General features: G+C 60.4%; 47 protein-coding genes and 1 pseudogene. 23 read left to right on the forward strand and 25 right to left on the reverse strand.

All coding sequences use genetic code 11. The annotated features are described in order from the left end of the window. Nucleotides 1–248: 248 nt before the first annotated feature. The 6 genes and pseudogenes from pstB to AC07T0_RS29460 all read right to left on the reverse strand — a co-directional run. Nucleotides 249–1,028 (reverse strand): phosphate ABC transporter ATP-binding protein PstB, encoded by a 780-nt coding sequence (gene pstB, locus AC07T0_RS29435; protein ID WP_100944227.1) that lies wholly within the window; start codon nucleotides 1,026–1,028, stop codon nucleotides 249–251. Further along, on the reverse strand, nucleotides 1,028–1,900 hold the full coding sequence (gene pstA, locus AC07T0_RS29440) for a phosphate ABC transporter permease PstA (protein WP_495004474.1): 873 nt from the start codon (nucleotides 1,898–1,900) through the stop codon (nucleotides 1,028–1,030). Before pstA ends, pstB begins: the two co-directional genes overlap by 1 nt. Further along, nucleotides 1,897–2,865 carry a phosphate ABC transporter permease subunit PstC gene (gene pstC / locus AC07T0_RS29445; RefSeq protein WP_495004517.1) on the reverse strand — a complete coding sequence of 323 codons (969 nt, stop codon included), beginning with the start codon at nucleotides 2,863–2,865 and terminating at the stop codon, nucleotides 1,897–1,899. Before pstC ends, pstA begins: the two co-directional genes overlap by 4 nt. A gap of 103 nt (nucleotides 2,866–2,968) precedes the next feature. Further along, entirely contained in the window at nucleotides 2,969–3,985 is a 1,017-nt protein-coding gene (pstS, locus tag AC07T0_RS29450) for a phosphate ABC transporter substrate-binding protein PstS (RefSeq protein WP_495004475.1), read from the reverse strand. Nucleotides 3,986–4,174: 189 nt separating this feature from the next. Further along, complete coding sequence (locus AC07T0_RS29455; protein ID WP_495004518.1) at nucleotides 4,175–5,017, reverse strand: methyl-accepting chemotaxis protein; 843 nt, start codon at nucleotides 5,015–5,017, stop codon at nucleotides 4,175–4,177. A 15-nt stretch (nucleotides 5,018–5,032) separates the two neighbouring features. Beyond that, nucleotides 5,033–5,854 (reverse strand): annotated as a pseudogene (locus AC07T0_RS29460) (cache domain-containing protein); the annotation flags it as partial. A gap of 200 nt (nucleotides 5,855–6,054) precedes the next feature. Between AC07T0_RS29460 and AC07T0_RS29465 the strand changes: the two are divergent. Then, nucleotides 6,055–6,495 (forward strand): YeeE/YedE family protein, encoded by a 441-nt coding sequence (locus AC07T0_RS29465; protein ID WP_495004476.1) that lies wholly within the window; start codon nucleotides 6,055–6,057, stop codon nucleotides 6,493–6,495. Beyond that, a complete protein-coding gene (locus AC07T0_RS29470; RefSeq protein WP_495004477.1) occupies nucleotides 6,492–6,914 on the forward strand; it encodes a DUF6691 family protein in 423 nt (140 codons plus the stop codon). The genes AC07T0_RS29465 and AC07T0_RS29470 overlap by 4 nt, the downstream gene beginning before the upstream one ends. Before the next feature lie 9 nt (nucleotides 6,915–6,923). On the opposite strand, the gene AC07T0_RS29475 is transcribed toward AC07T0_RS29470, so the two are convergent. Then, on the reverse strand, nucleotides 6,924–7,478 hold the full coding sequence (locus AC07T0_RS29475; protein WP_495004478.1) for a hypothetical protein: 555 nt from the start codon (nucleotides 7,476–7,478) through the stop codon (nucleotides 6,924–6,926). Between the two features lie 390 nt (nucleotides 7,479–7,868). Here AC07T0_RS29475 and AC07T0_RS29480 point away from each other — a divergent pair, with 390 nt between their 5' ends. The 4 genes from AC07T0_RS29480 (at nucleotide 7,869) to AC07T0_RS29495 (ending at nucleotide 13,044) form a co-directional block, all read left to right on the forward strand. Continuing rightward, nucleotides 7,869–9,473 (forward strand): response regulator, encoded by a 1,605-nt coding sequence (locus AC07T0_RS29480; RefSeq protein ID WP_495004479.1) that lies wholly within the window; start codon nucleotides 7,869–7,871, stop codon nucleotides 9,471–9,473. Further along, nucleotides 9,470–10,162 carry a sensor histidine kinase gene (locus AC07T0_RS29485; RefSeq protein WP_495004480.1) on the forward strand — a complete coding sequence of 231 codons (693 nt, stop codon included), beginning with the start codon at nucleotides 9,470–9,472 and terminating at the stop codon, nucleotides 10,160–10,162. Before AC07T0_RS29480 ends, AC07T0_RS29485 begins: the two co-directional genes overlap by 4 nt. A 227-nt stretch (nucleotides 10,163–10,389) precedes the next feature. Then, nucleotides 10,390–11,631, forward strand: coding sequence for a glutamine synthetase family protein (locus AC07T0_RS29490; protein WP_495004519.1), 1,242 nt, complete (start codon nucleotides 10,390–10,392; stop codon nucleotides 11,629–11,631). Nucleotides 11,632–11,703: 72 nt separating this feature from the next. Continuing rightward, complete coding sequence (locus AC07T0_RS29495) at nucleotides 11,704–13,044, forward strand: MFS transporter (RefSeq protein WP_495004481.1); 1,341 nt, start codon at nucleotides 11,704–11,706, stop codon at nucleotides 13,042–13,044. A 66-nt stretch (nucleotides 13,045–13,110) separates the two neighbouring features. Here AC07T0_RS29495 and AC07T0_RS29500 read toward each other — a convergent pair whose 3' ends face one another. The 4 genes from AC07T0_RS29500 to flgA all read right to left on the reverse strand — a co-directional run bounded on the left by AC07T0_RS29500 (nucleotide 13,111) and on the right by flgA (nucleotide 15,700). Next, nucleotides 13,111–13,854 (reverse strand): flagellar brake protein, encoded by a 744-nt coding sequence (locus AC07T0_RS29500; RefSeq protein ID WP_495004482.1) that lies wholly within the window; start codon nucleotides 13,852–13,854, stop codon nucleotides 13,111–13,113. Nucleotides 13,855–13,949: 95 nt separating this feature from the next. Further along, nucleotides 13,950–14,417, reverse strand: a complete 468-nt coding sequence (locus AC07T0_RS29505; RefSeq protein ID WP_495004483.1) for a flagella synthesis protein FlgN — start codon at nucleotides 14,415–14,417, stop codon at nucleotides 13,950–13,952. A 48-nt stretch (nucleotides 14,418–14,465) separates the two neighbouring features. Further along, nucleotides 14,466–14,786, reverse strand: a complete 321-nt coding sequence (gene flgM, locus AC07T0_RS29510; RefSeq protein WP_495004484.1) for a flagellar biosynthesis anti-sigma factor FlgM — start codon at nucleotides 14,784–14,786, stop codon at nucleotides 14,466–14,468. Nucleotides 14,787–14,938: 152 nt separating this feature from the next. Further along, complete coding sequence (gene flgA / locus AC07T0_RS29515) at nucleotides 14,939–15,700, reverse strand: flagellar basal body P-ring formation chaperone FlgA (RefSeq protein WP_495004485.1); 762 nt, start codon at nucleotides 15,698–15,700, stop codon at nucleotides 14,939–14,941. An 80-nt stretch (nucleotides 15,701–15,780) separates the two neighbouring features. On the opposite strand from flgA, the gene AC07T0_RS29520 reads away from it, so the two are divergent. The 6 genes from AC07T0_RS29520 (at nucleotide 15,781) to flgE (ending at nucleotide 20,753) form a co-directional block, all read left to right on the forward strand. After that, nucleotides 15,781–16,707, forward strand: a complete 927-nt coding sequence (locus tag AC07T0_RS29520; RefSeq protein ID WP_495004486.1) for a chemotaxis protein CheV — start codon at nucleotides 15,781–15,783, stop codon at nucleotides 16,705–16,707. Between the two features lie 54 nt (nucleotides 16,708–16,761). Further along, nucleotides 16,762–17,589: a protein-glutamate O-methyltransferase CheR gene (gene cheR / locus AC07T0_RS29525; protein ID WP_495004487.1), complete on the forward strand. Its 828-nt coding sequence runs from the start codon at nucleotides 16,762–16,764 to the stop codon at nucleotides 17,587–17,589. Between the two features lie 238 nt (nucleotides 17,590–17,827). Beyond that, nucleotides 17,828–18,235, forward strand: coding sequence for a flagellar basal body rod protein FlgB (gene flgB / locus AC07T0_RS29530; protein WP_495004488.1), 408 nt, complete (start codon nucleotides 17,828–17,830; stop codon nucleotides 18,233–18,235). Between the two features lie 3 nt (nucleotides 18,236–18,238). Beyond that, nucleotides 18,239–18,682 (forward strand): flagellar basal body rod protein FlgC, encoded by a 444-nt coding sequence (gene flgC / locus AC07T0_RS29535; RefSeq protein ID WP_495004489.1) that lies wholly within the window; start codon nucleotides 18,239–18,241, stop codon nucleotides 18,680–18,682. A gap of 15 nt (nucleotides 18,683–18,697) precedes the next feature. Beyond that, entirely contained in the window at nucleotides 18,698–19,426 is a 729-nt protein-coding gene (gene flgD / locus AC07T0_RS29540; RefSeq protein WP_495004490.1) for a flagellar hook assembly protein FlgD, read from the forward strand. A 31-nt stretch (nucleotides 19,427–19,457) separates the two neighbouring features. Further along, nucleotides 19,458–20,753, forward strand: coding sequence for a flagellar hook protein FlgE (gene flgE / locus AC07T0_RS29545; RefSeq protein WP_495004491.1), 1,296 nt, complete (start codon nucleotides 19,458–19,460; stop codon nucleotides 20,751–20,753). Nucleotides 20,754–20,967: 214 nt separating this feature from the next. On the opposite strand, the gene AC07T0_RS29550 is transcribed toward flgE, so the two are convergent. Both AC07T0_RS29550 and AC07T0_RS29555 read right to left on the reverse strand, forming a co-directional pair. After that, complete coding sequence (locus AC07T0_RS29550) at nucleotides 20,968–23,868, reverse strand: ribonucleoside-diphosphate reductase subunit alpha (RefSeq protein ID WP_495004492.1); 2,901 nt, start codon at nucleotides 23,866–23,868, stop codon at nucleotides 20,968–20,970. Nucleotides 23,869–23,885: 17 nt separating this feature from the next. Continuing rightward, the gene (locus tag AC07T0_RS29555) at nucleotides 23,886–24,458 is read right to left on the reverse strand and encodes a hypothetical protein (protein WP_495004493.1); all 573 of its coding nucleotides are present in this window, start codon (nucleotides 24,456–24,458) and stop codon (nucleotides 23,886–23,888) included. 145 nt (nucleotides 24,459–24,603) lie between these two features. Here AC07T0_RS29555 and AC07T0_RS29560 point away from each other — a divergent pair, with 145 nt between their 5' ends. Next, the gene (locus AC07T0_RS29560; RefSeq protein ID WP_495004494.1) at nucleotides 24,604–25,326 is read left to right on the forward strand and encodes a response regulator; all 723 of its coding nucleotides are present in this window, start codon (nucleotides 24,604–24,606) and stop codon (nucleotides 25,324–25,326) included. Next, complete coding sequence (locus AC07T0_RS29565; protein WP_495004495.1) at nucleotides 25,323–26,933, forward strand: ATP-binding protein; 1,611 nt, start codon at nucleotides 25,323–25,325, stop codon at nucleotides 26,931–26,933. The genes AC07T0_RS29560 and AC07T0_RS29565 overlap by 4 nt, the downstream gene beginning before the upstream one ends. 143 nt (nucleotides 26,934–27,076) lie before the next feature. Here AC07T0_RS29565 and AC07T0_RS29570 read toward each other — a convergent pair whose 3' ends face one another. Both AC07T0_RS29570 and AC07T0_RS29575 read right to left on the reverse strand, forming a co-directional pair. Beyond that, nucleotides 27,077–27,802, reverse strand: coding sequence for a 4'-phosphopantetheinyl transferase family protein (locus AC07T0_RS29570; protein WP_495004496.1), 726 nt, complete (start codon nucleotides 27,800–27,802; stop codon nucleotides 27,077–27,079). Between the two features lie 28 nt (nucleotides 27,803–27,830). Then, the gene (locus AC07T0_RS29575) at nucleotides 27,831–28,622 is read right to left on the reverse strand and encodes a dienelactone hydrolase family protein (protein ID WP_495004497.1); all 792 of its coding nucleotides are present in this window, start codon (nucleotides 28,620–28,622) and stop codon (nucleotides 27,831–27,833) included. A 208-nt stretch (nucleotides 28,623–28,830) separates the two neighbouring features. Here AC07T0_RS29575 and AC07T0_RS29580 point away from each other — a divergent pair, with 208 nt between their 5' ends. Both AC07T0_RS29580 and AC07T0_RS29585 read left to right on the forward strand, forming a co-directional pair. Continuing rightward, nucleotides 28,831–29,508, forward strand: coding sequence for a response regulator (locus tag AC07T0_RS29580; RefSeq protein WP_495004498.1), 678 nt, complete (start codon nucleotides 28,831–28,833; stop codon nucleotides 29,506–29,508). Continuing rightward, entirely contained in the window at nucleotides 29,505–30,851 is a 1,347-nt protein-coding gene (locus tag AC07T0_RS29585) for an ATP-binding protein (RefSeq protein ID WP_495004499.1), read from the forward strand. The genes AC07T0_RS29580 and AC07T0_RS29585 overlap by 4 nt, the downstream gene beginning before the upstream one ends. 15 nt (nucleotides 30,852–30,866) lie before the next feature. Here the strand turns inward: AC07T0_RS29585 and AC07T0_RS29590 are convergent, their stop codons facing one another. Then, nucleotides 30,867–31,865, reverse strand: coding sequence for an AraC family transcriptional regulator (locus tag AC07T0_RS29590; RefSeq protein ID WP_495004500.1), 999 nt, complete (start codon nucleotides 31,863–31,865; stop codon nucleotides 30,867–30,869). A 333-nt stretch (nucleotides 31,866–32,198) separates the two neighbouring features. On the opposite strand from AC07T0_RS29590, the gene AC07T0_RS29595 reads away from it, so the two are divergent. Continuing rightward, nucleotides 32,199–33,530: a dicarboxylate/amino acid:cation symporter gene (locus AC07T0_RS29595; RefSeq protein ID WP_495004501.1), complete on the forward strand. Its 1,332-nt coding sequence runs from the start codon at nucleotides 32,199–32,201 to the stop codon at nucleotides 33,528–33,530. A gap of 193 nt (nucleotides 33,531–33,723) precedes the next feature. Beyond that, nucleotides 33,724–34,905, forward strand: a complete 1,182-nt coding sequence (locus tag AC07T0_RS29600; protein ID WP_495004502.1) for a CaiB/BaiF CoA transferase family protein — start codon at nucleotides 33,724–33,726, stop codon at nucleotides 34,903–34,905. Nucleotides 34,906–35,052: 147 nt separating this feature from the next. Here the strand turns inward: AC07T0_RS29600 and AC07T0_RS29605 are convergent, their stop codons facing one another. Continuing rightward, complete coding sequence (locus tag AC07T0_RS29605) at nucleotides 35,053–35,547, reverse strand: SprT family zinc-dependent metalloprotease (protein WP_495004503.1); 495 nt, start codon at nucleotides 35,545–35,547, stop codon at nucleotides 35,053–35,055. Nucleotides 35,548–35,681: 134 nt separating this feature from the next. Beyond that, on the reverse strand, nucleotides 35,682–36,284 hold the full coding sequence (locus AC07T0_RS29610) for a Yip1 family protein (RefSeq protein ID WP_495004504.1): 603 nt from the start codon (nucleotides 36,282–36,284) through the stop codon (nucleotides 35,682–35,684). Nucleotides 36,285–36,629: 345 nt separating this feature from the next. Between AC07T0_RS29610 and ttcA the strand changes: the two genes are divergently transcribed. Next, complete coding sequence (gene ttcA / locus AC07T0_RS29615) at nucleotides 36,630–37,454, forward strand: tRNA 2-thiocytidine(32) synthetase TtcA (RefSeq protein WP_495004505.1); 825 nt, start codon at nucleotides 36,630–36,632, stop codon at nucleotides 37,452–37,454. After that, the gene (locus AC07T0_RS29620; protein ID WP_495004506.1) at nucleotides 37,455–38,126 is read left to right on the forward strand and encodes a DNA-3-methyladenine glycosylase I; all 672 of its coding nucleotides are present in this window, start codon (nucleotides 37,455–37,457) and stop codon (nucleotides 38,124–38,126) included. It begins immediately after the preceding gene. A gap of 157 nt (nucleotides 38,127–38,283) precedes the next feature. Here the strand turns inward: AC07T0_RS29620 and AC07T0_RS29625 are convergent, their stop codons facing one another. From AC07T0_RS29625 to arsC, 3 genes are read right to left on the reverse strand one after another with little or no spacing between them, the layout of a single operon-like run. Further along, complete coding sequence (locus AC07T0_RS29625; protein ID WP_495004507.1) at nucleotides 38,284–38,709, reverse strand: DUF2069 domain-containing protein; 426 nt, start codon at nucleotides 38,707–38,709, stop codon at nucleotides 38,284–38,286. After that, the gene (gene wrbA / locus AC07T0_RS29630; protein WP_495004508.1) at nucleotides 38,702–39,307 is read right to left on the reverse strand and encodes an NAD(P)H:quinone oxidoreductase; all 606 of its coding nucleotides are present in this window, start codon (nucleotides 39,305–39,307) and stop codon (nucleotides 38,702–38,704) included. The genes AC07T0_RS29625 and wrbA overlap by 8 nt, the downstream gene beginning before the upstream one ends. Continuing rightward, the gene (gene arsC, locus AC07T0_RS29635; RefSeq protein WP_495004509.1) at nucleotides 39,304–39,657 is read right to left on the reverse strand and encodes an arsenate reductase (glutaredoxin); all 354 of its coding nucleotides are present in this window, start codon (nucleotides 39,655–39,657) and stop codon (nucleotides 39,304–39,306) included. Before arsC ends, wrbA begins: the two co-directional genes overlap by 4 nt. Before the next feature lie 115 nt (nucleotides 39,658–39,772). On the opposite strand from arsC, the gene AC07T0_RS29640 reads away from it, so the two are divergent. Beyond that, entirely contained in the window at nucleotides 39,773–40,234 is a 462-nt protein-coding gene (locus tag AC07T0_RS29640) for a TlpA family protein disulfide reductase (RefSeq protein WP_495004510.1), read from the forward strand. A 3-nt stretch (nucleotides 40,235–40,237) separates the two neighbouring features. Here AC07T0_RS29640 and AC07T0_RS29645 read toward each other — a convergent pair whose 3' ends face one another. The 3 genes from AC07T0_RS29645 to AC07T0_RS29655 all read right to left on the reverse strand — a co-directional run bounded on the left by AC07T0_RS29645 (nucleotide 40,238) and on the right by AC07T0_RS29655 (nucleotide 43,916). After that, nucleotides 40,238–40,642: an META domain-containing protein gene (locus tag AC07T0_RS29645; protein WP_495004511.1), complete on the reverse strand. Its 405-nt coding sequence runs from the start codon at nucleotides 40,640–40,642 to the stop codon at nucleotides 40,238–40,240. Next, on the reverse strand, nucleotides 40,642–41,076 hold the full coding sequence (locus AC07T0_RS29650; protein WP_495004512.1) for a hypothetical protein: 435 nt from the start codon (nucleotides 41,074–41,076) through the stop codon (nucleotides 40,642–40,644). The genes AC07T0_RS29645 and AC07T0_RS29650 overlap by 1 nt, the downstream gene beginning before the upstream one ends. Nucleotides 41,077–41,162: 86 nt before the next feature. After that, nucleotides 41,163–43,916 carry a response regulator gene (locus AC07T0_RS29655; protein WP_495004513.1) on the reverse strand — a complete coding sequence of 918 codons (2,754 nt, stop codon included), beginning with the start codon at nucleotides 43,914–43,916 and terminating at the stop codon, nucleotides 41,163–41,165. Between the two features lie 281 nt (nucleotides 43,917–44,197). Between AC07T0_RS29655 and AC07T0_RS29660 the strand changes: the two genes are divergently transcribed. Together AC07T0_RS29660 and AC07T0_RS29665 are read left to right on the forward strand one after the other, a co-directional pair. Then, nucleotides 44,198–44,635, forward strand: coding sequence for a hypothetical protein (locus AC07T0_RS29660; protein WP_495004514.1), 438 nt, complete (start codon nucleotides 44,198–44,200; stop codon nucleotides 44,633–44,635). A gap of 248 nt (nucleotides 44,636–44,883) precedes the next feature. Next, nucleotides 44,884–46,365, forward strand: a complete 1,482-nt coding sequence (locus AC07T0_RS29665; RefSeq protein WP_495004515.1) for a hypothetical protein — start codon at nucleotides 44,884–44,886, stop codon at nucleotides 46,363–46,365. A gap of 475 nt (nucleotides 46,366–46,840) precedes the next feature. Here AC07T0_RS29665 and AC07T0_RS29670 read toward each other — a convergent pair. Beyond that, the coding region (locus AC07T0_RS29670) for a YncE family protein (protein WP_495004516.1) at nucleotides 46,841–49,152 on the reverse strand (2,312 nt) is incomplete at its 5' end.

Below are 49,152 nucleotides of genomic sequence, written 5' to 3' on the forward strand. Positions count from 1 at the left end.
GGGCGGGTGTTCCAGCGCAGGGATAGCGCCGTGCCCGGTCTTTGTAGGAGCCGGCTTGCCGGCGATGGCGGCCGCATGGGCGCTGCAAGGCTCAAGGGCCCCATCGCCAGCAAGCTGGCTCCCACAGGGGGCGGGTGTTCCAGCGCACAGAGATAGCGCCGTGCCCGGCTTCTACAGGCCGGCGTAGCCAATAAATCCCAGGCATAAAAAAACCACCTCTGCAGGTGGTTTCTTTATTAGCGGGCGGATCAGCCAAAGCGACCAGTCACGTAGTCTTCGGTCTGCTTCTTCTTCGGATTGGTGAAGATAGTGTCGCTCATCGCATGCTCGATCAATTCACCCATGAACATGAACGCGGTGTAGTCCGACACCCGCGCCGCTTGCTGCATGTTGTGGGTCACGATGATGATGGTGTACTGCTCTTTCAGTTCAGTGATCAACTGCTCGATGCGCCCGGTGGAGATCGGGTCAAGCGCGGAAGTCGGTTCGTCCAGGAGCAAGACCTGTGGCCGCAAGGCGATGGTCCGTGCGATGCAAAGACGCTGCTGTTGACCGCCTGAAAGGCCCTGTGCGCTTTGCTTGAGCTTATCCTTGACCTCGTCCCACAGCGCGGCACCACTCAGGGCCTGCTCGACACGCTCATCCATCTCATGCCGGGACAGCTGCTCATGGTGACGCACGGCGTAGGCCACGTTGTCATAGATCGACATCGGAAAGGGTACGGGTTTCTGGAAGACCATGCCGACATGGCTGCGCAGGCGATTCATCGAGTAGCCCGGCGCAAGGATGTTCTCGCCGTTGAGCAAGACCTCGCCACGCGCCTCCTGCTTCGGATACATGGAGTAGATCCGGTTGAATACCCGCAGCAGTGTCGACTTACCGCAACCTGAAGGCCCGATGATCGCGGTGATGCGTTTCTCGGGAATATCCATGTCGATGGACTTCAGGGAGCGCTGGTTGTTGTAAAAAAACTCCAGGCCACGAACGCGAATTTTGGTTTTTTCGTTGCCAAGGTCACGGCTATTCATCAAGTCAACCTATTGCGCAAAAGGATCAAACGGGACAGAAGGCTGAGGATCAGTACGAACAAGGTCAGTACCAACGCACCCGCCCAGGCCAGGGAGTGCCAGTCCTCGAAAGGGCTCATGGCGTACTGGAAAATGACCACGGGCACGCTGGCAATCGGCTTGAGCAGATTGCTGCTCCAGAATTGGTTGCCGAACGCGGTAAACAGCAGCGGCGCTGTTTCGCCGGTGATCCTGGCCAGCGCCAGCAAAATGCCGGTCAGCACACCGGCTTTCGCCGCGCGCAGGACGATTTGCAGCGTCAATTTCCACTGCGGTACACCCAACGCCAGCGCCGCCTCGCGCAGGGTGGTGGGTTGCAGTTGCAGCATCTCGTCGGTGGTCCTGACCACCACTGGAATCACCAGGAGTGCCAAGGCCAGGGCCCCGGCGATCGCGGAGAAACCGGACTGGTGATTGGTCAGCAGGTTCAACGGCAGGATCACTGCGGTGTAGACGAACAGGCCCAGCACAATCGACGGTGCCGACAGCAGGATGTCGTTGATAAATCGGACGACGTTGCCCAGGCGCGAATGGCGTGCGAACTCCGCCAGCCAGATGCCCGCCATCAAGCCGATCGGCGTGCCGATCAGCAGGGCGATCGCCGACATCAGGGCACTGCCATAAAATGCGTTGGCCAAGCCGCCTTCGACACCAGGTGGCGGTGTCATCTGGGTAAAGAGACGCAGATTGAGCGCCTGAAAGCCGTTGATGACCGTGGTCAGCAGGATCCAGACCAACCAGACCAGGCCGAAGACCGTGGCGCCACAACTGAGCACCATCGCCAGCTGATTCTTGAAGGCGCGGATTCGGTAGAGACGTTCGTTACCGCTCATACACCCTCCTTGCGTGAAAGCCGCATCAGTAAGAGTCGCGCCAGCGCCAATACGATAAAGGTGACGATAAACAGCAAGAAGCCCAGTGCAATCAGCGCCGAGCGATGCAGGTCGGTATAGGCTTCGCTGAACTCATTGGCGATCACCGAAGCGATGGAGCTGCTGGGCATCAGCAACGAGGCCGAGAATTGCTGGGCGTTACCCAGTACGAAGGTCACCGCCATGGTCTCGCCCAGCGCGCGTCCCAGTCCGAGGAAAATACCGCCGACCACTGCGGAGCGGGTGTAAGGCAGGACGATGTCCCAGACCACCTCCCAGGTGGTGCCGCCCAGTGCGTAGGCAGACTCCTTGAGTGGCGTGGGAACGCTGCGAAACACTTCCTGCATGACCGAGGTGATAAAGGGCATGATCATGATTGCCAGGACGATGCCGGCGGTCAGCATGCCGATGCCCAGGGGTGGGCCCTGAAACAGCGAACCGACCAAAGGTAACGAGCCCAGGTAGTCATTGATCCAGGGCGACAGGTGTTCGGCCATGAACGGGCCGAACACGAACAGGCCCCACATGCCGTAGATAATCGATGGAATCCCCGCGAGCAATTCAACCGCCGAGGCGACGGGCATCCGTAGCCAGGGGGGGGCGACCTCAGTCAGGAAAATCGCAATGCCAAAGCTGACGGGAACTGCAATCAGCAAGGCCAGGAAAGACGTCACCAGGGTGCCGTAAATCGGCACCAGGGCACCAAAGTGGTTATTGACCGCGTCCCACTCGGTGCTGGTCAGAAAGCCGAAACCGAAGGTCTTGAGCGCAAGACTGCCGCCCCAGAGTGTCGAAGCCGCGATGCTTGCCAGGAGCAACAGCACCAGCATCGCCGCGCCCATCATCGAGCGCTTGAACCAGAGATCATGACGATGATCGCGAGTCGCACGCGCATCACTCGTCACTTCGCCTGCGTAAAGGGTCATGGCCGGGGGTTGGACTATATCGTTCATCAGAAGTCTGCTCACAAACAAACCCCTTCACTCGGCAAAGACTGCCCGAGGAAGGGGTGTTTTAGCTATTGCTGGATCAATGGGCGAAGTCAGACTTCCAATAACCTTCGATGCGCTTGACGAGGGAGTCAGGCAGCGCCACATAGTCCAGCGCCGAGGCCTGTTGCTGGCCATTTTCCAGCGACCATTTGAAGAAGTTGAAGGCCGCCTGGCTTTGCTCGGCATTCTTTGGCTGTTTGTACATGATGATCCAGGTGGTCGCCGTGATCGGCCATGCGCCGTCGCCAGGCGCGTTGGTCATGATCAGGTTGAAGTCTTTGGCGTTGGCCCAGTCGGCGGTGTCGGCAGCGGCCGCAAACGCTTTGGCGTTAGGTTGGATGAATTTCCCGGCGGCGTTTTTCAGCTGCGCGTGAGTCATCTTGTTTTGCAGGGCGTAGGCGTACTCAACATAGCCGATGGAGTTCTTGATCTGCTTGACGTAGGCGGAGACACCTTCATTGCCTTTACCACCGACACCGACCGGCCAAGGCACGGTGGTACCGAAACCGATTTTGGATTTCCAGCCATCACTCACTTTGGCCAGGTAGTTGGTGAAGTTGTACGAGGTACCCGAGCCGTCGGAGCGGTGCACCACGGTGATTTTACCGCCAGGCAGTTTCACGCCTGGGTTCAGGGCGACGATGGCCGGGTCGGTCCACTCAGTGATTTCACCCAGGAAGATTTTCGCCAGGGTCTCACCGTCGAGCTTCAGTTGGCCCGCCGCGACACCCTCAATGTTCATTACCGGCACGATGCCGCCAATCACGCTAGGAAATTGACCCAGGCCGCCGGCCTTGAGGTCATCCGCCGACAGCGGGGCATCGGAGGCACCAAAATCCACGGTGGCCGCCTTGATCTGGGCAATACCGCCACCCGAGCCGATCGACTGGTAGTTGATGCGATTGCTGGAGTCTTTGCTGTAGTCCTGCGACCACTTGGACAGAACCGGATAGACAAAGCTGGAGCCAGCGCCGGTAACATCGGTCGCGTGAGCGACACCGCTCAGGCAGAGAGAAGCCAGCAGGACAGACAGGCTTTTTTTAGTCAGCAACATCACGACAACACCTCAATGAAAGGGTTAAGTGGAGTGACCCACCTATAAAGAGACGTTACGATTTAATTCCTGAAATATTTCTGTCTGATGACTGTCGTGTGATTTTTAGTAATATTTTGAAATGAAGAATCATTCATTGGTCTTGGTTCCCTTGGGCGCCGCAGAATAGACAGCGCCCTGTTCGCCCCCTCAGACCCTGAAGCGTTTGACCAGCAGCCCCAACTCTCGCGACAGCTGATCCAGCTCGACACACATTTCGTTGTTGCGCGTGGTGATGGCCTGGGTGTCGTTGATGTGCTGGCTGATTTGCGCCAGGCTCTGGTTCACCTCCGCGCCAATGCTCGACTGCTCTTCCGCGGCGGTCGCGATCTGGTTGTTCATGCCATTGATCTCGGACACCGCATGGCTCACCTGAGCCAGGATCTGGCCGGTACCGTTGACCTTGGTCACCGCCAGCTCGCTGCCACCGAGGCTGCTTTGCATGGTGCTGACTGCCGCCCGGGCACCCTGTTGCAGCTGGCTGATCTTGCTCTGGATTTCCTGGGTGCTTTGCTGGGTACGCTGGGCCAGCGAACGGACTTCGTCGGCCACCACGGCAAATCCGCGACCCTGTTCACCTGCGCGAGCGGCCTCGATGGCGGCGTTGAGGGCCAGTAGATTGGTCTGCTCGGCAATGCCGCGGATCACATCGAGGATGGAACCGATGGATTCCACATCGTTGCCCAGGGTCTGGATATCCTGGGCGGCCTTTTCGATATCCTGCGCGAGGCCGCCGATGGCATCGACGGTGTCGTTTACGTTGGTGTGCATGGCCTGGGCCTGCTCATCGGTATGGCGGGTCGCCTGGGCGGCATTTTGCGCTGACTCCGCGACGTTATGGGTGGCCAGGGCCATCTGCTCCATGGCGTGGGAGACCTGCTCGGCGTCGCGGGTCTGGCGCATCAGCGCATCGGCAGCATGCTGGGCGCTCTGCTTGAGCTGTTCATTGCGCTCCTGCAACTGCTGGGCGCAGCGGGCCAGGTCCAGCACCATATGGCGGATTTTTCCGGCGAACTGATTGAAGGCACTGGCCAGCTCGGCGGTTTCTTCATTGCCATCGATGGGCAACTGGCGGGTGAGGTCGCCGTCTTCGCTGGCCAGCTCTTGCAGGCTGCGCGTCAGCAAACCGAGTGGCCTGACGATGCTGCGGGCGACATAAGCGGCGGCGATGCTGAGCACGATCAGCAGCACCCCCATGATGCCCCATTGCTTCCAGCGCAGGGCGTCCATGGCCTGCTGCTGGTGTTGCGTCTGCGCGGCGATCAGGGCGTCCAGGCCGTCGATATAAAAACCGGCGCCGACGACCCAGTTCCATTTGTCCAGAGAGATGCTGTAGGACAGCTTGGGATAGGCGGTGTCGTCATTACCGGGTTTGGGGAAGTAGTACGTGACGAAATCACCACCGCGTTTGGCGGCAGCGATCAGCTCTCTGATCAGATAAGTACCGTGGCTGTCTTTCAGGTCCCAGAAGTTTTTCCCATCGTCTTTGCCAGCGGCCAGAAAAATCCTGTCGCCCTTGTCGTTGTAGCCGAAGAAATAGCCGTCTTGCCCATAGTGAAGGTCGCGTAGTCGACGCTTGGCTTCCTCCTGGGTGGCCGGGCTCATGGCGTCGGCTCCTTCATAAAGCGGCTTGATGGCGCTGTAGGCGAGATCAAGGTAGTGCACCAACTCGTCCTTGCGGGTTTTTATCAGGGTCTGCCGGGTCTCCTCGATGCTTCGCTCGCCCATGGCCTGCTGCTCGGAAAAGGCCAGGAGTTGAATTATCAAGGCCAGCAAGAGGGCCGGAATCACGGACAGCAGCAGAACCTTGTTGCGTATTTTCCACTTCATAGGAAATCCCGGGTCGAGGAGCAAGCGTGTTATGTTTTTTGTATCGGCTCACAGGCATGATCGTTCAGTTCCGTGAGTCGGACTTTTCAAGGAGCGTCGCTACTGTGGTGACGATATCCGCCCATGCGGGCCGGAACATTGACGCAGATCGACTGTACTCACGGCCATGCATACTCTCTTTATTCAGTGGAAGAGGCGATATGACTATCGACTGGCTTGACTTTACGCCGTGGTCGGCGCTGGCCGGGGGCGCGTTGATCGGGCTCGCAGCGGCTCTGTTCATCCTTGCCAACGGCCGTATTGCCGGCATCAGCGGCTTGCTCGGCAGCCTGCTTCAACGCGGCAGCGAAGGGCGCGGTGAGAAGGCGTTGTTTTTGCTTGGCTTGCTGCTGGCACCGTTGTTGTGGGGCGTGTTCCATGCCCTGCCGCCGATCCGCTTCGAGACCGGCGTGCCCGGCCTGGTGCTGGCGGGCCTGCTGGTGGGATTGGGAACCCGTTATGGCTCGGGTTGCACCAGTGGGCACGGCGTGTGTGGTATTTCACGGCTGTCGCCACGCTCGATTGTCGCCACGCTGTGCTTCATGGCCGCGGGATTTGCCACGGTCCATGTCCTTCGCCATGTGTTGGGAGTCTCGCTATGACCAAGCTGACGGCTTTTTTGGGCGGCCTGATATTCGGCATCGGCCTGCTGCTGGCAGGTATGGCCAACCCGGCCAAGGTCTTGGGGTTTCTTGATTTGGCGGGGGCCTGGGATCCTTCCCTGGGGCTGGTCATGGCGGGAGCGGTGGCCGTCGCAGCCTGGCCATTTCGCTGGGCCGGCAAACACCGGCAGTCGCTGTTGGGCGCGCCGATGCAGATACCGCTCAAGCGCGAGCTGGATGCGCGGTTGATGGGTGGTAGTCTGCTGTTCGGCGTGGGCTGGGGGATCGCCGGCATCTGCCCGGGACCGGCGGTGGCGATTCTGCTGACCGGGCATTGGCAGGTCATTGTGTTCGTACTGGCCATGTTGGCCGGTATCCAGCTGTTTGCGTTGCTGGACAAACGCCAGGCGATGCGTTGAGCCGGCGGCCTACTTGTCGTCCTCGCAGCCCAACCCTTGGCGTTGTCCTGCTTCATCACTCAGGGTCTTGCCGGTCCTGCTCATGATCTGCGCCTGCAATTGCTTGAGCGCGACCACCAGCACTTGCTGGGCTTGTTCACGACTCAGGCCCTGCGGCTTGATCTGCTCGGGAGGCAGTGCCGAGGCGGCGCAGGCCGAGAACGTGGCGCTGGTCAGGCCGACGGTCAGCAACCATGAAGTGACGGTTTTGATCAGCACGCCAACCGTCCTTTGACCGTGGTGATGATCTCGGCCAGATACTGGGCGAAACCGTTTCGCCACCTTGATCCTGGCGTTGCTCATTGGCGCTTCTTCGCCGATCTGCAAGGGAGCCGGCGCGTGCAGGGAAAAATAGTTGTTCAGTTCCCGGGCGATACGGCCACTGCCGTATTGGCTCTCCTGGGCCGCGAGACCGAGGATGTTCTCCACTGGCACGTCCAGTTGATCGGCAATCGGCTGGCAAGCCGCTTTGTGTTTGCTGACGAAGGTGACAGCAATGACGTTGTTACACAGCCTGGCGCTCAAGATTATTCCCTTAATATGACGAGTCGATTCCATGGATACCGGATGAAGCCGTCGACAGCATAGGCCAGTGCCGCGTCGCGCTCGATGCTGGCAACTCTTTGTCCGGGTCTCAGGTTTTCGCGGTGTCTGACGATACCCTGATGGGGATAACCCGAAAGTCCGCTATCGCGGGCTGAGGTGTGTCTCGAGCTGTCAATCAAGCCTCTATAGCTTTTGCCGCTACGCTTGGCAAAAGGTCGGGTTTTGCCTGCAATTTTGTACGATGCTGTAAAGTTGCTTGATGGCAAAATGCCGTTAGTTATTATCTGCGCGCGAAGGTGGCAGGGAAGCTGAACCCGCTCTGGTGATTGCCCACGGGCTCATCTTCTATTTCCCACAACAGGAATCTCGATGCTGGCGTATCACCAAAAAAACTTTCTTATCGTCGATGATTTCTCCGATTTCCGCAGTTCAGTCAGGTCCATGCTGCGGGAGCTGGGAGTCAAGGAAGTGGACACTGCCGACACCGGGGAACAGGCGCTGCGTATGTGTGCGCAGAAACGTTACGATTTCGTGCTGCATGACTACCATCTGGGCGATGGCAAGAAGAACGGCCAGCAGGTGCTCGAAGACCTGATGACCGACAAGCTGATCAGCCACGAAAGTGTGTTTGTCATGGTCACCGCCGAAAGCAGCCAGGCCATGGTGCTTTCGGCCCTTGAGCACGAGCCCGATGCCTACCTGACCAAGCCGTTCAATCGCGCCGGCCTGGCTCAGCGCCTGGAAAAGCTGGTACAGCGCAAGAACCTGCTCAAGCCGATCATGCAGGCGCTGGACCGCGACAAGCCGGCCGAAGTACTGGCCGCCTGTACCCGTCTGACCCAGCAGGACAGTCGTTTCGCCCCGTTGTGCCTGCGCTACCGCGCCGACGCGATGTGGAACCTCAATCAGTTCGAGCCCCTGGAGCGTTTTCTCACCGGCATCCTCGCCGACCGCCCGTTGCCCTGGGCCTACGCGCGCATGGGGCAGTTGCTGCTCAAGCGCAACCAGACCGTCCAGGCCAAGGTGCTCTACGAGACTGCGCTCAAGGCCTTTCCGATGATGCCGGCGCTCTATGACGGTCTGGCCGAGGTGCTGGTGCAGGAGGGCGATACCCGGCGCGCGCAGAGCGTGCTGGAAGAGGCCGTGCGCTTGTCGCCGCTGGCGGTACGCCGGCAATCGTTGCTGGGCAAGCTGGCCCTGGCCAACGAAGACTTTGAAAGTGCTTCCCGGGCCTATCGCCAGGCCGTGTCCCAGGGCGAGCAATCGCGCTTCAAGGACCCGGAAAGCAACCTGGGCCTGGCCCATGCGCTGATCAGCAAGGGCAGCGAGCGTGGCCTGGACACCCGCACCCGGCTGGAGATCAACCAGACCCTGAGTGCGGTGGCCAAGGAAAACGCCAACGACCAGGGCTTGCAGGTGCGTGCGCGCTTGATGAAGGCCACCAGCCTGCTGCTCAACGATGCCGAAACCGCCGATAAGCTCACCGAGCAGGCGATGTCGCGTCTGGACGGCATGGAGAACTTCATGAGCGCCGAGGCCGCGCTGCTGGTGGCCAAGCAGCTGCAGCAGCTGGGCCAGGCGGAGGCCGGGGCGTCGATGCTCAAGAGCTGCGTGGAGATCTATGGCGACGATCCGACGGTGATGAAAGGTATTGCCAAGCTGACCGACGATCCGCAGATCCTCGGTGGCGGCAAGGCGGCCATCGATCTCAACGTGCAGGGCGTGCGCAGCTACAAGGGCGGCAACCTGGACGAAGCCGTGGAGCTGTTCCGCCGCGCCCTGGCGCTGCAACCGAAGAACATCAGTATTGCCTTGAACGCGGCCCAGGCCCTGCTCGTCATTGCCCAGAAGGGTGGCGATGCCGGCGTGCTCGAGGAGTGTCGAGGCTGTCTGAAAATGGTCGGCAAGATGCCGGACAGCGACCCGCGTTATGAGCGGTATCAGAAATTGCGCACCCGGGCGTTCGGCGAATGAGTGATGGTCACGAGGGGCTGGATTTTTCCACGGTGATCGCCTCCACCGTGCATGACATGAAGAACTCCCTGGCGATGCTGACACAGGCCCATGGCCAGTGGCTGGCGCGCTTGCCCAACGCCCAGCGTGAAACCCCCGAGCACAGCGTGATCGAGTATGAGTTCGCGCATCTCAACACCATGCTGGTGCAATTGCTCGGGCTGTACAAGCTGGGGGTCAACCAGCTGCCGCTGCGGCCGGATTACCATGAGATGGACGACTTTATCGGCGCACAGTTGGCCGGGCGCCAGGAGCTGTTGAGCAGCCGTGGGATCGTCGCCAGTTGCGAGGTGGACGATTTCAGCCCGCTGGGTTTCTTCGACCGGGAACTGATCAGTTCGGTGGTTGGCAACATCATTACCAATGCCATCGGCTACGCCTGTCATGCGCTGCTGGTCAGTGTCCGCGAAGAGGGCGAGCAGTTGGTGCTGACCATCAACGACGACGGTCCCGGCTATCCGGAGCAGATGGTCGAGCGCCAGGCCGATTATGTCCAGGGCATCAATCCGGCCACCGGCAGTACCGGCCTGGGGCTCTATTTCGCCGCGCGGATTGCCGGGCTGCATGAGCGCAGCGGCGTGCGTGGAAGGATCGAGATCGCCAATGGAGGGACCTTGGGCGGGGCGCTTTTCCGTCTTTACCTGCCCTGAGCGCGAGGGTGCAAGCTGATTGCACTGTCAGGTTTTTCTGTGTGTCCTGCTTGAAATTTTGAACGGGTGATGCGTATTTTGTACGGGACGCCGTTAGCGGCCCGCACAATAACAAGGATTGAGTCATGACGACCGATGGCCAGCGTTCACTCGCCCAGCGACTGACCGGCATTGATGAGATTGAGTGTGTCACCCCGGACCTCAATGGTGTCCCGCGCGGCAAAGTGATGACCGCCGAGGGCTTTCTCGAAGGGCGGCGCCTGCAGATGGCCCGTGGGGTGTTGCTGCAATGCATCATGGGCGGTTATCCGCCGGCGCGTTTCTACGGCAGTGACGACGGCGACCTGGCACTCAACGCCGATCCCCAACAGATTCACCGCCTGCCCTGGAGCCGGCAACCGCGTGCCCTGGCGATCTGCGATGCGGACGAGCTGAGCGGCGAAAGCTCCAACCTGTCGACCCGTGGTCAACTCAAGGCGGTGATCGCGCGTTATGCGGCCCGTGGCCTGGCGCCGGTGGTCGCGACCGAACTGGAGTTCTTCGTCTTCGCCCCCAACCCCGATCCGAGCCAGGCGTTCCTGCCGCCGGTGGGTCTGGACGGTCGTCGCGAGGAGGGCCATTCGGCGTTCAGCGTCAGTTCCAACAACGGCCTGCGTCCGTTCTTCAGCGAAGTCTACGAATGCATGGCCGCCCTGGGACTGCCGCGGGATACCTTCATGCATGAAATGGGTGTCAGCCAGTTCGAGATCAACCTGCTGCATGGCGATCCGCTGCTGCTGGCCGACCAGACTTTCCTGTTCAAGCACCTGCTCAAGGAAGTCGCCCTCAAGCACGGCCTGAGCGTGGTCTGCATGGCCAAGCCGCTGGCCCACACCCCAGGCAGTTCGATGCATATCCATCAGAGCGTGGTGCAGGCCGACGGCGGACGTAATGTGTTCAGCGATACCAAGGGTGAGCCGACGGCGACGTTCCGCCATTTCATCGGTGGGCAGCAGGCCTGCCTGGCGGACTTCACTGCGCTGTTTGCGCCGAACGTGAACTCCTACCAGCGCCTGTGTCATCCCTTTGCCTCGCCGAACAATGCCTGCTGGTCCTATGACAATCGCTCGGCCGGCTTGCGTATCCCGGCCAGTGCGCCGGTGGCACGACGTGTGGAAAACCGCCTGCCGGGGGCCGATGCCAACCCCTATCTGGCGATCGCCGCGAGCCTGGCGGCGGGCCTGTACGGGATCGAGCACGAGCTGGAACCGACGGCGGCCATCCAGGGCGAATTCGAAGTTCCGGATTCTTTGTCGTTGCCATGTACCTTGCATGCCGCGCTCGAACGTCTGAAACGTAGTCCGTTGGCCAGGGAGCTGTTCGGCAGCGTGTTCATCGAAGGTTACATCGCCTCGAAGAGCCTGGAGCTGACCAGTTTCCTGGATGAAATTACCCCCTGGGAGCGTCGTGTTCTGGCCTCCCAGGCATAGCTGTAGTCGTCCCGTTCGGGCTATCTTGTCGGATAGCCCGATACCCTATTCAAGGAGCCGCTCGGAACGCCGATGCGCCAAATCTGGAAACCCTTTCGAGCGCTGTATTTCGCCTCGCTGATGATGTTGATCGGCTCCGGCCTTTTGAGTACTTACCTCGCCCTGCGCCTGGCCGCCGGGCATGTCGACAGCCTGTGGGTGGGCGCCTTGATGGCCGCCAACTACTTCGGCCTGGTGCTGGGCGGCAAGATCGGCCACCGGCTGATTGCCCGGGTCGGCCATATCCGCGCCTATGCCACCTGCGCCGGTATTGTCGGTGCGGCGGTGCTCGGTCATGGCTTGATCGACTGGCTGCCGGCCTGGTTGTTTCTGCGGATGATCGTGGGCCTGGGGATGATGTGCCAGTACATGGTCATCGAGAGCTGGCTCAACGAGCAGGCGGAAGCCAAGCAGCGCGGCGTGGTCTTCAGCGGCTACATGATCGCCTCCTACCTGGGGTTGATCCTCGGGCAGATGATCCTGGTCCTGCACCCGGCCCTGGGCCTGGAACTGCTGATGGCGGTGGCGATGTGTTTTGCCCTGTGCCTGGTGCCCGTGGCCATGACCCGGCGGATTCACCCGGCGCCGTTGCATCCGGCGCCGCTGGAGCCGCGCTTCTTTATGAAGCGGGTGCCGCAATCGCTGACAACCGTTCTCGGTGCCGGGATCATCGTCGGCTCTTTCTACGGTCTGGCACCTTTGTATGCGTCCCAGCAGGGGCTGTCCACCGAGCAGGTGGGGATGTTCATGGGCTGCTGCATTTTTGCCGGCTTTTTGGTGCAGTGGCCGCTGGGCTGGGTGTCGGATCGCTATGACCGGGCACTGTTGATTCGCAGCATCGCCTTTCTGCTGGCCTTGGCCTCATTGCCGCTGGCGATCATGTCCCATGCGCCGCTGGAGGTGTTGTTCGCCGCAGGCTTCGTGGTGTCCTTGCTGCAGTTCTGCCTGTATCCGCTGGCGGTGGCCTTTTCCAACGACCATATCGAGGGCGATCGGCGGGTCTCGCTGACGGCCATGCTGCTGATGACCTATGGCATCGGCGCAAGCATCGGGCCCCTGGTGGCCGGTGTGCTGATGAAGCTGTTCGGCAGCCAGATGCTCTACGCGTTTTTCAGCTTCTTCGCCTTGATGCTGGTGTGGCGGATCCGACCTGCGGCGGTGACCAACCTGCATCAGGTCGAGGATGCGCCCTTGATGCACGTGGTCATGCCGGAAGCCATGTCGCCGCTGGGCGCGGCGCTTGACCCGCGGGTCGATGAGCAGATCGTGCTGGACCAGATGTGCGACAGTGTCGTGGCCACGCCACCCGAGGCCGAGGTGGCGTCCGAGGTGGACGAGTCGGACCCGGAGCCGGCGTACAAGTCGAGCAACTGAAACGTTGGGCATAAAAAAACGGGCCACCTGATGAGGATGGCCCGTTTTTTTATGGCGATTGCTGGATCAGAAATCGTCGTCTTTATCGAAGCGCCGCGCTTCACGCTGCAGCTGATAGACGAAACGCTCGACCTGGCGTTGGACCAGGCCGCTCATGTTGTGGAAGCGCACGCCGGCGAAGGTGGTGTTGATCCTTTCTTCGAAGTGCAGGTGGCGCAGCTCCACGGGGGCGGTCATGGGCCCGAAGGGCAGGGCGGCAATGAAACGTTCGTAGACCTGGCCCAGTTGCAGGCGCTCGGAGATATCGCCTTCGAAGCGCAGTTTGCAGCCGGTGGCGGAAATGTCCAGCAGCTTGCCAGTCAACGGCGCCTTGAGCTTCTCGCCGCCCAGTTCGACATTGACCAGCGCGGCCAACTTCAAGGCGGCGCGGAAGGCATTGCGACGTTGGTGATAGACCACTTCATTGGGCATCGAGCCACGGTAGCAACCGTTGGTCTCGTCGATGGTCATGGGTTGCGGCTGTTCCCAGGCGATTCGCACACCTTCATGGAAGCCTTCGACGCGAAAGGGCTCACCGGCGGACAGGAAACGTTCGCCGTCGCGCGGCATCATTTCGTCCAGGGCCAGGGTGCCGGTTTCACGGTCAACATCGATCACAAAACTCTGGAAGCGCTGGCTGCGCTCATGAAAAGTGATGATCAGCGGGTCGTGACTTTCCTGCAGCATCCGTAGGTTGGCGGAAATTTCCAGAGGCGTGCTAAGCACCTTGGGTGGCTGCGGAGCATCTTCCGCGCTTGAGGCATTGGACACGGTTCATCAATCTCCAGACAAAATACGACTGCACGCAAAGGCTAGCATTTTGCCAGCATGTTGCGCGCCTTGATAGAGCACGCGCAAGGCCCGGTTCAAGCCTGACTGAGCGGACGCGGTTTCATGGACATCGCCGTTGAGCCGCGCGCGTCATAGAGGGCGGGGGTTTCGCCGCCGGTCAGGATCTTCAACTGGTTTGCGGTTGTCGCTTGCTGAACCTGGATATTACGGCCGTTGAGCTCGTTGGCGGTTTGGCAATCGGCCAGCAATTGGGTCAGTACATCGCTCTGACTCAGCAACTGTTCGCCAATGCTGGACTGCGCGGCGAGTTGTTCCAGTCCGGTACGGTTACTGGGCAAATTGAGGTCAGCCAGTAGCTGGCTGCGCTTGCGGCCGTGTTGTTCCAGCAGAACGATCAACGCTTGCTTGCGGGCCAGAATCTCCTCCAGCTCGAACATGTTGCGGCCATGGAGCGCCAGGGATTCGGCGCGCAGCAACTCAAGCAGGTCTTGAGCGGGGGCAAAATCGTCGGTGATCAGTTGCAGCAGAGTGTTGTCGTGCATGGCTGGCCTTGGTTTTTAAGCGTCCAAAAGCCTGACGCAGGCCGAAGCCTAGCGCTGGGCTTCGAAGTTGAGCAGTTTGCTGGCTACGCGGTTGCTGTCGACTTTGTAGCTGCCATCGGCAACCGCCTGTTTCAACTCGGCCACACGGGCACTGTTGACAACAGGTTGGTCGCGCAGCTTGTCAGTGACTTGTTGCAACTGCTGAGCCTCATTGCTGAGGTGTACCGATTCCCCGCTTTGGCTGACCGAGGCGGCCGGAGTGCTCACGGCTGCGGATTTGCCGGAGCCGTCGGCTTCCTTGCTGGCGCTGGTGCGCGTACTGCCTGTCAGTGACGGGGCGTTATTCAAACGACTGAAATCGATGACCATGATGGAAAAAACCTCTGGGTATTTGGACGCTTGCCTTGTTTTCGGCCATACCCGGGAAAACTTTAGGCTCATATGAGCATGAGTCTGCGTGTGTCGGCGGTGTCCCTGCCTGGGACACAGTTTAGGAAAAGCTGCCGCTTAACGCCAGTTCTCTACAGCGCGACTTCCACCTGTCCCGGCGCGGTTACCCGTGCCTTGATCACCCGTTGGGAGTTCAGGTTCTTGATGCGGATCTGTTCGTTCAGGCCGCCGTTGGACAGGGCTTCGCCCGGCATCTTGACCACCAGGCCGCCGCTTGTCGCACTGATGACCACCTGGTCGCCCTTGCGGACCACTTCGGCCTGTTCCAGATGAACCAGGGTGACGACCTGATCCATGACCATTGGTCGGACAAGTTTCTGCCCGATGGCCTCCTCCGTGGTCGTCAGGAAGCCCTGGTTGATCAGGCTGATGTCGCGTTCGCGCAGGGCGACATCGCCGGGCTCGATGATTCCGGCGCGTTTCAGCGGGCGCGTGCTGACCACCACATTGCGGAACAGCTTGACCTGGGCCGGTACGAACACGGTCCAGGGCGAGTTACCTTCGCAGCGGATCTTGACCGTGACCCGACCAATGGGGATGGCAGGGCTTTCCAGGCTGGCTGTCAATTCCTTGTCGCAAGCGGCCAGGCGTAGGCGCGGATCGAGCTGGTTGACCTGGATTTCGTAGCGTCCTTCGGTTTGACTGGTCGCCAGATAGTCTTCTACGGTGAACTCAAGAAAGCCTTGGGTCACGCCGATAAGCTGATCAGGCAGGGTCGCTGAGTCGGCAAAGGCAGGGCCGCCGGGGTTCAGACTGCATAAAACCGCCAAGACCCAGAGCAATCTGCGGTACTGTGATGTCAGGCGTCGAAAAAATGTCGTTTGTGCTTTCATAACAGTATAAAAAGCAAGGCTCGTGCCGTTTAGTGCTGAATAAGCGTCGGATCATGAAGCTTGTGTGAGAGGTGGCTGGCATGGCGGGTGTGATGGATTCGGTGAACCAGCGTACGCAACTGGTCGGGCAGAATCGCCTTGAACTGTTGTTGTTTCGTCTGGACGGTCAGCAGTTGTACGGGATCAACGTGTTCAAGGTGCGGGAGGTGCTGCAGTGCCCCAAGCTGACCCTGATGCCCAAATCCAGCCCGGTGGTCTGTGGCGTGGCGAATATCCGCGGGGCAACCATTCCCATCCTGGATCTGGCGATGGCCACCGGGTCGGGCGCTCTCAAGGATCAAAGTAATCCGTTTGTGATCATTACCGAGTACAACACCAAGACCCAGGGTTTCCTGGTGAAGTCGGTGGAGCGCATTGTCAACATGAACTGGGAGGAGATCCATCCGCCGCCCAAGGGCACCGGACGCGATCACTACCTGACCGCCGTGACCCGGATCGACAACCAGTTGGTGGAAATCATCGACGTCGAGAAAATCCTTGCCGAAGTTTCGCCGACCTCCGAGTCCATCTCTCATGGGGTGGTCGATGTCGAGACCCAGGCCAAGGCGATTTCCATGCGGGTGCTGACGGTGGATGACTCGTCGGTGGCGCGCAAGCAGGTCACGCGTTGCTTGCAGACCGTGGGCGTGGAAGTGGTGGCGTTGAACGACGGCCGGCAGGCGCTGGACTACCTGCGTAAGCTGGTCGAGGAGGGCAAGAAGCCGGAAGAGGAATTTCTGATGATGATTTCCGACATCGAAATGCCTGAAATGGATGGCTACACTCTGACGGCCGAGATCCGCAACGACCCACGCATGCAAAAACTTCATATCATCCTGCATACTTCCTTGTCAGGGGTCTTTAATCAGGCAATGGTCAAGAAGGTCGGTGCCGATGATTTCCTGGCCAAGTTCCGACCCGATGACCTGGCAGCACGGGTAGTCGGTCGGATCAAGGCAGCAGAATAAGCGATCAGGGACCTCCGTTCCTGACGGTACGAACGATTGTAGAGGCGGCATCATTTGTCTACGGGTAATTTGGATTTTGAACAGTTCCGGGTCTTCCTGGAAAAGGCCTGTGGCATTCTGCTCGGTGAAAACAAGCAGTATCTGGTTTCCAGCCGTCTCAATAAATTGATGGAACAGCAGGGGCTCAAATCCCTTGGCGAATTGGTCCAGCGGATCCAGACCCAGCCCCGCAGCGGTTTGCGCGAGCAGGTGGTGGATGCCATGACCACCAATGAGACCTTGTGGTTTCGCGACACCTACCCCTTCGAGGTCCTGAAGAACAAGGTGTTGCCGGAAATGATCAAGGCCAGCCCCGGCCAGCGTCTGCGGATCTGGTCGGCGGCCTGTTCGTCGGGGCAGGAACCCTATTCGATCTCGATGTCGATCGACGAGTTCGAGCGGACCAACATGGGGCAGTTGAAGGGGGGCACGCAGATTGTCGCCACCGACCTGTCCGGGCTGATGCTCACCAACTGCAAGAGCGGCGAGTACGACAGCCTGGCCATCGGCCGCGGCCTGTCGCCCGAGCGTCTGCAACGCTTCTTCGACCCCAAGGGGCCGGGACGCTGGGCGATCAAGGCGCCGATTCGCAGCCGGGTGGAATTTCGCTCGTTCAACCTGTTGGACAGCTATGCGAGCCTGGGCAAGTTCGACATCGTGTTTTGCCGCAACGTGTTGATCTACTTCTCCGCCGAGGTGAAGAAAGACATTCTGCTGCGTATCCACGGTACCTTGAAACCGGGAGGCTACCTGTACCTCGGCGCCTCGGAAGCCTTGAATGGGCTGCCGGATCATTACCAGATGGTGCAATGCAGCCCGGGAATCATCTACCAGGCCAAGTAGGCGCCAAGTCCTGCACGAAACGGGAACCCCGACGGGTTCCCGTTTTTTTTGCGACGCTTTTGCCGCTTTACCGGCACTCGGCGGAAATGCCTTGCCGCTTTTCTGGCATTGCCGCCCGCCACCTGCCCGCAAGCCCTTGATTTACCAGCATTGAAAAACTGGCATGGGCCTTGCTTTGTCACTTGCAATGAAAAGCCTGTTTCACAAAACCAGGTCAACCCGCTAAAGGTTTCCCGACATGAGCATCAACTTCGATAAAGCGCTGGGTATCCATGAGCAAGCCTTGGGCTTCCGCGCCCAGCGCGCCGAAGTTCTGGCGAACAACATCGCCAACGCCGATACCCCGAACTACAAGGCTCGGGACATGGACTTCTCCTCGGTGCTCGCTGAGCAGAGCGACAAGGCCAAGAACGGCAGTTTCGCGCTGAACACCACCAACACACGCCATATCGAAGCCGAAGGTCTGAGCAACGGCGATGCCACGCTGCAGTACCGCACGCCGATGCAGCCGTCGCTCGACCAGAACACCGTGGATGCGCAGATCGAACAATCGAACTATGCGAAGAACTCGGTCGATTTCCAGGCCAGCTTCACCTTGCTGAACGCACGATTCAAAGGGCTGGTTTCAGCCCTGCGTGGAGAATAAGTCATGTCCCTAGCCAGCGTTTTCAACATTGCCGGTACCGGCATGAGTGCCCAGACCACTCGCCTGAACACCGTCGCCAGTAACATCGCCAACGCCGACACCGTCTCGTCGAGCATGGACCAGACCTATCGCGCCCGGCACCCGGTGTTCGCCACCATGTTCCAGAACGGCCAGGGTCAGACTGACAACTCGCTGTTCCAGAACCAGGACGGGGCGGGTGCCGGCGTCCAGGTCATGGGCGTGGTCGAGGACCCCAGCAACCTGGAGGCCCGTTATGAGCCGAACCATCCGGCGGCTGACGCCAACGGCTATGTCTATTACCCGAACGTCAACGTGGTTCAGGAAATGGCCGACATGATTTCCGCCAGCCGTTCGTTCCAGACCAATGCGGACATTATGACTACCGCCAAAACCATGATGCAGAAGGTCCTGACCCTCGGTCAGTGATAAGGGACGATTCCTATGACGGTTTCCAGCACTTCGTCGAGTGGTAATTCGACACTTGATACGATCATTGCCAACTCCCAGAAGGCGAGCACCGGCAGTACTGATGCGCTGGGCAATGCCATCAGCAGCGCCGCCGGCGGCCAGACCCTGGGCAAGGACGCGTTCCTGCAATTGCTGGTGACTCAGCTGAAGAACCAGGACCCGCTCAACCCCCAGGACAACAGTGCCTTCGTCGCGCAGTTGGCCCAGTTCAGCAGCCTGGAAGGTATCCAGACGCTCAACACCAGCGTGAACAATATCGCCAGCTCCTTCACGTCGTCCCAGGCGCTGCAGGCCTCGTCGATGGTTGGGCGTTCGGTCATCGTGCCGACCTCCCAGGCCGTGGTCGATACCAGCAAGACCTTCAGCGGTACGGCAGTGGTTCCAAGTTCCGTCAGCGATGTGACCCTGAAAATCAGCGACTCCAGCGGCACCGTGGTCCGGACCATCGACATGGGCTCCCAGGCCGCTGGCAACGCCGCGTTCACCTGGGACGGCAAGAACGATGCCGGCACCCTGCTGACCAGCGGCACCTACACCTTCAATGCCACCGCGCCGATCAGTGGCACGGCCACGGCGCTCACGACCAACCTGCCAGCGACGGTCAGCAGCGTGACCCTGGGTCAGAACGGCGGCGAAATGATGCTCAACCTGGCGGGCCTGGGCAGTATTGCTCTGTCCAAAGTCCAGACCATTGGCCTGTAAGAGCCGACCAACACGAAGTAAGGAGTGAACCATGTCTTTCAATATCGGTTTGAGCGGTCTCTCTGCGGCCAGCAAGCAACTTGACGTCACCGGCAACAACATTGCCAACGTCAACACCACCGGCTTCAAGTCGTCCCGTGCGGAATTCGCCGACGTGTACTCGGCGACCAAGCTGGGCACCGGTGCCAAGAGCATCGGTAATGGTGTGAACCTGGCCAACGTCTCGCAGAACTTCGGCAACGGCGGCATGGACAGCACCGGCAACGTGCTGGACATGGGCGTGCAAGGCAACGGCTTCTTCGTCCTGAGCAGCAACGGTTCGCTGAGCTACACCCGTGCCGGTACCTTCAAGACCGACAAGGACGGCTACGTCACCAACACCGATGGCACCGCGAAACTGCAAGGCTATGCCGCCGATGCCAACGGCAACATCATTCCGGGTGTACTGACCAACCTGCGGATCGACACCTCGAACCTGTCGCCGCAGACCACTACCAAGATTGGCTCGACGCTCAACCTCGACTCCACGTCGGCGGTGATTGCCGCACCGTTCGATGCGACCAATACCGCGACCTACACCAAGCCGTTCAGCACCACCATCTATGACACCCAGGGCAATTCCCACTCCCTGGACCAGTATGCGGTCAAGACCGGTTCCAATACCTGGAACGTCTATTCTTTGATTGATGGTCGCAACCCTGACGGCACGGCAGCAACGGTGGGTGGCGCCACCGACCCTGTTCCGGTGGCTGTGACTTTTGACTCTGCGGGCAAGTTGGCGAGCATCGGCGGTGTCGCCGGCCAGACCAGCATCACCGTTACCGGTTGGGTGCCCGGCACCGTGACCGCGGGTGTCTGGGCCGCGAACGGCGCGAGCGCGAACGCCGCCGGCATTGCCGTCGACTTTTCGAAAACCACCCAGTTCAACGCCACCACCGCCCGTAGCGCCATCACCAACGATGGTTATGCCACCGGCCAGATCACTGACATCACCATCGATGCCACCGGTGTGATCTCCGCCAACTTCAGTAACCAGCAGCACAAGGCGATTGGTCAGGTGGCCCTGGCCAGCTTCACCAACGAGCAAGGCCTGCAGGCGGTCGGCGGTACCAGCTGGAAAGAGACGTTCTCGTCCGGTCAGCCGGCCTTCGACGGCGGTACGGTCGGCACCAACGGTTCTATCCTTTCCGGTTCCCTGGAAGCTTCGAACGTCGACCTGACCAGCGAGCTGGTGGACCTGATCAAAGGCCAGAGCTACTACCAGGCGAACGCCAAGACCATCTCCACCCAGAGCAGCATCATGCAGACCATCATCCAGATGGCGTGATGCGGCTTGGCTGAAAACGCTGAACAAGAAAGCCCCTTGAATGGGGCTTTTTTGTGCCTGCCGATCTTGCCAGCGAAGCTTTTGCTGGCCTGGAGGGCGCCATCACCGGCAAACCGGCGCCTGCAAAAAAGGCAGGCAAAAGAAAACCCCCGCCAAGCCCAAGGCCTGATGGGGGTTTCTCAACCCGCGCGGTAAGGCGCGGGTCTCGCTCAGCTTATTGGCAAGCTTCGCAATCCGGCTCGTCGATTGCACAGGCCTTTGGCACCGGGGCCGGACCGGCTGGCGCGGTAGGTGCCGCCAGGACCGAATCGTCGCCGTGGTTGCCGCCGCTGGAAACAGCGTTCAGCTTGCCGGTGTTGATGGTCGACTTCTCGGTGCTGGTCGCGGCCAGGGCACGGAGGTAGTAGGTGGTCTTCAGGCCACGGTACCAGGCCATGCGGTAGGTCACGTCGAGCTTCTTGCCCGAAGCGCCGGCGATGTACAGGTTCAGCGACTGCGCCTGGTCGATCCACTTCTGGCGACGGCTGGCGGCATCGACGATCCACTTGGTTTCCACTTCGAAGGCGGTCGCATACAGCTCTTTGAGCTCTTGCGGGATGCGTTCGATCTGTTGCACGGAACCGTCGTAGTACTTCAGGTCGTTGATCATGACCGAGTCCCACAGACCGCGAGCCTTCAGGTCGTGAACCAGGTACGGGTTGATCACGGTGAATTCGCCCGACAGGTTCGATTTCACATACAGGTTCTGGTAGGTCGGTTCGATCGACTGCGAGACGCCAGTGATGTTGGCGATGGTCGCGGTCGGTGCGATGGCCATGATGTTGGAGTTACGAATGCCTTTCTGCACACGGGCGCGAACCGGTGCCCAGTCCAGGCTTTCGGTCAGGTCGACATCGATGTACTTCTGGCCACGGGACTCGATCAGGATCTGTTGCGAGTCCAGCGGCAGGATGCCCTTGGACCACAACGAACCCTGGAACGTCTCGTAGGCGCCACGCTCGTCGGCCAGGTCGCAGGAGGCCTGGATCGCGAAGTAGCTGACCGCTTCCATGGACTTGTCGGCGAAATCGACGGCGGCATCCGAACCGTAAGGGAGGTGCTGCAGGTACAGCGCGTCCTGGAAGCCCATGATGCCCAGGCCGACCGGACGGTGCTTGAAGTTGGAGTTCTTCGCCTGTGGCACCGAGTAGTAGTTGATGTCGATCACGTTGTCGAGCATGCGCACGGCGGTGTTCACGGTGCGTTGCAGCTTGGCTTTGTCCAACTGGCCGTTGACGATGTGGTTCGGCAGGTTGATCGAGCCCAGGTTGCAGACGGCGATCTCGTCCTTGTTGGTGTTCAAGGTGATCTCGGTGCACAGGTTCGAACTGTGTACCACGCCCACGTGCTGCTGCGGGCTGCGCAGGTTGCACGGGTCCTTGAAGGTCAGCCATGGGTGGCCGGTTTCGAACAGCATGGAGAGCATCTTGCGCCACAGGTCCTTGGCCTGGACGACCTTGAACAACTTGATCTTGTTGTACTCGGTCAGGGCTTCGTAGTACTCGTAGCGCTCTTCGAAGGCCTTGCCGGTCAGGTCGTGCAGGTCCGGCACTTCCGATGGCGAGAACAGGGTCCACTTGCCGTCATCGAAGACGCGCTTCATGAACAGGTCAGGGATCCAGTTGGCGGTGTTCATGTCGTGGGTACGACGACGATCATCACCGGTGTTCTTGCGCAGCTCGATGAACTCTTCAATGTCCATGTGCCAGGTTTCCAGGTAGGCACAGACCGCGCCCTTGCGCTTGCCGCCCTGGTTGACCGCCACGGCGGTGTCGTTGACTACTTTGAGAAATGGCACGACGCCCTGGGATTTGCCGTTGGTGCCCTTGATGTACGAGCCCAATGCGCGCACCGGGGTCCAGTCGTTGCCCAGGCCGCCGGCGAATTTCGACAGCATCGCGTTGTCATGGATCGCGCCGTAGATGCCCGACAGATCGTCCGGCACGGTGGTCAGGTAGCAGCTCGACAGTTGTGGACGCAGGGTGCCAGCGTTGAACAGGGTCGGGGTCGAGGCCATGTAGTCGAAGGACGACAACAGGTTGTAGAACTCGATGGCGCGATCTTCACGTTGCTTTTCTTCGATCGCCAGGCCCATGGCCACGCGCATGAAGAAAATCTGCGGCAGTTCGAAACGCACGCCGTCCTTGTGGATGAAGTAACGGTCGTACAGGGTCTGCAGGCCCAGGTAGGTAAACTGCTGGTCGCGCTCGTGGTTGATGGCCTTGCCGAGTTTTTCCAGGTCGAACTCGGCCAGGACCGGATTCAGCAGTTCGAACTCGATACCTTTGGCGATATAGGACGGCAGGGCCTTGGCGTACAGCTCGGCCATTTCGTGGTGGGTGGCACTGTCGGCCACTTCCAGGAAGCTCAGGCCTTCGGCACGCAGGGTGTCCATCAGCAGGCGGGCGGTCACGAAGGAGTAGTTCGGCTCGCGCTCCACCAGGGTCCGCGCGGTCATCACCAGGGCGGTGTTGACGTCTTTCAGGGCCACGCCGTCGTAGAGGTTCTTCAGGGTTTCGCGTTGGATCAGGTCGCCGTCGACTTCTTCCAGGCCTTCGCAGGCTTCGCTGACGATGGTGTTCAGGCGGCCCATGTCCAGTGGCGCGACGCTGCCGTCGGCGCGGGTGATGCGGATCGACGGGTGAGCGTTGACCGGCTCTTCGGACGGCGCGCGGATGGCGCGTTCCTTGGCCCGCGAATCACGGTAGATCACGTAGTCGCGCGCGACTTTCTGCTCGCCGGCGCGCATCAGGGCCAGTTCGACCTGGTCCTGGATTTCCTCGATGTGGATGGTGCCGCCCGAAGGCATGCGCCGTTTGAAGGTCGCGCTGACCTGTTCGGTCAGGCGGGCAACGGTGTCATGGATGCGCGACGAGGCGGCGGCGGTGCCGCCTTCAACTGCGAGGAACGCTTTGGTGATGGCGACGGTGATCTTGTCATCGGTGTAGGGAACGACAGTGCCGTTACGCTTGATCACGCGCAGTTGGCCCGGCGCGGTGGCGGACAGATCCAGATTCGAATCGGCGGCCTGCGGCACGGTGCCTTGCGGGTTCTCGCGAGTTGTGTCGGTTTGCATGGGTGTCTCCACGTTCTCTATGTTTGTTTGGGCACCACGAAGGTGCCCACCGTTCTGTCCTGAAGCACTACAACCGAACGATGTCGGGCATAACCACTTCGGGACAGAGGAAGAGGGCTTTCGGGCGCCGCTTCCATGCCGAAGTTTTCAACGCTGCGGGTCGCTGACCCGAAGCGGTATTCCTGGTGGGTGACAGTTTTGTCCTGCAACACCCGTACCGTTTTCCCACGCAAGGGGGAAGAACGGCTGCCATCCGCGTATGCGGTTTGGGCTTTCAAATCGGTGTTTAGTTCAACCCCGCGGATGCAAGAAAAGAGCTTGAGTTCCTGACGCGAAATGTGGTTGGGGATTTTGGGTGAAAACCCTACATGTTGGGTTTTTTTGCTGCCGAGATACAAGATAATGCGTTTTGGGGGCCGATTGCAACGTGCTGCCTGTGGATAAATCTGTGCGTAATTTGTGTATGAAAGCTTGAAAACGCGTGTAGGCCGCGGCAGGCCGGGATTGCACCGCCCATCATTGTTTTTTACTGCCGCAAACCTTGCGCGCGGATTTTTGCGGGCGCGAACCCTATCACAAAAAAAGCCCATGACCGAGCGCCAATCCTGGCGTGTGTGCGACGAGCGTGTCGTTGCTACAATCGGTCCGCCTTACCCTTTCTATATCCACCAAAATCATGACAAAAAGACGGGTGGATCCTTTCAACGCTGAACATTGACACGCAGAGGTCGCCCCGTGGAGCAAGCCTGGCAGGTATTGATAGTCGAGGATGACCAACGTCTGGCCGAATTGACCCGTGAGTACCTGGAGAGCAATGGCTTGCGGGTCTCCGTCGAAGGCAATGGCGCCCGGGCCGCCGCGCGGATTATCGCCGAGCAGCCCGACCTGGTGATTCTCGACCTGATGCTGCCGGGCGAGGATGGCCTGAGCATCTGCCGCAAGGTGCGCGAGCGCTACGACGGGGTGATCCTGATGCTGACCGCGCGCACCGATGACCTCGACCAGATCCAGGGCTTGGACCTGGGCGCTGATGACTACGTCTGCAAGCCAGTGCGCCCGCGCCTGTTGCTGGCGCGGATCCGCGCGTTGCTGCGGCGCGGCGAGCCGCTGCCGGGAGCGGTCGAGGAAAAGGTCCGGCGTCTGCAATTCGGTCCACTGCTGATCGACAACGCCTTGCGCGAGGCCTGGCTGAGCGGGGCAGGGATCGAACTGACCAGCGCCGAGTTCGATCTGCTCTGGCTGCTGGTGGCAAATGCCGGGCGGATCCTCTCTCGCGAAGAAATCTTCACCGCCTTGCGCGGTATCGGCTATGACGGCCAGGATCGCTCCATTGATGTGCGTATTTCGCGTATCCGCCCGAAAATCGGCGATGACCCCGAGCACCCGCGACTGATCAAGACCATTCGCAGCAAAGGTTATCTGTTCGTTCCCGAAGCGTGCGTAGACCTGCCGTCGTGAACTCGATCTTCCTGCGCATCTACGGTGGCATGTGCGCCGCGCTGGTACTGGTGGCGTTGCTCGGAGTGCTGGCCCTGCACCTGCTCAACCAGGTGCGCGGCCAGCAGTATCGCGAGCACCTGGCCCATGGCACCTTCTCGCTGATGGCCGATAACCTGCGGCCGATGAACGAAATCGAGCGCCGTCGGGCCCTGGCGGTGTGGGAGCGCTTGCTCGGTATTCCGCTGGCCTTGCAGTCGCTGGCCGATGTGCACCTGGATCTCGGCCAGCGGACCCGGGTGCTGCGTGGCCAGGCCCTGGTGGAACAGACCGGGCCGTATGCGGCGAAGATCTATCGGCTGGTCAGCGACCCGGAGCAGTTGGTGCTGACGGGCGAGGTCCAGCAGATCAGCGAGCAGTTGGCCCGGGCGACCATCTACCTGTTGGCCGACGAACTGGTGCGCTACCCCGATGCCGAGCAGCCTGCGCGCCTGGCGACGCTCAAGCATGACAAGGGCTTTGACTTCGACATGAAGCTGGTCACCCTGGACCAGGCCGATATGGATGAAGACCAGCGGCGGCGGATCAGTGAAGGCGATACGGTCATGGCCCTGGGCAAGGGCGGCGATTCGATCCGGGTGTTTGCCGGCCTGTCGGGGACGCCCTGGGTCCTGGAAATCGGCCCGCTGTACCAGATGAACCCCTATCCGGCGCAATGGCTGGTGTTGATTGCCGCGCTTGGCCTGAGCCTGATCGGCCTGATCGTCTACCTGTTGGTGCGGCAGTTGGAACGGCGCCTGCGCGGGCTGGAGTCGGCGGCCACGCGCTTGGCCCAGGGCAACCTGGAAACCCGCGTGCCGGCCGCTGGCGCGGACTCCATCGGGCGTCTGGCCGCGGCGTTCAATGGCATGGCCGAGCACCTGCAGCGGTCGCTGATGATCCAGCGCGAGCTGGTGCGAGCGGTTTCCCACGAACTGCGTACGCCGGTGGCGCGCCTGCGTTTCGGCCTGGAAATGATTGGCGATGCGCAGACGCCCGAGGCCCGGCACAAATATATGGAGGGCATGGACGGCGATATCCAGGACCTCGACCGGCTGGTGGACGAGATGCTGACCTACGCCCGCCTGGAGCAGGGCACCCCGGCGTTGAATTTCCAGCGGATCGACCTCAGTGCTCTGGTCGACCAGGTGATCGGCGAGTTGGCGCCGTTGCGGGTGGAGGTCAGGGTGACGCGCGGGCTGTGCTTTCCGCTGGCTGGCGGGGATGAGGTGTGGGTCGACGCCGAGCCGCGTTACTTGCATCGGGCCTTGCAAAACCTGGTCAGCAACGCGATGCGTCATGCCCAGTCGCAGGTCTGCATCAGTTACCAGGTTGGGCCCTTGCGCTGCCGGGTGGATGTCGAGGACGACGGCCCCGGCGTGCCGGAAAGTGCCTGGGACCGGATCTTCACGCCGTTCATGCGCCTGGATGACAGTCGGACCCGGGCCTCGGGTGGGCATGGCCTGGGGTTGTCCATCGTGCGCCGGATCATTCACTGGCACGACGGCCGGGCGCTGATCGGCAAGAGCCAGTTGCTCGATGGCGCGTGCTTCAGCCTGAGCTGGCCGCGTTATCAGGACAAGGCCTGAGCCGAGGAGGCGTCGATCATCGATTTTGTGATCGACCGGTTTCCCCTGTGGGAGCCCGGCTTGCCGACGATGGCGGTCGGAAGGGCGCCGCCAGGCTCAAGGGCCCCATCGCCGGCAAGCCGGGCTCCTACAAGGAGTCGCGTTCAGCTTGGGATGGCGACCAGACTCAGCAATTGTCCGTCATGCAGGCCGAACTGCGCCTGCAGTTGCGTGCCATTGCACCATTCACTGGACAGGTCGGTCAGCAGGCGCAGGCGCACCTGTCCGCTGATATCCCATTCGAGCACTTCGGCGTGCTCGAAGTAAAAGCGTTTGCGCACCAGCGGGTAGAGCGCCTTGAACAGGCTTTCCTTGACCGAGAAGGTCAGGGTCACCAGCAGGGCGATCTGCTCGGCGCAGCCTGCGGCCATGCGCTGCATCTCGGCCGGGATAAGGATTTCGCCGGCCAGGCGCTCGGCTCGCTCGGCGCTCAGCAGGTCTTCCAGGTCCATGCCCAGGCCTTGCCAGTGGCGTTTAGGCGCGACGATGGCGGCGGCCCGACCGCTGCCGTGGGTGATGGAGCCGCTGACATGAACCGGCCAGATGGGCGCCCGGTCTTCACCGATGGCCGGCACGCTGTCGGTACCGTCCAATTGCCGCAGGGCCGCGCGGGCACAGAGGCGCCCGGCGAGGAATTCGGCCTGGCGCTTGGCCACCGAACGTTGAATGCTCGCTGGCGGGTCGATGCGGCTGCGCTGGAAATCGTCCGCAGCCAGCTGCGACGGGTTGAACCGGGTGCTGAGCAAGACACAATGCGCCAGCGCCTCGGGCAAGGGCCAGTGGGCGTCGAGTGGGGTGCAGCAGGCAGGCAGGGCTGGGAGGCTGTTCATGCCCGGTATTTTGCCGGGCAAGGTGGGATCAGCCAAAGATTTTCTTCAGGAACGCCTGCATATCCGCCCAGGAGCTTTCATCGGCGGCCTTGTTGTAGCCGATATCCGGGCCACCATGATCGCCGTGGCTCAGGCGATCCGCGTCCGGATTGGTGAAACCGTGCTTGGCCCCCGCCAGGCTGACGAAGCGGTAGTCGGCGCCGGCCTTGTCCATTTCCGCCTTGAACGCGCTGACGTTTTCCGGGGTGACCATGCTGTCCTTGGCGCCATGTTCCACCAGGATCTTGGCCTTGACGCTGCCCGGCGTGGCCGGTGTGTTGGTCGCCAGAGCGCCATGGAAACTGACCACGCCGGCCAGTGGCACGCCCTGGCGCGCGGCGTTGAGTACCACGCCACCGCCGAAGCAATAGCCAATGGCGGCCAGTTTGCCCGGATCGGTCTGCGGCTGCTTTTTCAGCAGGTCGAGCCCGGCCTGGAAGCGCGCGCTGGCGGCCGCGCTGTCCTGGGTCGCGGCCTGCATGAAGGCCATGGCGTCCTTCGGGTGTTCGGTGTTCTTGCCTTCGCCATACATGTCGATGGCCAGGGCGCTGTAGCCGAGGGCGGCGAGGTCACGGGCGCGCCGCTTGGCGTAGTCGTTGAGTCCCCACCACTCGTGCACCACCACCACGCCGGGCCGCGCACCCTTGATCGCGTCATCATAGGCCAGGTAGCCGATCATCCGCGTGCCGTCGGGGCTCTGGTAGGGGAGGGTCCGGGTCTTGATCTCGGCCTGGGACAGCGTGCTCAGGGTGAGTAGAAAAACAGCAAGTAACAGCCGCATCGCAGGTTCTCCAGCAAAAAAGACACTACCGACCAAGCCTAGCCGATCCAATGTGTTCAGGGGGAGTTCAGGGCTACTTGTTTACTCTGTAACAATGATGATGCGCGAATCTGCTGCTAACCGGCCGGCCGTGTCTTTCATGAAACACTTTCGCGGAACTGAGTTACCGTTATGGGCGAAGCGATGCCGGTAGCGTTGGGAGAGCACTATGAAATTGCTGGTGGTAGAAGACGAGGCGTTGTTGCGCCATCACTTGCAGACCCGCTTGAGCGACAGTGGTCATGTGGTCGAGGCGGTGGGCAATGCTGAAGAGGCGCTGTACCAGACCGAGCAATTCCATCATGACCTCGCGGTGATTGATCTCGGCCTGCCGGGCATGGGTGGATTGGACCTGATCCGCCAGCTGCGCTCGGGCGGCAAGGTCTTCCCGATCCTGATCCTCACCGCGCGTGGCAACTGGCAGGACAAGGTCGAAGGCCTGGCCGCCGGTGCCGACGACTATCTGGTCAAACCCTTCCAGTTCGAGGAACTGGAAGCGCGGATGAATGCCTTGTTGCGGCGCTCCAGCGGCTTCACCCAGTCGACCATTACCGCCGGCCCGCTGCTGCTGGACCTCAATCGCAAGCAGGCCTCCCTCGACGACCAGCCCCTGGCCCTGACGGCTTACGAATACCGGATTCTCGAATACCTGATGCGGCATCACCAGCAGGTGGTGGCCAAGGACCGCCTGATGGAGCAGTTATATCCGGACGATGACGAGCGTGATCCGAATGTGATCGAAGTGCTGGTCGGGCGCTTGCGGCGCAAGCTGGAAGGGCCGGTCGGGTTCAAGCCGATCGACACCGTGCGAGGCCTGGGCTACCTGTTCAACGAGCGCTGCCGGTGATTCGGTCGCTGCGGGTGCGGCTGATGCTGGCCGCCACCATCCTGGCGATATTGTTCATGCTGGCCCTGCTGCCGGCGATGCAGGGGGCGTTCAGCCTGGCGTTGCAGGACTCCATCGAGCAACGCCTGGCCTCGGATGTGACCACGCTGATTTCCGCGGCACGGATCGAAAAACAAAAGCTGCAGATGCCCGATCTGCTCCCCGACGAAAAATTCAACCTGCCCGACAGCCGCCTGCTGGGTTATATCTTCGACCGCGAGGGACGGCTGGTCTGGCGTTCGCGGGCGACCGAGGAAGAACACATCAATTACCGCCCGCGTTATGACGGGCGCGGCAACGAATTCGCGAAAATCCGCGAGGACAACGGCAACGAGTTCTTCGTCTACGACGTGGAGGTCAAGTTGCTCGGTGGCAAGAGCGCGGCCTACAGCTTTGTCGCCTTGCAGCCGATGCGCGAATACAACATGACCCTGGCCGGTCTGCGGGAAAAACTCTACCTGGGCTTCGGCGCGGCGTTGTCCGTGCTGCTGGCGCTGCTCTGGCTCGGCCTGACCTGGGGCCTGCGCGCGTTGCGGCGGCTGAGCCAGGAACTGGACCAGATCGAGAGCGGCGAACTGGAAAGCCTCAGCGAGGAACATCCGCGGGAACTGTTGCGTCTGACCGGTTCCCTCAACCGCCTGTTGCGCAGCGAGCGCGAGCAGCGCAGCCGCTATCGCGATTCCCTGGACGATCTGGCCCACAGCCTGAAAACGCCCCTGGCGGTCCTGCAAGGGGTCAGCGAGGGGATGGCTCGACGGCCCCAGGATCGCGATCAGGCCAGGGTCCTGCAGAGCCAGATCGAACGGATGAACCAGCAGATCAGTTATCAGTTGCAGCGCGCCAGCCTGCGCAAGAGCGGTCTGGTCCGCCATCAGGTCGAACTGCGCCCGGTGCTCGACAGCCTGTGCAGTACCTTGGACAAGGTTTATCGCGACAAACAGGTTCTGGTCGTCATCGATGTGCCGCAATTCAGTCATGTGCCGATCGAACAGGGGGCTCTGCTGGAACTCCTCGGCAACCTGCTGGAGAACGCTTACCGGTTGTGTCTGAGCCAGGTGCGGGTCAGCCTGCGTCGGGGGTTGCAGGGGATCGAGGTGTATGTCGAGGACGATGGGCCGGGGGTCCCGCCCGACCAGCGCGAGCGGATTCTGCAACGCGGTGAGCGCCTGGATCGTCAGCATCCGGGGCAGGGCATCGGGCTGGCGGTGGTCCAGGACATTATCCAGAGTTACGACGCCGAGATGACCCTGGGGGATTCGACCCTGGGGGGGGCCTCGTTCCGTATTCATTTCCCACCCCAATAACCGCTGCGGCCGGCTCTACAGTTCCTGGGCGCGATAGGCGCCGGGGGTCAGGCCGGTCCATTTCTTGAACGCCCGGTGAAAGGCCGAGGGCTCGGAAAAACCCAGCTGTTCGGCAAGCTGTTGCAACGACAGTTCGTTACGGCCCAGGTGGTAGATGGCGATGTCCCGCCGCAGTTGATCCTTGAGCGCCTGAAAACTCGTGTCCTCCTCGCGCAAATGCCGGCGCAGGGTCTGCGGGCTGATATGCAGGTGCTGGGCGACGGCTTCCAGGTCCGGCCAGCGGCTGGCATCCCGACTGAGGAGGCGCCGTAGCTGGCTGCTCAGGCTGTCGCCGTCGTCGGGGCGGGCCAGCAGGTCGGCGGGGGCACGGCCAAGGAATTGCTTGAGCGTACGTTCGTCCTGCCGCAACGGCATGCCCAGGTAGCGGCTGCTGAACAGCAGGCTGCTGCTGGCGGCGTCGAAGCTCAGGGGGCAGGGAAACAGCAGGTCGTACTCACTGGCATGCTCGGGCCTCGGGTAGCCGAAGCTCGCTTCAAGCAGGCGAATGCGCTGGCCGATCAACCAGCTACCCAGGCGGTGCCAGATCACCAGCAGGCACTCGCTGAGAAAGTGATCCGGGTCCCACAGGTTCGAAGCGTCCAGGCTCAGGCGCACGCAGTCGCCTTCACGGTCAAGCCGCAGGCGCGGTGCATCGGGAAACAAGCGGTAGAACAGCAAGCCGCGGTTCAGGGCTTTTTCCAGCGTCGGACAATGAATCAGCGCGTGCATCATCATGGCGAAGGTGCCGCGCCGGCAGCGGCCCTGGCCGAACCCCAGGTACTCATCGTCCAGCTCCAGCCAGAGCCCTTGCAGCAGCTGGGTGAACAGCTCCGGCGCCAGGCGTGCCCGCGGTTCGTCGAGCCACTGCGCGGCGATACCCAGCCGTTGCAGCAGTGGCGCGCAATCGTGACCCTGGCGACGCGCACCCTCCAGGGCGGCGCGGGCGAAGTGGCTGGCGATGCTGCGTTCACGCATGGGGCGATTCCGTCCATTGAGTGATCGATGTTAGTCACGGAAATGACGCAGGGACAAGGCGGATATCCGCCAAATCCTCGGCTGCTTTGGGGTGGATAGGCGGAAAACCGCCATCTATGCTGTAGGGGGTATAGTGCGATAAACCCCTCCAGGCATGATGGCTAAAGGCTTTGCTGCGATTTGGCAAAAGTGGCACGGGCTTTGCGAAGTATTAGAGGTCTGCCCACGCAGTTTGACAAACAACAAAAATCCCTCCGGTGCAGGAGGGTTCGTGCTTCAGGTCCCATGGCCGCTGATGGATAACGGGCGTGTGATCTCTTGAGGAACTTTGCAATGACGACTCGTCAGCCACTGTACAAATCCCTGTATTTCCAGGTGATCGTAGCCATCGCTATCGGCATCCTGCTCGGCCATTTCTACCCACAGACCGCCGTGGCCCTCAAGCCACTGGGTGACGGCTTCATCAAGCTGATCAAAATGGTCATCGCTCCGATCATCTTCTGCACCGTTGTCAGCGGCATCGCCGGCATGCAGAGCATGAAAGCGGTCGGCAAGACCGGCGGCTATGCGCTGATGTACTTCGAAGTGGTTTCCACCATCGCCCTGCTGATCGGCCTGGTCGTGGTCAACGTGATCCAGCCGGGTAACGGCATGCACATCGACGTGGCCACCCTGGATGCCTCGAAAGTCACAGCCTATGTCACCGCCGGTGCAGACCAGAGCGTGGTTGGCTTCATCCTGAACGTGATCCCGAACACCATCGTCGGCGCCTTCGCCACGGGTGACATCCTGCAAGTGCTGATGTTCTCGGTGATCTTCGGTTTCGCCCTGCATCGCCTGGGTGCCTACGGCAAGCCGGTGCTGGACTTCATCGATCGTTTCGCCCATGTGATGTTCAACATCATCAACATGATCATGAAACTGGCGCCCCTGGGCGCGCTGGGTGCCATGGCCTTCACCATCGGTGCCTACGGCGTGAGCTCCCTGGTGCAACTCGGCCAGTTGATGATCTGCTTCTACATCACCTGCATCCTGTTCGTGGTGGTGGTGCTGGGCGCCATCTGCCGTGCTCACGGTTTCAGCGTGTTGAAACTGATTCGCTACATCCGTGAAGAGCTGCTGATCGTACTGGGGACCTCCTCTTCGGAATCGGCCCTGCCACGCATGCTGATCAAGATGGAACGCCTGGGCGCGAAAAAATCGGTAGTCGGCCTGGTGATTCCGACCGGTTACTCCTTCAACCTCGACGGTACCTCGATCTACCTGACCATGGCGGCCGTGTTCATCGCTCAGGCGACTGACACCCATATGGACATCACCCACCAGATCACCCTGTTGCTGGTGCTGCTGCTGTCCTCCAAGGGCGCCGCGGGCGTGACCGGTAGTGGCTTCATCGTCCTGGCGGCGACCTTGTCGGCCGTAGGTCACCTGCCGGTGGCCGGCCTGGCGCTGATCCTCGGTATCGACCGCTTCATGTCCGAAGCCCGTGCCCTGACCAACCTGGTGGGCAACGCCGTGGCGACCCTGGTGGTGGCCAAGTGGGTCAAGGAACTGGACGAAGACAAGCTGCACACCGAGCTGGCTTCCGGTGGTCGCGGTATTGAAGACGAGCGCGTAGAGGACGACCTCGGCGTGGCCGAAGGCTCGGCGCCAAGCGCCAAGTAAGCTTCAGCGTTAAATAAGAAAACCCATCTTCGGATGGGTTTTTTTATGCCTGGGCATTACCCCCGATATGGCTCCTGCACGGGGGATCAATGTTATTGAGCGTTTGCGTCAGGACTGCTGAGCAGTGTGGTGCTTGTCGCCGGGGAGCCGGCTGCCTACGCTGGCGACTGTCGATCTGGAAAAGGGCAAGCCCATGCACGGTCCGTTGGCCTCACTCAAGGTGCTGGATTTCTCGACATTGCTGCCGGGGCCGTTCGCCTCGCTGTTGTTGGCGGACATGGGCGCCGAGGTGCTACGCATCGAATCCCCCGCACGCCTGGACCCGTTGCGGCTATGGCCGCCCCACGACCATGGGGTTTCCGCCAGTCACGCCTGGCTCAACCGCAACAAGCGCAGTCTGGCCCTGGACCTGAAGCAGGCCGAAGCGGTGGCGGTGATCCATGACCTGGTGCGCGAGCATGACATCGTCCTGGAGCAGTTCCGTCCCGGGGTGATGGATCGGCTGGGCCTGGGCTATGAAGCCCTGAAGGCGATCAACCCACGGTTGATCTATGTATCGATCAGCGGCTACGGCCAGAGCGGTCCTTACCGTGAGCGCGCCGGGCATGACATCAACTACCTGGCGTTGTCGGGGTTGGCCAGCTACACCGGGCGCCGGGACGGTGGGCCCGTGCCCCTGGCAATGCAGGTGGCGGATCTGGCGGGCGGTTCGCTGCATGGGGTGGTCGGCTTGCTGGCGGCGGTTATCGCCCGGCAGCAGACGGGGTTGGGGCAGTACGTCGATGTCAGCATGACCGATTGCGCCTTCAGCCTGAATGCCATGGCCGGGGCGGGCTTCCTCGCTTGCGGGGTTGAGCCGGGGCCGGAGGAGCAGATGCTCAATGGCGGTGGCTTCTATGACTATTACCGTAGCCGGGAAGGGCGCTGGTTGGCCGTGGGGAGTCTGGAGCCGGGGTTTATGCAGCAGTTGTGCGGGGCCTTGGGGCTGGCGGAATTGGCGGCTCAAGGGTTGTCACCCGAGCCCAGGGCGCAACAAGCGTTGAAGCAGGCCTTGCAAGTCGAGTTCGAAAAGCGTGATTTCGCTGAGCTGTGCGCTTTGTTTGCCGGGCTGGATGCCTGCGTCGAGCCGGTGCTCAGTCTGGGCGAGGCGGTCGAGCATCCACAGTTACTGGCGCGGGAAGTGGTGGTACAGGTGCCCCGTGGAGACGGCAGCCACCAGGCACAGATGGCCTGTCCGTTGAAGTTTTCTCAGGGCTTGCCGGCGCCTCAGCATATCGGTGCGCGGCTGGGCGAACATGCTGATGAGGTGTTACGTGAACTGGGCTACAGCGAAGAGCGCATAGCCGTGTTGCGAGAGGCGGGTGTCATAGCCTGATGTCATGGCGCCTGTTCCATGGCTTTCGCGGGCAAGCTCCGCTCCCACAGGTGCTAGGGCGTGCACAAAATCTGGATTCGGCCGGGACCTTGTGGGAGCGGAGCTTGCCCGCGAAGAGGGTGGCAAGGCCAGCATCGCTTGGAAAACTCACTCCACTCGCATTTCACCGCTGAACACCAAGGTGTTTCGGCAGCGCCGGCACAGATAACGTCGCCCTTCGCCCACCAGTCGATGACGCTGGCCGGAAAACGCAAAATCACTGTCGGCGCATGGGCAGCGGTAGATATAGCGCGTCATGCGACGGCGCTGGACTTCATAGGTGTGGCAGCGATTGGGCGGCAGCTCGTAGACCCCGCGCATGATCAGTTGCCATTCCTCGCCATGGGGCTGGATACGTTCGCCGAACAGTTGGTGGGCGATCAGGTGCGCGACCTCGTGGGCCACGGTCTGCTTGAGGAAGTCTTCGCTGTTTTCCCGGTATAGCTGCGGATTGAAGCGCAGCAGGTTTTCATGCAGGTGCGCCACGCCGGCTTTCTGGCCACGGAGCTTGAGGCTGACCAGCGGACGCTTGAAAGGGCGTTTGAAAAAGGATTCGGCTTGTTGGAAACAGTCTTCGACGCGGGTCTTGAGTTGCTCGAGCATGCTGTACGGATCTCCAGAAAGACGAGTATGCCGTAAACCCGGGGATTTCCAAATCCGCCAGGCGCCGAATGGTCGTGGCGCGTTAAAAGGCCGCCTTGCGGCGGCCTGTGTTGGCAGTTATGGCTTTGTTTTATTCAGTTGGTGTACACCGGGCCGACGCCCAGCCCCCAGACAATCACGGTAAAGGCCATGATCGCCACCAGCACCACCAGGCCGACGGCCAGGACGGAACTGGAGAACAGGAACCCTTCGTCCGAAGGGATGTTCATAAAGGTCGGCAGGCCGACGTACAGCAGATAGACGGTGTAGCAGATGGCCGCCGTACCGACGATCATCCCCAGCCACATATGCGGGTAGAGCGCCGCAAGGCCGCCGACGAACAGCGGTGTGGCGGTGTAGGTGGCAAAGGCCACGCAACGGGCCAGGCTTGGGTTGGCGTCGTAGGTGCGGGCCATCCAGTGGATGAACGCGCCCATCACCGCCACACCGCCGAGCATGGCGATATAGGACATAAGGGTCATCCAGATGGCGCTGTCCTGGGTCAGCATCACCGGCGCGCGGTTGCCGATGACCCAGCCGATCCGGGTGGTGCCGATAAACGCCGAAATGGCTGGGATGGCCGCCAGGATCAAGGTGTGGGTCAGGTACATGTGGCCGATGCTTTCCTCGGCGTCGCCACGGATTTGTCGCCATTCCTGATCAGGGTGGGTGAACAGTCCGACTACGTGATGGATCATGTCAGTCACTCCTTTTGTTTTTGCCATCGCCCCCCGGTGGAGCGCCTGCGGGCCAAGTGGCCGAAGTCAGGTCTGGATTTATATGCGACCTTATGTCGCAGTATAGGGAGGCTGAGGGGCGCGCTTTAGAGCAAATCGAACTGTCGGGCGGGGCTGTAATCGCATTGTCGTATTTGTGTGCCGGACCTGTGAATCTATGAGCCTGTGGGAGCGGTTCCCACACAAGCAGCTCCCACCCCCAAGCAGCCCTGCCACCACGGAGTCTTCGCCTGTCGTGGGTTTATGCGTAAAATAATTGGCTTTTCGACACACCTCGCGCGGATTTCAAGGGTTAAGGCAAGAGCTATGGGCACTCTTTCGGTCAATCAGAACAAACTGCAGAAACGCCTGCGCCGGCAAACGGGTGAGGCGGTCGCCGACTTCAACATGATTGAAGAGGGTGACAAGGTCATGGTCTGCCTGTCCGGCGGCAAGGACAGCTATACCCTGCTCGACGTTCTGATGCACTTGCAGAAAGTGGCACCGATCAAGTTCGACATCGTCGCCGTGAACATGGACCAGAAGCAGCCCGGTTTCCCCGAGCATGTGTTGCCCGCTTACCTGAAAGAACTGGGCGTGGAGTATCACATCGTCGAGAAGGACACCTACTCGGTGGTCAAGGAACTGATCCCTGAAGGCAAGACCACCTGCTCGCTGTGCTCACGTCTGCGTCGCGGCACGCTGTATACCTTCGCCGATGAGATCGGCGCGACCAAGATGGCCCTGGGGCATCACCGCGACGATATCGTCGAAACCTTCTTCCTCAATATGTTCTACAACGGTTCGCTCAAGGCGATGCCACCCAAGCTGCGGGCCGACGATGGGCGCAACGTGGTGATCCGGCCGCTGGCCTATTGCAGCGAGAAGGACATCCAGGCCTATTCGGACTTCAAGCAATTCCCGATCATTCCCTGCAACCTCTGTGGCTCCCAGGAAAACCTGCAACGCCAGGTGGTCAAGGAAATGCTCCAGGAGTGGGAACGCAAGACCCCCGGGCGTACCGAAAGCATCTTCCGTGGCTTGCAGAATGTCGTGCCGTCGCAACTGGCCGACCGCAACCTGTTCGACTTTACCCACCTTCGAATCGATGAGACCGCCGCGTCGCGCTTCGTTAACGTAGTGAACCTCTGAATGCGCGATTACAAATGGTTGCACGAATACTGCCTGAACCGCTTTGGTTCGGCGGCGGCGCTGGAGGCCGAATTGCCGGTGCCGGCCAGCCCACGGCAACTGCGTGAGCTGCCGGACGACCGGTACCTGTCGATGATCGCCTTGCGGGTTTTCCGCGCCGGCCTCAAGCACAGCCTGGTGGACGCCAAGTGGCCGGTGTTCGAACAAGTGTTTTTTGGCTTCGACCCGGAAAAAGTGGTGTTGATGGGCGCCGAGCATCTGGAGCGGCTGATGCAGGATGCGCGGATCATTCGTCACCTGGGCAAGCTCAAGAGCGTGCCGCGCAATGCGCAGATGGTGTTGGACGTGGCCAAGGAGAAGGGCAGTTTCGGCGCGTTGATCGCCGATTGGCCGGTGACTGAAATCACTGGATTGTGGAAGTACCTGGCCAAGCATGGTCATCAGTTGGGCGGGCTGTCGGCGCCGCGTTTTCTGCGGATGGTGGGCAAGGACACCTTCGTTCCGACCTATGACGTGGTGGCGGCGCTGAATGCACAGAAGATCGTCGACAAGGTGCCCACCAGCCTGCGCGACCTGGCGATCGTGCAGGATGCCTTCAACCAGTGGCATGCCGAAAGTGGCCGGCCGATGTGCCAGCTGTCGATGATGTTGGCCTACACCACCAATCATTGAGCCTGCCCCTACAAAAAATCATGGCCTTGATACCCTTTATCGCCATGCCCGAAACCTTGTAGGAGCCAGCTTGCTGGCGATGGCGGCCGCTCAGGCGATGCAAGGCTGACTGGCCCCATCGCCAGCAAGCCGGCTCCTACAGGACCGTGTTCAGCCTTTACGCCGCTTGAACCTGGCCTTCCCCGGCCAGCCGCCGATTCAACTGGTGACGCCAGCGCACATACACCATCGCGCTGCAGAACACCGCCACGCTCGCGCCCATCTCCAGCACGCCGAACAGCTGCCGATTGGGATCGAACGCTGCCAACGCCCCCTTGAGGAAGTACAGGTTCACCACATAACAGGTGAACGAGTGCCCGCGCGCGCTGCCCATCAGCATGCCGGGCAACAAGGGCAGCAGCGGCGCCAGCTCGATCAGCAAGATGACCCAGGGCCGCGCGCCGTGCAGGTCGGCGAACACCAGGTCATAGACGCTCAACAAGACCATCAGACCGAAAAAGCACACCAACGCCAATGCACGGCTCCAGCGCACGCGCGGTTCTAGCCAGGCCTGGGGTGGCAACACCTTGGGCTTTCTAGCCACGGCCATTCTCCAGGCTCAGGGCGGTCTTCGCCAAGCGCAGGCCGAGGGCCCGGCACAAGGCGATTTCATGCTCGTCCAGGGCGCGCTTGCCGTCGACCCCGGTATGGTGGCTGGCGCCATAGGGCGTGCCGCCACCACGGGTGTCGAGCAAGGCCGACTCGCTGTAGGGCAGGCCGGTGACCAGCATGCCGTGGTGCAACAGCGGCAGCAGCATCGACAGCAAGGTGCTTTCCTGGCCGCCATGCAGGCTGGAGGTTGAGGTGAAGACCCCGGCCGGCTTGCCCACCAGGGCGCCGGTCAGCCACAGGTTGCTGGTGCCGTCGATAAAGTACTTCAGCGGCGCCGCCATATTGCCGAAGCGGGTTGGGCTGCCCATCGCCAGGGCCGCGCAGTTCTTCAGGTCGTCGAGACTGGCATACAGTGCGCCTTCCTCGGGGATTTCCGGCGCCACGGCTTCGCACTGGCTGGATATCGCCGGTACGGTGCGCAGGCGCGCCTCCAGGCCGGCCTGCTCGACGCCGCGGGCAATCTGCCGGGCCATTTCGCGGGTCGAACCGTTACGGCTATAAAACAACACCAGAACGTAAGGCGCGCTCATGGCAGGATCTCCAGCACATTCTCCGGTGGACGACCGATGATTGCCTTGTCACCGGCCACCAGGATCGGCCGTTCCATAAGCCGGGGGTGTGCGGCGATGGCGGCGATCAGTTGCGTTTCGCTGAGCTGGCTATCGGCCAGGTTCAACTGTTTGTACTCGTCCTCGCCGGTGCGCAGCAATTGCCGTGCGCCGATGCCGAGCTTGCCCAGCAGACCCTTGAGCTGCGCGGCATTCAGCGGGGTTTCCAGGTAGTGCACGACGGTGGGGTTGAGGCCACGGCCCTGGAGCAGTTCCAGCGCACCGCGGGATTTCGAGCAGCGCGGGTTGTGATAAAGCGTCAGATCGGTCATGTGCGGGTCGCATCTTGCGTAAGGTGGCGGGTATTCTACCTGCCTGACGAGTGCTCCTGAACCTTGTGAGGTAAAGGGGCGCAGTCGATGACTCAATTGATGGGGGATTGTGCACATGGCTAGGCGATGGGTCGCCGCATTGGCGATGATGGGGGCGTTGCTGCTGAGCGGTTGTGGCAACGATTACGGCGTTGACCAGAACGGCCGGAAGGTTGCGTCCGAGCGCCTGGATAAACAATGGAAAGTGGTCAACTACTGGGCCGAGTGGTGTGGTCCGTGCCGGACGGAAATCCCCGAGCTGAACACCTTGTCCGAGCAGCTCAAAGGGCAGCCGGTGGAAGTGTTCGGGGTCAACTTCGACGGTTTGCAGGGCGATGACCTGCGCAAGGCCGGCGAAACCCTGGGCATCCGTTTCACGGTGCTGGCCCAGGACCCGGCGGACTTCTTCGACCTGCCGCGCAGCGAAGCCTTGCCGGTGACCTACATCATCGACGACAAGGGCAAGGTTCGCGAGCAGTTGATGGGCGAGCAGACCGCGGCCGGGGTCTTGGCCAAGCTCAAGGCGTTGCGTGGCTGAGTCTCAGCCTTCTTCCGACCAGAGCCGCAGCGGCTTGCCTTCCTGTGGCCAGAAACGCACTTGCTCGATGGGCGAGATATCCCAGCGCTGGACATTCTCCAGCGCCTGGAGGAAGCGCTTTTCCTGCTCCATCAATGCGGGTGCGCAGCGCTTGCGGGTGCTGCCGACCTTGCCGAAGCTCAGGTTCCCGCCGTCCAGGGTGTAGGGCGCGAACCAGTGGTTGCAACCGCCGGTGCCATAGGCCCGGCCATCGTCACCGAGGGTGATGGTCAGATGGCTGTTGTCGATCAGCGGACGTTCGCCGATCCACTCCAGCACGTAGCTGTGATCCTGCTGCAATTGCACCTGTTCGCCGGCGCAGCCGTACAGACCGGCCCCCAACATTCCCAGAATCACCGCGCGTTTCATTACTTTGCCTCCTGGCATCTCGGGCAAAGGTGTTTCTCGCCCTGTGTCGTCCAGCCCAACTCGGCGATACGCGCCGTGGCGGCTGGTTTTTGGGCGGGGTTGCCGAGCTTGGCGTCCACCGCGAATTCAAAGTTCAGTTGCTTGGCGCAGCTGTCGCAGTTGACCTGCCACTGGTGGATCGCCAGTTCGCCGAAGACCGGCCCCTTGGCCACCGCGACCCATTGGCCTGGCGGATTGATCAGGTGGCGAACGGTGTCCACGGTCAGGCGCATAGACAAGTCCTTGCTGCCCTTGAGGGTCACCAGCAGGACATCGTCGGCGCGGATCGAACCACCGTTGCCGGTGACCTGATAGCGTCCCGGCACCAGGGCGCGGCATTCGGTGAGGGTGTGTTGCGGGTTCATCAGGCTGTAGCGGAAATCGTGTTCGACCATGGGTCCTCCAAATATGGCCGGTATGCTAGCACGCAGACGCCGCGCAAATGGCAGCGGCGTATGACCTTCGATCCGCTTACTCGGGATCAGGCACTGACACGGGCCTCGGCGGCGAGGCGGGCGATGGCGATGTCCAGTTCGTCCAGGGCCTGGCGGGCGTTGGGCGCGTCTTGCTTGAGCAGGGTTTCGCTGCGCTGGCAGGCCGCGCGCAATTGCGGCACGCCACAGTAGCGGGTGGCGCCGTGGAGGCGGTGTACCCGCTCGATCAGGGCGTTGTGGTCGTTGGCGTTGCGGGCCTGGCGAATCGCTTCGCGGTCGGCTTCCAGCGAGGCCAGCAGCATGGCCAGCATGTCGGCGGCGAGGTCGGGCTTGCCGGCGGCCAGGCGCAGGCCTTCTTCCGGGTCGAGCACCAGCAGCTCGCTGCCGGCGCGGTTGTGTTCGCCGCCGCGTTCCGGTCCCTGGTTGCGCAGGGCCAGGCCGGTCCATTTGAGCACCACCTGGGCCAGTTGCCGCTCGCTGATGGGCTTGGTCAGGTAGTCGTCCATACCGCTTTGCAGCAGGGCGCGTTTTTCGTTGGCCATGGCGTGGGCGGTGAGGGCGACGATGGGCAGCGGCGTGCTTTGCCGTTCATGCTCCCATTGGCGAATCGCCTCGGTGCTTTGCCGGCCATCCATGCCGGGCATCTGCACATCCATCAGCACCAGGTCGAAGGCTTCGCGCTGCACCGCGTCGATCGCCGTGTAACCGCTGTCCACTGCCAGCACCCAGGCGCCCATGTCTTCGAGCAGGGTCTGTACCAACAGCAGGTTGGCCGGGTTGTCGTCGACGCAGAGCACCCGCGGTGCCCGGCTGCCCAGGGGCTCGATGGGCTCCAGGCGTGCTGGGCGCGGGGTGATCAGTTCCGCCAGGGCCCGGCGCAGCTTGCGCGTACAGGCCGGCTTGGCCTGGAGCTGGCCGTGGGGGTTGGGCACGCAGAGCTGGAACAGCGTCTGTTCGGTGGTCGGGCACAGCACCAGGACCTTGCAACCGAGGTGTTCGAGGTCCCAGATGTGCTGGCTCAGTCGTTCCGGCGGCATTTCCTGGGCGGTGACGCCGAGGACCGCGAGGTCGATGGCCTGGTCGGTCTGGTGCGCCCCGGTCACGCCATTGGCGAGGTTTTGCAGGCTGTTGAACGGGGTCACTTCCAGGCCGCAATCCTCCAGTTGGTGCTGCAGGGCCTGGCGTGACAGTTCATGGTTTTCCAGGACGGCCACGCGGCGCCCGAGCAAGGGGGGCGCGGGCAGGTCTTCAATGTCGTCGCGGGTCTTGGGCAGGCTCAGGCTGATCCAGAACTCGGAGCCTTCGCCCGGGGTGCTGTCGACGCCGATCTCGCCGCCCATCTGTTCGATCAAACGCTTGGAAATCACCAGCCCCAGGCCGGTGCCGCCGGGTTGCCGTGAGAGGGAGTTGTCGGCCTGGCTGAAGGCCTGGAACAGCGCCCGGACATCCTGGTTCGACAGGCCGATGCCGGTGTCCTGGACACTGATGCGCAACTGCACGCTGTCTTCGTGTTCTTCTTCGAGCATGGCCCGGGCGACGATGGTGCCTTCGCGGGTGAACTTGATCGCGTTGCTCACCAGGTTGGTGAGGATCTGCTTGAGCCGCAGCGGGTCGCCGATCAGCGAGAGCGGGGTATCGCGATAGACCAGGCTGACCAGTTCCAACTGCTTGGCGTGGGCCGCCGGGGCGAGGATGGTCAGGGTGTCCTGGAGCAGATCGCGCAGGTTGAACGGAATGCTGTCGAGCACCAGCTTGCCGGCCTCGATCTTCGAGAAATCGAGAATTTCGTTGATGATCCCCAGCAGGCTGTCGGCGGATTTCTCGATGGTGCCCAGATAGTCGAGCTGGCGCGGGGTCAGTTCGCTTTTCTGCAACAGGTGGGTGAAGCCGAGGATGCCGTTGAGCGGCGTGCGGATCTCGTGGCTCATATTGGCGAGGAACTCGGACTTGATCCGGCTGGCCTCCAGGGCCTCCTTGCGCGCCAGGTCCAGTTCGATGTTCTGGATCTCGATGGTTTCCAGGTTCTGCCGCACGTCCTCGGTGGCCTGGTCGATGCTGTGCTGCAATTCTTCCTGGGCGTTCTGCAGGGTCTCGGCCATGCGGTTGATGCCCGAGGCCAATTGATCCAGTTCCTGGCTGCCGAGCGGTGGCAGGCGGGTTTCCAGGTTGCCTTCCTTGAGCTGGGCGACGGCTTGCTTGATCTTGCCGAGTGGCGCGTTGATCGTGCGGCTCATGCGCAGGGCCAGCAAGGCGGTGCCGAGCAGACCGGTGGCAATCAGCAGCAGGCTGGCGAACAGGCTGCGATAGCCGCGCAGCAGCATGTTGTTATGGGACAGTTCCAGCTCGACCCAGCCCAGCAGGCGGTCGGCTTCTTCCGGCACCACTTCGCCGGAGATGTTGCGGTGCCGGCCGAAGACCGGCAATAGATAGCGGGTGGCATCGTTGCCGGTGCGCTGCAACAAGTGGCTGCTGTTACCGATGGGCGGTTGGTTGAGCATGCTCGGGCCGGCATGGGCCAGTTGCTCGCGGTTGGCGCCGAGAAAGGACACGGCGCGCACGTCGGCCTGTTCCAGGGACTGGGTGGCGATACGCTCCAGCAGGTCGACATCGTTGTGGCCCAGGGCCGGCGCGACCAGCGGCGCGAGCTGTTCGGCGATCATCTCGCCGCGTTGCAGCAACTGGGTCTGCAGGTCGGACTGTTGCAGCCAGGTGAAATACCCGCCCAGTACCAACGCCATCAAGGTGGTCGGCAGCAGGGTGAGCAGTAGTACGCGGCCTTTGATGCCCAGGTTTTTAAGCACGCAACAGTCTCCGTCAGATACAGCGTCCGGCAGATACGCCCATCTTCGATTCTCGGCGTGCGCATCCTGCGCCCGCTCCACTTGCGCAGTGTAGCCATTTGCCGGGGGCGAAATCTCGCAAAGTTTGTGCTTGGGCAGGTGAGGGCTTGTGATCCGTTGAGAGCCGCCGGGCCGATTTTTTTCTGTCGGCTCTGAACGATCAGGCGTCCTTCGTGGGGGAGGGACCGTTTGTCTGAACTGTCATTTCTGACAGGTAGGCAAAACGCTCCGGATGTTTAGTCTTGGAAAGCAGTCTTGTTTTTCTATTTTCTCAAGAGGAGTCATGGATTATGAACGCAAAAAAAACCTTCAAGTCGCCCCGTAATGCAACAGGTTCAATAACAGCTAGTGTTGTTGCGGGGCATCCGAGGTTTGAGTTTTCCTCGGTTGAAGTTGATTATTTTTCGGATTTTACCAACCGTTTCGCTGGGCTCGATAAAGATATTAATTTTGTTTCTATTGATCCCGATGACGTAGGCGGTCCAGGAAAATATGAAGTCGGTTTTAGAAAGCCCGTTGGTATTCAATTTGATATGGGCGAGTATACAAATGCTGCAGAGAGTGGCGAGATTGTTTTTGAAAGCTATATCGAGGGACAACAGGCGAAAGGCACTTTCAGCGTTGTGCTTTTTTCGACAGGGCAACACGTACACGGCGTCTTTGAAATCAAGAAGAAATGATGTTGCCGTGCAACGCTAATGGATACAGTCGTCCAGGGGGCAAAAAATGTGGGGGGGCACGACGACAGGCGAGCGGGGCGCTGGGCTTGTTCGGGTTATATCGTTCAGTTGTAGGCAGTGCATTTTAGTAATAGGGAGCGCCGGCGTTTGTCGGTTTGGTTCATGCCCGGTTTGCCAACCTGCGTACAGTCGCACCCTTTTTATACAGTCACGACTTTCCGCCCCCTGAAATTAAGGAGTCATAGATAATGAAGGCACCCTTGAAACTCTCTGTCATGGCTTTGCTGGCGTGCGCGTCTTTTCTCCATGCGCAGGACAGCATGGATATATCGGCAGGTCATAACGCTACGAATGATTCTATGGCTCCCTTGTCGGCGCGCAACCCTGAATGGTATTCAACTATCATTGGTCAAAATAAGGCCATTGTCACTCGGCACCGGGAGGAGCAAGGGTATTTGATAGAAAATGGCCGATTCAGAAATGAAAAAGGCGAGGTGGGGTCGATCGTGATGGTGAGTTCACCTGATCAGGATGTGTTGGCAATCACGGATTTTCCGAATGATAGTAAAGTAATGATAATCAATAGATCGAAAGGAAAGAGAGTTGTTGATCTCGGCAAACATAAACTCTCTTATGAGGGGGATACGGTGCCGAGTGCGGAAGGTGATTCGTTTGTTTCGGAAAATAGCTCGTCCCCCCTGGAAAACAAGAGTATAGAAATTCTGGTCGCCTATTCCACCTATGCACTGGGTAAGTTGGATGTGGATCCTGTGGCCTATGCGCTGGCACAAGTTGAAATGGCGAGAGAAGGGCTGGATAACTCCAAGATACTCGGTATTACATTGTCATTGGGGGGGGTGTTGATTTTCGATGCCGGAGCGGGTTATGACACCACTGGATCCGGGTTGAAGAAATGGCAGGATAGCATGGCGCCCTATCGCAGCCTTTTCAGAACGGACGTGAATATGGCAATCACAGGGACAGGTTCAGGCCCTTCTGGTATGGCCTATGTGAGCGGATACACATCGGCTAATGGCTGGTTTGCTGCTGCAGCCTTTCGTCATGAGTTAGGTCACAATGTGGGCGGCTCTCACTGCAATAGTGGCTCCGATAGCTATAAATTTGGTTATAGCAACGGAAAATCAAAAACCTTTTTGTGTGGTAATAACGCACCCTATTATTCCGCTCCTGATGTTAAAGATGATTATGATTTGCCTCTGGGGAATAAACAGACGGCCGATATGGCAAGGCTCTGGCAAGAGCAAGCTGGCAGGATGGCTGGTTATAATGCCCCTCTGGAGGGTGTCAAATTGATTTTCGTCAGCCGTGGCGAAAGCCACGTGATTAAACATCGCTTGAATACATCTAGTGCGGCGGCTGCGGCAGGCTTCATTGCCTTGTCGCCCGAGGTCGGCCCAACTGAATTAGCCGCAAACCCAAGCACTGGATATAGTCCGCTGACAGTAAAGTTGAAAGACTTCCAGGGCGCGGAGCATGTTGTGAAATTCAGAGGGCAGCGTGCTATTGGTGGGTGTGTCTATGGGCCGATGAATAAAAATTCCGCTTGCTCGGGAGGAGGTGGCCTGCATTTAAAATTTTCCTATGATCCCGTCGACAATACAAGCTTGGCGCAGGGAACCTATAATGGGTTGTTGCAATTGCGTGCTAAAGATAGTCGTGATGCGAGCTACAATATTCTTGTCAATATTCCAATTGCGCTGGAAAAATAGATTTGCTTTAGCAGCTTGCCAAGCCTTGTCAGAGGTGGAGTTAGGGGGAGGTGGGCCGGGCGTCGATATAAAGAAGCACCGCTATTCGCGGTGCTTCTTTAGCTGTCTTTCTCGGGTCTGTTAGTTACCGATCGGGGCTCGCCGTCATCGCGGATCAGATGGATCGAATGCGGATGTCGTCTATATTGACTGCGTAGGGGGTTCCTGTTCCTGATATAACAATTTAAAAATTTCGACCGTTAGCGTTGAACGCCGCCGATTTGGTTTTCCAGCTAGGACTACTTGCTTGGTCGGTGTGTGTTCGCAACTATCACCGTAGACCAAGGCCAGCCTTTTTTATTTTTTCAGCTATATCAGTCGGTTAGCCGTTAAGTAAGTGCTATTCAAATCAGTCACCTTTTCTTGGAATCAATTAGTCAATTGCTCGCCGTTGGTCGACGGTGCTTGCAGAACGGACGGCTACCAAGGAAGCCAATCAAGAAGGTGTCGGGATAATGCCCAACTGATGCCCTCCTGCCATGGATGCATAGAGATAGGTGCCTGTTGCACTGTGGTTGATGTGGACCACGCCGCTGCCTGTCAGTTCGTCAGGTATTGGGATGCTGGGCATAAGCGTTAGCGTGGCCGTATTAATAACCGCTATGAGACGATGATGATATCCATACAAATAGACACGTGTGCCATCTGGACTGCTTGTGAGCCTAAACCAGGAGACTAGGTCTGCATTCATTTCAGGCACGTTGATATTTGTAATAATGCGTTCCGTCGTCGTGTCCAGAACAGACACTGAGTATCCACCGCTACCACCATAATGGTTGGGGTTATGTCCCACATATGCGCGGGTACCGTCTGGGCTAAGTGCCAGGGAAGTGGCATATACGGTCGGAAGGCTAATGCTGCGTAACACGGAATGAGTCACGGTATCGAGAACCTCGACCGTACTTGGACCGGTGCCTAAGGCCGATGTGTAGTAGCCGCGAGCGCCCGTTGGACTGAAACTGATAAAATTTTGGTCAACGATGCCAAGCAGAGCGATTGTTCCAATCACTGAAAGTGTGATTGCGTCATGTACAGATATGAAGCCGATTCTCCTGACATATAGCTGAGCCCCGTCTTTTGTCAGCGCTATGGCGTCGGTTGTGGCGGGCGGAGCAATCCTTTCGCTTGTGAATGAATAAGTCGTCAGGTCAAGGGTGCGAATGGCGTGCGGGCCTCCTACAAAGTTGGTTGTTAGATAGACGTAGGCCCGTCTGCCGTCCGGGGAAATGCAGATGTCGTTCGGACCGAGCGTCGGCTCTGGCGAGTCGAGGGTTCTTACGACCGTATAAGTCGCTGTGCTGACCACCGCGATTTTTCTGGCCTCAAAGATACAGACATAGAGATAGGCCCCGTCAGGACTCAACGCGTGCCGGGTTGGGCTGATTCCGACATCGATGCTGACGGGCGCTTTGACCATTACATTGTAGGTGCGCAGCGGGAAGACAGTGGCCTCACTCTCCGTGCTGGAACCGTTGAAGGTGACCTTGAGCTCCACCGTCAACGAAGTGTTGTTTCCCAACAATTCCAACTCCGCGCGCGTGACGCTTTTTGAGAGTCCGTTCCTTGTTTCCTCGTCGGTTACACCTGAAGCCGTGTACAGGGTGATGAGGTGATCATCACCATTGGCCTTTTTGCCCCGGCAGCGCAGCCAGACTTTTTGCCCGATCTTGATACCCGGCCATGGGCTGGCCTTGACGGTGGCATTGCCCGTGAACGTGGTCAGGTCAAGTGTCGTACCGGTGCCGTTGTTCTCGGCTTCCTGGATATAGGGTTTGTGCTGATCAGTCAGGGTCACGACGTTAAAGGTCCAGGCCCCTGACACCGGTTCGCTGCCATATTTGGCCTTGGCGGTAAAGCTGTGAGGGCCTGGAGCAACGGTGATAGGCGTGCTGCTCCAGATGCCACCGGTGGCGACAAATGTGCCCTTGGGAGCGCCGTTATCGAAGAGATCGACACTGAACCCCGCGGTGGCTGTGCCGGTCAGGGTCACCGAGGTTTCAGCGGTGCTGCTGGTGTTGGGGATTTCAGCATTGTTGCGGTCCTTGACCGAAGTAATGGCGGGTATATCCTCCGTCACGACGTTCAGGGTACGCACGTTCGAATAGACGTTAGTGCTGTGGTAGAGCGATTTGGCATACAGCCGGCAAGGACCTATCCCTACTGTTATCGTCAGCGTCCAGATGCCGGTTGTGGCATCAGCGGTCGCCTCACCCTTGGAAACCGCGCTGGCGCCATTGCCATCGAAAATCTCCACCTTCTGGCCTTTGCTGGCTTGGCCCGACAGTTTCAAGGTGGTGCTGAAGGTGCTGGTGGTATCCGGGATTTCATTGTTGTTGGCGTCTTTGACGTTGTCGAGGGTCGGCGTCAGCAGCTCCGTGACGTTGAAGGCCTTTGTCGCCGATTCCAGGCCGTTGCCATCGAGTGACTTGGCCTTGATGCCGTAGGCCTTGACGGTCAGCCCGGTAAGGATGGCGCTCCAGTTTGTACTGTTGTTGGGTACGGTGATCGGGTTGCCAATACTGTTGTTGCCGTCCATAAGCTGAATCCGTTCACCGCTGCTACCGGTGCCGGTGACGGTGACGCTGGTCGCAACGGTTATCCCTCCGACGACGGAACCCGTGGTATCGGTAATGTCGGTGAGTGTCGGCGCTCCCAGGGCAATAGCCTTGACGGTATAGGTGCGCAACGGAAAGGTCTGCGCATTGGCTTCATTGGTGGTCTGGCTGAAGTCGGCCTTGAACTCCATGG

It is taken from the genome of Pseudomonas sp. GW821-FHT04D07 (genome assembly GCF_059420225.1).

What these genes read in the sequence shown, in the direction of transcription:
- pstB (WP_100944227.1), bottom strand. Translation starts at nt 1,028, where the DNA reads ATGAATAGCCGTGACCTTGGCAACGAAAAAACCAAAATTCGCGTTCGT.
- pstA (WP_495004474.1), bottom strand. Translation starts at nt 1,900, where the DNA reads ATGAGCGGTAACGAACGTCTCTACCGAATCCGCGCCTTCAAGAATCAG.
- pstC (WP_495004517.1), bottom strand. Translation starts at nt 2,865, where the DNA reads ATGACCCTTTACGCAGGCGAAGTGACGAGTGATGCGCGTGCGACTCGC.
- pstS (WP_495004475.1), bottom strand. Translation starts at nt 3,985, where the DNA reads ATGTTGCTGACTAAAAAAAGCCTGTCTGTCCTGCTGGCTTCTCTCTGC.
- AC07T0_RS29455 (WP_495004518.1), bottom strand. Translation starts at nt 5,017, where the DNA reads ATGGTGCTGGACCTGGCCCGCTGCGCCCAGCAGTTGCAGGAGCGCAAT.
- AC07T0_RS29465 (WP_495004476.1), top strand. Translation starts at nt 6,055, where the DNA reads ATGACTATCGACTGGCTTGACTTTACGCCGTGGTCGGCGCTGGCCGGG.
- AC07T0_RS29470 (WP_495004477.1), top strand. Translation starts at nt 6,492, where the DNA reads ATGACCAAGCTGACGGCTTTTTTGGGCGGCCTGATATTCGGCATCGGC.
- AC07T0_RS29480 (WP_495004479.1), top strand. Translation starts at nt 7,869, where the DNA reads ATGCTGGCGTATCACCAAAAAAACTTTCTTATCGTCGATGATTTCTCC.
- AC07T0_RS29485 (WP_495004480.1), top strand. Translation starts at nt 9,470, where the DNA reads ATGAGTGATGGTCACGAGGGGCTGGATTTTTCCACGGTGATCGCCTCC.
- AC07T0_RS29490 (WP_495004519.1), top strand. Translation starts at nt 10,390, where the DNA reads ATGACCGCCGAGGGCTTTCTCGAAGGGCGGCGCCTGCAGATGGCCCGT.
- AC07T0_RS29495 (WP_495004481.1), top strand. Translation starts at nt 11,704, where the DNA reads ATGCGCCAAATCTGGAAACCCTTTCGAGCGCTGTATTTCGCCTCGCTG.
- AC07T0_RS29505 (WP_495004483.1), bottom strand. Translation starts at nt 14,417, where the DNA reads ATGCACGACAACACTCTGCTGCAACTGATCACCGACGATTTTGCCCCC.
- flgM (WP_495004484.1), bottom strand. Translation starts at nt 14,786, where the DNA reads ATGGTCATCGATTTCAGTCGTTTGAATAACGCCCCGTCACTGACAGGC.
- flgA (WP_495004485.1), bottom strand. Translation starts at nt 15,700, where the DNA reads ATGAAAGCACAAACGACATTTTTTCGACGCCTGACATCACAGTACCGC.
- AC07T0_RS29520 (WP_495004486.1), top strand. Translation starts at nt 15,781, where the DNA reads ATGGCGGGTGTGATGGATTCGGTGAACCAGCGTACGCAACTGGTCGGG.
- flgB (WP_495004488.1), top strand. Translation starts at nt 17,828, where the DNA reads ATGAGCATCAACTTCGATAAAGCGCTGGGTATCCATGAGCAAGCCTTG.
- flgC (WP_495004489.1), top strand. Translation starts at nt 18,239, where the DNA reads ATGTCCCTAGCCAGCGTTTTCAACATTGCCGGTACCGGCATGAGTGCC.
- flgD (WP_495004490.1), top strand. Translation starts at nt 18,698, where the DNA reads ATGACGGTTTCCAGCACTTCGTCGAGTGGTAATTCGACACTTGATACG.
- flgE (WP_495004491.1), top strand. Translation starts at nt 19,458, where the DNA reads ATGTCTTTCAATATCGGTTTGAGCGGTCTCTCTGCGGCCAGCAAGCAA.
- AC07T0_RS29550 (WP_495004492.1), bottom strand. Translation starts at nt 23,868, where the DNA reads ATGCAAACCGACACAACTCGCGAGAACCCGCAAGGCACCGTGCCGCAG.
- AC07T0_RS29555 (WP_495004493.1), bottom strand. Translation starts at nt 24,458, where the DNA reads ATGGGCTTTTTTTGTGATAGGGTTCGCGCCCGCAAAAATCCGCGCGCA.
- AC07T0_RS29570 (WP_495004496.1), bottom strand. Translation starts at nt 27,802, where the DNA reads ATGAACAGCCTCCCAGCCCTGCCTGCCTGCTGCACCCCACTCGACGCC.
- AC07T0_RS29575 (WP_495004497.1), bottom strand. Translation starts at nt 28,622, where the DNA reads ATGCGGCTGTTACTTGCTGTTTTTCTACTCACCCTGAGCACGCTGTCC.
- AC07T0_RS29580 (WP_495004498.1), top strand. Translation starts at nt 28,831, where the DNA reads ATGAAATTGCTGGTGGTAGAAGACGAGGCGTTGTTGCGCCATCACTTG.
- AC07T0_RS29590 (WP_495004500.1), bottom strand. Translation starts at nt 31,865, where the DNA reads ATGCGTGAACGCAGCATCGCCAGCCACTTCGCCCGCGCCGCCCTGGAG.
- AC07T0_RS29595 (WP_495004501.1), top strand. Translation starts at nt 32,199, where the DNA reads ATGACGACTCGTCAGCCACTGTACAAATCCCTGTATTTCCAGGTGATC.
- AC07T0_RS29600 (WP_495004502.1), top strand. Translation starts at nt 33,724, where the DNA reads ATGCACGGTCCGTTGGCCTCACTCAAGGTGCTGGATTTCTCGACATTG.
- AC07T0_RS29605 (WP_495004503.1), bottom strand. Translation starts at nt 35,547, where the DNA reads ATGCTCGAGCAACTCAAGACCCGCGTCGAAGACTGTTTCCAACAAGCC.
- AC07T0_RS29610 (WP_495004504.1), bottom strand. Translation starts at nt 36,284, where the DNA reads ATGATCCATCACGTAGTCGGACTGTTCACCCACCCTGATCAGGAATGG.
- ttcA (WP_495004505.1), top strand. Translation starts at nt 36,630, where the DNA reads ATGGGCACTCTTTCGGTCAATCAGAACAAACTGCAGAAACGCCTGCGC.
- AC07T0_RS29620 (WP_495004506.1), top strand. Translation starts at nt 37,455, where the DNA reads ATGCGCGATTACAAATGGTTGCACGAATACTGCCTGAACCGCTTTGGT.
- wrbA (WP_495004508.1), bottom strand. Translation starts at nt 39,307, where the DNA reads ATGAGCGCGCCTTACGTTCTGGTGTTGTTTTATAGCCGTAACGGTTCG.
- arsC (WP_495004509.1), bottom strand. Translation starts at nt 39,657, where the DNA reads ATGACCGATCTGACGCTTTATCACAACCCGCGCTGCTCGAAATCCCGC.
- AC07T0_RS29640 (WP_495004510.1), top strand. Translation starts at nt 39,773, where the DNA reads ATGGCTAGGCGATGGGTCGCCGCATTGGCGATGATGGGGGCGTTGCTG.
- AC07T0_RS29645 (WP_495004511.1), bottom strand. Translation starts at nt 40,642, where the DNA reads ATGAAACGCGCGGTGATTCTGGGAATGTTGGGGGCCGGTCTGTACGGC.
- AC07T0_RS29650 (WP_495004512.1), bottom strand. Translation starts at nt 41,076, where the DNA reads ATGGTCGAACACGATTTCCGCTACAGCCTGATGAACCCGCAACACACC.
- AC07T0_RS29665 (WP_495004515.1), top strand. Translation starts at nt 44,884, where the DNA reads ATGAAGGCACCCTTGAAACTCTCTGTCATGGCTTTGCTGGCGTGCGCG.